General features: G+C 54.9%; 56 protein-coding genes and 1 riboswitch (2 of these 57 only partly in view). Of the genes, 42 read left to right on the top strand and 14 right to left on the bottom strand.

Going from position 1 to position 57,671, the window contains the following annotated elements:
- Nucleotides 1-83: the end of a primosomal protein DnaI gene (dnaI, locus tag R70723_RS26090; RefSeq protein WP_039876831.1), read on the top strand. It extends 874 nt beyond the left edge of the window; 83 of the gene's 957 nt are visible here — the last part of the coding sequence; its start codon lies off the left edge, out of view; its stop codon occupies nt 81-83.
- 76 nt (nt 84-159) lie between these two features.
- Here dnaI and R70723_RS33615 read toward each other — a convergent pair whose 3' ends face one another.
- The gene (locus tag R70723_RS33615; protein WP_144027162.1) at nt 160-318 is read right to left on the bottom strand and encodes a YqzM family protein; all 159 of its coding nucleotides are present in this window, start codon (nt 316-318) and stop codon (nt 160-162) included.
- A gap of 348 nt (nt 319-666) precedes the next feature.
- Between R70723_RS33615 and trxA the strand changes: the two genes are divergently transcribed.
- The 3 genes from trxA (at nt 667) to R70723_RS26075 (ending at nt 3,487) form a co-directional block, all read left to right on the top strand.
- Entirely contained in the window at nt 667-984 is a 318-nt protein-coding gene (gene trxA, locus R70723_RS26085) for a thioredoxin (RefSeq protein WP_039876829.1), read from the top strand.
- Nucleotides 985-1,133: 149 nt separating this feature from the next.
- Complete coding sequence (gene uvrC / locus R70723_RS26080; RefSeq protein ID WP_039876826.1) at nt 1,134-3,098, top strand: excinuclease ABC subunit UvrC; 1,965 nt, start codon at nt 1,134-1,136, stop codon at nt 3,096-3,098.
- A 170-nt stretch (nt 3,099-3,268) separates the two neighbouring features.
- The gene (locus tag R70723_RS26075) at nt 3,269-3,487 is read left to right on the top strand and encodes a hypothetical protein (RefSeq protein WP_039876823.1); all 219 of its coding nucleotides are present in this window, start codon (nt 3,269-3,271) and stop codon (nt 3,485-3,487) included.
- 275 nt (nt 3,488-3,762) lie between these two features.
- Here R70723_RS26075 and R70723_RS26070 read toward each other — a convergent pair whose 3' ends face one another.
- The 4 genes from R70723_RS26070 to R70723_RS26055 form a co-directional block, all read right to left on the bottom strand.
- The gene (locus R70723_RS26070; protein WP_039876820.1) at nt 3,763-5,487 is read right to left on the bottom strand and encodes a CPBP family intramembrane glutamic endopeptidase; all 1,725 of its coding nucleotides are present in this window, start codon (nt 5,485-5,487) and stop codon (nt 3,763-3,765) included.
- A 125-nt stretch (nt 5,488-5,612) separates the two neighbouring features.
- Nucleotides 5,613-7,178, bottom strand: coding sequence for a hypothetical protein (locus tag R70723_RS26065; RefSeq protein ID WP_039876819.1), 1,566 nt, complete (start codon nt 7,176-7,178; stop codon nt 5,613-5,615).
- Nucleotides 7,175-7,906, bottom strand: a complete 732-nt coding sequence (locus R70723_RS26060; RefSeq protein WP_039876818.1) for an ABC transporter ATP-binding protein — start codon at nt 7,904-7,906, stop codon at nt 7,175-7,177. Before R70723_RS26060 ends, R70723_RS26065 begins: the two co-directional genes overlap by 4 nt.
- Entirely contained in the window at nt 7,893-8,288 is a 396-nt protein-coding gene (locus tag R70723_RS26055; protein WP_047171237.1) for a GntR family transcriptional regulator, read from the bottom strand. The genes R70723_RS26060 and R70723_RS26055 overlap by 14 nt, the downstream gene beginning before the upstream one ends.
- Nucleotides 8,289-8,515: 227 nt before the next feature.
- Between R70723_RS26055 and R70723_RS26050 the strand changes: the two genes are divergently transcribed.
- The 7 genes from R70723_RS26050 (at nt 8,516) to R70723_RS26020 (ending at nt 18,077) form a co-directional block, all read left to right on the top strand.
- Entirely contained in the window at nt 8,516-9,874 is a 1,359-nt protein-coding gene (locus tag R70723_RS26050; RefSeq protein WP_231574782.1) for a TrkH family potassium uptake protein, read from the top strand.
- A gap of 15 nt (nt 9,875-9,889) precedes the next feature.
- On the top strand, nt 9,890-10,558 hold the full coding sequence (locus R70723_RS26045; protein ID WP_039879296.1) for a potassium channel family protein: 669 nt from the start codon (nt 9,890-9,892) through the stop codon (nt 10,556-10,558).
- Between the two features lie 276 nt (nt 10,559-10,834).
- Nucleotides 10,835-11,938, top strand: coding sequence for a rhamnogalacturonan acetylesterase (locus R70723_RS26040; RefSeq protein WP_039876817.1), 1,104 nt, complete (start codon nt 10,835-10,837; stop codon nt 11,936-11,938).
- A 47-nt stretch (nt 11,939-11,985) separates the two neighbouring features.
- Nucleotides 11,986-14,250: an AraC family transcriptional regulator gene (locus tag R70723_RS26035; protein ID WP_039876816.1), complete on the top strand. Its 2,265-nt coding sequence runs from the start codon at nt 11,986-11,988 to the stop codon at nt 14,248-14,250.
- Nucleotides 14,251-14,499: 249 nt separating this feature from the next.
- Entirely contained in the window at nt 14,500-15,456 is a 957-nt protein-coding gene (locus tag R70723_RS26030; RefSeq protein WP_039876814.1) for an ABC transporter permease, read from the top strand.
- Nucleotides 15,457-15,470: 14 nt separating this feature from the next.
- Nucleotides 15,471-16,370 (top strand): carbohydrate ABC transporter permease, encoded by a 900-nt coding sequence (locus tag R70723_RS26025; RefSeq protein ID WP_047171235.1) that lies wholly within the window; start codon nt 15,471-15,473, stop codon nt 16,368-16,370.
- A 57-nt stretch (nt 16,371-16,427) separates the two neighbouring features.
- Nucleotides 16,428-18,077: a type 2 periplasmic-binding domain-containing protein gene (locus R70723_RS26020; RefSeq protein WP_039876813.1), complete on the top strand. Its 1,650-nt coding sequence runs from the start codon at nt 16,428-16,430 to the stop codon at nt 18,075-18,077.
- A 94-nt stretch (nt 18,078-18,171) separates the two neighbouring features.
- On the opposite strand, the gene R70723_RS26015 is transcribed toward R70723_RS26020, so the two are convergent.
- A complete protein-coding gene (locus R70723_RS26015) occupies nt 18,172-19,071 on the bottom strand; it encodes a LysR family transcriptional regulator (RefSeq protein WP_039876811.1) in 900 nt (299 codons plus the stop codon).
- A 436-nt stretch (nt 19,072-19,507) separates the two neighbouring features.
- On the opposite strand from R70723_RS26015, the gene R70723_RS26010 reads away from it, so the two are divergent.
- The 8 genes from R70723_RS26010 to R70723_RS25975 all read left to right on the top strand — a co-directional run bounded on the left by R70723_RS26010 (nt 19,508) and on the right by R70723_RS25975 (nt 27,475).
- Nucleotides 19,508-20,173 (top strand): succinate dehydrogenase cytochrome b558 subunit, encoded by a 666-nt coding sequence (locus tag R70723_RS26010; protein WP_039876809.1) that lies wholly within the window; start codon nt 19,508-19,510, stop codon nt 20,171-20,173.
- Between the two features lie 80 nt (nt 20,174-20,253).
- On the top strand, nt 20,254-21,996 hold the full coding sequence (sdhA, locus tag R70723_RS26005; protein ID WP_039876807.1) for a succinate dehydrogenase flavoprotein subunit: 1,743 nt from the start codon (nt 20,254-20,256) through the stop codon (nt 21,994-21,996).
- 151 nt (nt 21,997-22,147) lie between these two features.
- Nucleotides 22,148-22,912 (top strand): succinate dehydrogenase iron-sulfur subunit, encoded by a 765-nt coding sequence (sdhB, locus tag R70723_RS26000; protein WP_039876805.1) that lies wholly within the window; start codon nt 22,148-22,150, stop codon nt 22,910-22,912.
- Nucleotides 22,913-23,285: 373 nt separating this feature from the next.
- Nucleotides 23,286-24,128 carry a DUF3891 family protein gene (locus tag R70723_RS25995; RefSeq protein WP_076418507.1) on the top strand — a complete coding sequence of 281 codons (843 nt, stop codon included), beginning with the start codon at nt 23,286-23,288 and terminating at the stop codon, nt 24,126-24,128.
- Between the two features lie 67 nt (nt 24,129-24,195).
- The gene (locus R70723_RS25990) at nt 24,196-24,948 is read left to right on the top strand and encodes an ion channel (RefSeq protein ID WP_052421475.1); all 753 of its coding nucleotides are present in this window, start codon (nt 24,196-24,198) and stop codon (nt 24,946-24,948) included.
- A 21-nt stretch (nt 24,949-24,969) separates the two neighbouring features.
- Nucleotides 24,970-25,905, top strand: coding sequence for a metallophosphoesterase (locus tag R70723_RS25985; protein ID WP_047171234.1), 936 nt, complete (start codon nt 24,970-24,972; stop codon nt 25,903-25,905).
- A gap of 42 nt (nt 25,906-25,947) precedes the next feature.
- Nucleotides 25,948-26,496, top strand: a complete 549-nt coding sequence (locus R70723_RS32370) for a GNAT family N-acetyltransferase (RefSeq protein WP_052421474.1) — start codon at nt 25,948-25,950, stop codon at nt 26,494-26,496.
- A gap of 229 nt (nt 26,497-26,725) precedes the next feature.
- Nucleotides 26,726-27,475: an NADPH-dependent oxidoreductase gene (locus R70723_RS25975; RefSeq protein WP_039876803.1), complete on the top strand. Its 750-nt coding sequence runs from the start codon at nt 26,726-26,728 to the stop codon at nt 27,473-27,475.
- A gap of 108 nt (nt 27,476-27,583) precedes the next feature.
- Here the strand turns inward: R70723_RS25975 and R70723_RS25970 are convergent, their stop codons facing one another.
- A complete protein-coding gene (locus R70723_RS25970) occupies nt 27,584-28,396 on the bottom strand; it encodes a histidinol-phosphatase (RefSeq protein WP_039876801.1) in 813 nt (270 codons plus the stop codon).
- Nucleotides 28,397-28,453: 57 nt separating this feature from the next.
- The gene (locus tag R70723_RS25965; RefSeq protein WP_039876799.1) at nt 28,454-29,356 is read right to left on the bottom strand and encodes a LysR family transcriptional regulator; all 903 of its coding nucleotides are present in this window, start codon (nt 29,354-29,356) and stop codon (nt 28,454-28,456) included.
- A gap of 329 nt (nt 29,357-29,685) precedes the next feature.
- On the opposite strand from R70723_RS25965, the gene R70723_RS25960 reads away from it, so the two are divergent.
- From R70723_RS25960 to R70723_RS25940, 5 genes are all read left to right on the top strand, one after another.
- Nucleotides 29,686-30,141, top strand: a complete 456-nt coding sequence (locus tag R70723_RS25960; protein ID WP_039876796.1) for a chemotaxis protein CheX — start codon at nt 29,686-29,688, stop codon at nt 30,139-30,141.
- 28 nt (nt 30,142-30,169) lie between these two features.
- Entirely contained in the window at nt 30,170-30,946 is a 777-nt protein-coding gene (locus R70723_RS25955; protein WP_039876793.1) for an SDR family NAD(P)-dependent oxidoreductase, read from the top strand.
- A 96-nt stretch (nt 30,947-31,042) separates the two neighbouring features.
- Nucleotides 31,043-32,533 carry a DEAD/DEAH box helicase gene (locus tag R70723_RS25950; protein ID WP_039876791.1) on the top strand — a complete coding sequence of 497 codons (1,491 nt, stop codon included), beginning with the start codon at nt 31,043-31,045 and terminating at the stop codon, nt 32,531-32,533.
- Nucleotides 32,530-33,276 carry an ABC transporter ATP-binding protein gene (locus tag R70723_RS25945; RefSeq protein WP_039876788.1) on the top strand — a complete coding sequence of 249 codons (747 nt, stop codon included), beginning with the start codon at nt 32,530-32,532 and terminating at the stop codon, nt 33,274-33,276. The genes R70723_RS25950 and R70723_RS25945 overlap by 4 nt, the downstream gene beginning before the upstream one ends.
- Before the next feature lies 1 nt (nt 33,277).
- Nucleotides 33,278-34,495 carry an ABC transporter permease gene (locus R70723_RS25940; RefSeq protein WP_039876785.1) on the top strand — a complete coding sequence of 406 codons (1,218 nt, stop codon included), beginning with the start codon at nt 33,278-33,280 and terminating at the stop codon, nt 34,493-34,495.
- A 109-nt stretch (nt 34,496-34,604) separates the two neighbouring features.
- On the opposite strand, the gene R70723_RS34150 is transcribed toward R70723_RS25940, so the two are convergent.
- From R70723_RS34150 to R70723_RS25930, 3 genes are all read right to left on the bottom strand, one after another.
- A complete protein-coding gene (locus R70723_RS34150; protein ID WP_209443706.1) occupies nt 34,605-34,715 on the bottom strand; it encodes a YjcZ family sporulation protein in 111 nt (36 codons plus the stop codon).
- Nucleotides 34,716-34,910: 195 nt separating this feature from the next.
- Nucleotides 34,911-36,218 carry an aminotransferase class I/II-fold pyridoxal phosphate-dependent enzyme gene (locus tag R70723_RS25935; RefSeq protein ID WP_039876782.1) on the bottom strand — a complete coding sequence of 436 codons (1,308 nt, stop codon included), beginning with the start codon at nt 36,216-36,218 and terminating at the stop codon, nt 34,911-34,913.
- 124 nt (nt 36,219-36,342) lie between these two features.
- Complete coding sequence (locus R70723_RS25930; protein ID WP_039876781.1) at nt 36,343-36,957, bottom strand: pyridoxamine 5'-phosphate oxidase family protein; 615 nt, start codon at nt 36,955-36,957, stop codon at nt 36,343-36,345.
- A 141-nt stretch (nt 36,958-37,098) separates the two neighbouring features.
- Between R70723_RS25930 and R70723_RS34145 the strand changes: the two genes are divergently transcribed.
- From R70723_RS34145 to gpmA, 4 genes are all read left to right on the top strand, one after another.
- Entirely contained in the window at nt 37,099-39,114 is a 2,016-nt protein-coding gene (locus tag R70723_RS34145; RefSeq protein ID WP_081957496.1) for an aminotransferase-like domain-containing protein, read from the top strand.
- Nucleotides 39,115-39,540: 426 nt separating this feature from the next.
- Nucleotides 39,541-40,032 (top strand): hypothetical protein, encoded by a 492-nt coding sequence (locus R70723_RS25920; protein ID WP_156123850.1) that lies wholly within the window; start codon nt 39,541-39,543, stop codon nt 40,030-40,032.
- A gap of 106 nt (nt 40,033-40,138) precedes the next feature.
- On the top strand, nt 40,139-40,924 hold the full coding sequence (locus tag R70723_RS25915; protein WP_039876776.1) for a helix-turn-helix domain-containing protein: 786 nt from the start codon (nt 40,139-40,141) through the stop codon (nt 40,922-40,924).
- Nucleotides 40,925-41,372: 448 nt separating this feature from the next.
- Nucleotides 41,373-42,122, top strand: coding sequence for a 2,3-diphosphoglycerate-dependent phosphoglycerate mutase (gpmA, locus tag R70723_RS25910; protein ID WP_039876773.1), 750 nt, complete (start codon nt 41,373-41,375; stop codon nt 42,120-42,122).
- A 67-nt stretch (nt 42,123-42,189) separates the two neighbouring features.
- Here gpmA and asd read toward each other — a convergent pair whose 3' ends face one another.
- A complete protein-coding gene (gene asd, locus R70723_RS25905) occupies nt 42,190-42,981 on the bottom strand; it encodes an archaetidylserine decarboxylase (protein WP_039876771.1) in 792 nt (263 codons plus the stop codon).
- An 89-nt stretch (nt 42,982-43,070) separates the two neighbouring features.
- Complete coding sequence (locus tag R70723_RS25900; protein ID WP_039876769.1) at nt 43,071-44,162, bottom strand: YheC/YheD family endospore coat-associated protein; 1,092 nt, start codon at nt 44,160-44,162, stop codon at nt 43,071-43,073.
- Between the two features lie 258 nt (nt 44,163-44,420).
- On the opposite strand from R70723_RS25900, the gene R70723_RS32365 reads away from it, so the two are divergent.
- The 8 genes from R70723_RS32365 (at nt 44,421) to R70723_RS25870 (ending at nt 54,317) form a co-directional block, all read left to right on the top strand.
- Nucleotides 44,421-49,310: a WIAG-tail domain gene (locus R70723_RS32365; protein WP_052421473.1), complete on the top strand. Its 4,890-nt coding sequence runs from the start codon at nt 44,421-44,423 to the stop codon at nt 49,308-49,310.
- 368 nt (nt 49,311-49,678) lie between these two features.
- Entirely contained in the window at nt 49,679-49,930 is a 252-nt protein-coding gene (locus R70723_RS33085; protein ID WP_076418509.1) for a hypothetical protein, read from the top strand.
- 18 nt (nt 49,931-49,948) lie between these two features.
- Nucleotides 49,949-50,101: a hypothetical protein gene (locus R70723_RS33600; RefSeq protein WP_156123849.1), complete on the top strand. Its 153-nt coding sequence runs from the start codon at nt 49,949-49,951 to the stop codon at nt 50,099-50,101.
- A complete protein-coding gene (locus tag R70723_RS33845; RefSeq protein ID WP_197071788.1) occupies nt 50,102-50,677 on the top strand; it encodes a PT domain-containing protein in 576 nt (191 codons plus the stop codon). It abuts the gene before it with no gap.
- Between the two features lie 49 nt (nt 50,678-50,726).
- Complete coding sequence (locus R70723_RS25885) at nt 50,727-51,581, top strand: glycosyltransferase family 2 protein (RefSeq protein ID WP_039876765.1); 855 nt, start codon at nt 50,727-50,729, stop codon at nt 51,579-51,581.
- Nucleotides 51,578-52,804 (top strand): glycosyltransferase family 2 protein, encoded by a 1,227-nt coding sequence (locus R70723_RS32360; RefSeq protein WP_052421472.1) that lies wholly within the window; start codon nt 51,578-51,580, stop codon nt 52,802-52,804. The genes R70723_RS25885 and R70723_RS32360 overlap by 4 nt, the downstream gene beginning before the upstream one ends.
- Nucleotides 52,801-53,538, top strand: coding sequence for a glycosyltransferase family 2 protein (locus tag R70723_RS25875; RefSeq protein ID WP_039876763.1), 738 nt, complete (start codon nt 52,801-52,803; stop codon nt 53,536-53,538). Before R70723_RS32360 ends, R70723_RS25875 begins: the two co-directional genes overlap by 4 nt.
- 47 nt (nt 53,539-53,585) lie before the next feature.
- Nucleotides 53,586-54,317 carry a sugar phosphate nucleotidyltransferase gene (locus R70723_RS25870; RefSeq protein WP_039876762.1) on the top strand — a complete coding sequence of 244 codons (732 nt, stop codon included), beginning with the start codon at nt 53,586-53,588 and terminating at the stop codon, nt 54,315-54,317.
- 70 nt (nt 54,318-54,387) lie between these two features.
- On the opposite strand, the gene R70723_RS31710 is transcribed toward R70723_RS25870, so the two are convergent.
- A complete protein-coding gene (locus R70723_RS31710; protein WP_052421471.1) occupies nt 54,388-54,939 on the bottom strand; it encodes a GNAT family N-acetyltransferase in 552 nt (183 codons plus the stop codon).
- A 214-nt stretch (nt 54,940-55,153) separates the two neighbouring features.
- On the opposite strand from R70723_RS31710, the gene R70723_RS25860 reads away from it, so the two are divergent.
- The 6 genes from R70723_RS25860 to R70723_RS25835 all read left to right on the top strand — a co-directional run.
- Entirely contained in the window at nt 55,154-55,441 is a 288-nt protein-coding gene (locus tag R70723_RS25860) for a hypothetical protein (protein WP_039879281.1), read from the top strand.
- A gap of 24 nt (nt 55,442-55,465) precedes the next feature.
- Nucleotides 55,466-55,807, top strand: coding sequence for an alpha-helical endospore appendage domain-containing protein (locus R70723_RS25855; RefSeq protein WP_039876760.1), 342 nt, complete (start codon nt 55,466-55,468; stop codon nt 55,805-55,807).
- On the top strand, nt 55,804-56,106 hold the full coding sequence (locus R70723_RS25850; RefSeq protein ID WP_039876758.1) for a hypothetical protein: 303 nt from the start codon (nt 55,804-55,806) through the stop codon (nt 56,104-56,106). Before R70723_RS25855 ends, R70723_RS25850 begins: the two co-directional genes overlap by 4 nt.
- Before the next feature lie 4 nt (nt 56,107-56,110).
- Nucleotides 56,111-56,500: a hypothetical protein gene (locus R70723_RS25845; protein WP_039876756.1), complete on the top strand. Its 390-nt coding sequence runs from the start codon at nt 56,111-56,113 to the stop codon at nt 56,498-56,500.
- A gap of 292 nt (nt 56,501-56,792) precedes the next feature.
- Complete coding sequence (locus R70723_RS25840) at nt 56,793-57,317, top strand: GNAT family N-acetyltransferase (RefSeq protein ID WP_039876754.1); 525 nt, start codon at nt 56,793-56,795, stop codon at nt 57,315-57,317.
- Between the two features lie 169 nt (nt 57,318-57,486).
- Nucleotides 57,487-57,585, top strand: a riboswitch (purine riboswitch).
- A gap of 77 nt (nt 57,586-57,662) precedes the next feature.
- Nucleotides 57,663-57,671, top strand: partial view of a 5'-deoxyadenosine deaminase gene (locus tag R70723_RS25835; protein WP_039876751.1) — the 5' portion only. The gene runs 1,329 nt beyond the window's last position; 9 of the gene's 1,338 nt are visible here — the first part of the coding sequence; its start codon is at nt 57,663-57,665; the stop codon falls past the right edge of the window.

Raw genomic sequence — 57,671 nt, 5'->3', positions numbered from 1 at the left:
GACAGCGGCTGATGGACCGGATCGCTCCCTTTGTCGAGGTTATTCCGCTGCACGGCGAGAATCAGCGGGGAAGAAACCGTTAGGCTGCTGGCTCAGCAATACAAAAACAGCGGTGCAGGAATGAAGATATCCCTGCACCGCTGTTTATTTTGACGAACATCACTCCAAAAATACGAATTTCACAATCACCATTCCGAAGAACACCAGTGTCATAAAGCCGGTCATTCCGATGAAGCCGGTTAATAAATCACCCAAATCGTTGCGGGGCTCCTCATTAACATGCTCCCGCGGGTCACGTGTCTTGGCATTGAGCTCCAATACGTTCTCCTCCTTGCGCTTGCAAGTGTGCACTGCAATGGGTTACAGTAATACATGTGAGGGAAGTCATTGACAATTAATGCGTTTTCTTAAAGTATACGTAGTCTCATTCCTGTTGTAAAGAAGCTGGATTTTGCTAAATAATTGATTTTATACAATGTAATTGCCTAAAACATTTCCCAAAAGCGCAGTATCTATGTTATACTTGGGATGTGTCGGTAAATGGTAATCTGGTTATCATATTACATGAAGCATTTTTCCAGCTAACCTTACAGAGTGAATTCGTTTCAGCAAGCGCACGCTAATGAGGCGGATGCAGCTCTGCAAAATTAAAGGAGGAACAATATCATGGCTATCGTTAACGTGTCTGACCAGTCCTTTGTAGGCGAAGTTGAAGGTCAGGGTACTGTAGTAGTAGATTTCTGGGCGCCTTGGTGCGGCCCTTGCAAAATGCTTTCCCCTATCCTCGAGGAATTGTCCGCCGAGCTGGGAGACAGCGTCAAAATTGCTAAGCTGAATGTGGATGAGAATCCGGAAACAGCTTCCCGCTTCGGCGTTATGAGCATCCCTACCCTGATCTTCTTCAAAGACGGTCAGCCGGTGGATAAGGTTGTCGGCCTGAACTCCAAGGATTCCCTTAAGAATATCGTAGCTAAACATCAATAAAATGTAGCTTTGACTACTGAATAAGATCTGATTACAAAGCGCCTTCGGTTTATCCGGGGGCGTTTTGTGTGTTAAAATTACTGTAGTAAGCAGTCCCGCTGACCCGGGGCAGCTTCATGAATGTGCAAGTTACAGGTGGGGGAGAAATTATGGATTATAGCGAGAATATCCGCAACAAGCTGGCGCTGCTGCCGGATCTGCCCGGGTGCTACCTGATGAAGAATGAAGAGGGCACCATTATTTACGTGGGCAAGGCGAAGGTGCTGAAGAACCGCGTCCGCTCTTATTTTACAGGCAGTCATAACGGCAAAACCCAGCGTCTGGTCGCGAGCATTGTTGATTTTGAATATATAGTTACTTCCAGCAATATGGAGGCGCTCATTCTGGAGTGCAATCTGATCAAGAAGCATATGCCGCGTTACAACGTGCTTTTGAAGGATGATAAGACCTTTCCTTATCTCAAAATAACGAACGAAGCGCATCCGCGCCTTGAGGTAACACGCCGGGTGCTTAAAGATAAAGCTAAATATTTCGGTCCGTATCCGAACTCTTATGCGGCCCAGCAGACCAAGAAGCTGCTTGACCGGATGTATCCGCTGCGCAAATGCGGGGTCATGCCCAAGGAGGTCTGTCTCTATTACCATATGGGCCAGTGCCTCGCCCCGTGCGAGAAGGAAGTGCCCAAGACGGCATACGATGAGATTATCCGCGATATATCGTCATTCTTAAGCGGCGGCCACGAGGCGGTCAAAAAGGATCTGCAGCAAAAAATGCAGGAGGCCGCGGAGGAGCTGTATTTCGAGCGTGCTAAGGAGCTGCGTGACCAGATCATGCACATCGATGCCCTGATGGAGAAGCAAAAGATTAATACGGCGGATACGAAGGACCGTGATGTGTTCGGCTATGCCGTGGACAAAGGCTGGATGTGTGTGCAGATTCTTTATATGCGCCAGGGGAAAATGATCCAGCGCCACTCTTCGGCATTCCCCTTCTACGGGGAGGCTTACAGCGACTTCATGTCGTATGTGACGCAGTACTACAGCGACAATCCGGCTCTGCCGCAGGAAATTCTGCTGCCGGAGGAAGTCAGCGAGGGCACGGAGAAGCCATCCGGAGCCTCGGCGGCTGCAGCAGTGACGGCAGGCAGGCTGGCTGCAGAGCTGGACAGCGAGGTTGACGGGGAGCCGGAGGCAGAGAATGAGGCTACGTCGGCTGTAACGCTGGAAGCGGCCAGCGGAGCTGCGGCCCTGCAGGAATGGCTGGGCCTCAAGGTGCTGGTGCCGCAGCGCGGGCTGAAGAAGCAGATGGTCGGCATGGCCTGCCAGAACAGCCGGGTTGCACTGGACGAGAAGTTCAGGCTGATAGAGCGGGACGAGGAGCGGACCTCGGGCGCGGCGTTCAGCCTCGGCCAGAGCCTTGGCCTGGAATCGCTGAACCGGATTGAAGCGTTCGATAACTCGAACATCCAGGGAACGAATCCGGTCTCGGCGATGGTCGTGTTCATTGACGGCAAGCCTGCCCGCAAGGAATACCGCAAGTATAAGGTCCGCACCGTACAGGGCCCTGACGATTACGAGACGATGCGCGAGGTTATCCGCCGCCGCTATGAACGGGTGCTGAAGGAAGATCTGCCGCAGCCGGATCTGATAGTGGTCGACGGCGGCAAGGGGCAGATCTCTTCAGCGATTGATATTCTGCAGAATGAGCTGGGACTGTACATTCCTGTCTGCGGCCTGGTCAAGGATGACAAGCACAAGACGGCGCAGCTCCTGATCGGGGATTCCGCCGAGCCGGTGCCGCTGGCGCGGGACAGCCAGGAGTTCTACCTGCTGCAGCGCATCCAGGATGAGGTTCACCGCTTCGCGATCACCTTCCACCGCGAGCAGCGCGGCAAATCGATGGTGACCTCAAAGCTGGACTCGATCCCCGGCATCGGGGAAAAGCGGCGTAAAGCGCTGCTCAAGCATTTCGGCTCACTGAAGAAGATCAAGGAGGCGTCTATTGAGGATTTCCGCGTGCTCTCCATCGGTGAGAAGCTGGCCGGGCAGATCCTGGCCGCGCTTAATGATGAGGAGACCGCGGTTGAGGCAGTTGCTCACAGTGAGGAAGAGTAATTATATGTGTTTATTCGGGCCGGCCCATTGGGGCCGGCTTTTTTTTGCTTGGCGGCTGTCGGGAGCGGCAGAGTGCAGGGCAGTGCCTCTGATTCAGCCGAGCCGGGGGGTGAATGGTGAAATGAAGGCTAAATGCCTTTGATTCAGCCGAGTCGGGGCTGAGCGGCCAAATGAAGGGCAAAAATGCCTTTGATTCAGCCATATCGGGGCTGAACGGCGAAATGAAAGGCAAAAATGCCTCTGATTCAGCAGAATCAGGGCTGAACGTTGAAATGAAGGGCACAAATGCCTTTGATTTAGCCGAACCGGGGCTGAACGGCGAAATGAAAGGCAAAAATGCCTTTGATTCCGTCGAATCGGGGCGGAGCGGCGAAATAATAGGCAAATAAAGGATAGGTGGATATTAAAAAGAAATATATATAATACAAAATTAACCAAAATAGGAGGCTGGTTATGGAGTTAATATTTCTGCTGCTGCCCGAGTTTTTGATGGAGGTGTTTACGATACTGGTTGCCTTGGTGCTGTACGACCGGTTTTTTAAGCGGAGATAAGCGGGAGGGACCGGCGGCCGGGAGAATAAGGTTTTTTGCAGAACAAAAAGGTGCTCCGTCAGACTGCCGGATATACAGCAGCCTGCGGAGCACCTTTTTTATTCTCTGAAGCCTAGCTCAGCCATCCTGCGGGCTGGAGCGGCTCGTCAGGACCCTGCGGGTCCTTGCGGTTAGTGCTGTCCGGCGGATTGAACCGGTACACGATATAGCCAACGAGGAACGGCAGAATGATGGTGATTATGCCCGCCGCGATATTGACGCTCTCCTGCATGAAGATCAGGGTCATACCGATCAGGATGCTGTCGAATACCACATGGGCGAACATGACCGCGATAAAGCCGTAACGCAGAAAAATATAACTGAACAGCAGCCCGATCACAGTCAGCTCAATCGGTCTTGAAATAACCGGATAGATCGGGTACAGCGTGTGCCCGAAGGCCCAGATCACGGTGGTGATGAGGGAGGCGATGAAGGTGTTTTTGACCAGCTTTTTGAGCATCCGGATTCCGAACAGCCGGTAGACGGCCTCCTCGGACAAGCCGGCAAGCCAAGCAACAATCGGCAGCAGCAGGGCATATCTCATGTTGTATGGAGACTGGCTGGCATCCGTCGTTGACCAGTTATCAAGCGTTAACGAGAGAATGATGAACATGACGGTCTGCACACCAAGCAGAACGAATGCCCATACGTAACCCGCGCGCAGACTGTCCAGCACATACCTGCCGTAGCCGGGCTCTTTGGCGCGCGGCCAGGGATTCAGGCCCTCCTCCTTACGCCACAGCCCGTCGCCCCCCACCAGGGAGAAGTAGAGCAGGGAGGACATCAGCAGGCTGTAGAGGGCATAGATGATGAACATAAGGACAGACGTTATTCGGGACTCCGCAGTGTCCACGGCCGGTTCAGGCAGCATGTTATAGGTGCTGATCATCATAATCGTAAAATGAATCGAGCTTAAGGTGATGCCACGTACAAAAGAGGTATGGCTCCGCCGCAGAATGCTGAAGATCAGCGCCAGAAGGCCGAGCGCCAGCGTCGGCACTGCGTAGCCGAACAGGGTCAGCTTGTTAGCCAGTGAGGTCTGGTTCTCCACGTAGCTGTCATGCCAGGCAGGTGCAGCAAAGCCGGCACGGAAATAAGACAGGGTCCCGTTCAAATAATTAAACTGATATTGCAGCGAAGACTCGCCAACCTGGAGCGAGCTGTCCGAATATACAAGCCCGTAGCCGTCCGTATTCGCTTCAATCTGCAGCCTGGCCGGATTGGCGCCCCACAGCTTAAGCCAAGGGCTGGCCAGGGCTTCCTTTTGCTGCAGTGACAGTCCGCCGTTCTCGCTGCCCTCAAGATAAACGCCCCGGGAGGTTCCCGGGCCGGGAGGATCGCCATAATCCCAGCCGTCACTGGCATGGGCATAGCCGTTCCGGGCAAAGGCGGTAACCCCGCCTGTGTACATATTAAGATCAACGGCAAGCAGCGGATCTGCGGCTCCGGCAGTATAGAGCACGGCATGATAAACATCGAACGGATACCGCTGATCCAGCTTGTTGTCATTGTAGCTCTGCAGGAGCTTTTCACGGGACATATAGCCGTAGAAGGAAGAATCAGTCTGGTAGCTTACCGTCCACCGGTCCTGATCGCTCTGGACATGCCCCAGGTGCTCTGCAGCAAAGGCAGCTGCCTTGTCACGGGCTTCAGTCTTACTGATGGCAGTAGCGGCCCCGCCATTGAGCAGCTGCGGAACCACCTGGAACATCAGAAATACGATAAGACCGATTATGCCTGCGAGGATAAGTTTTTTTGAAAGGGGCCGCTGCTGTAAGGGCTGGCCGACGGGATTCATGTAACGCCTCCTTGATGGATTATTCTGCAGTCATTGCATTCTGTTTCATTATAAAGGACGGGCAGGAACGTTACAAAAGCAAGCCGCCCTTGTCTATCACTACATTTACGTAAACAAGCCCCGGCTTATGCCTCTTTGGGCCATGTCTTTTTGCCGGCGGGCTGAATCAGGCTCAGGTGATAACAGGCAGCCCCTGCCGGAAGACAGCATAATGCTAATGGCAGGGCGATCAGGGCGGTCAGGCCCAGCAATCCGAAGTCCGGTGCAGCTCCGCTGTGCAGCCCGGAATACATGAACCTGTTCAGCACAAAGCCGTTCAGGGGGCCTAGCAGAGCCACCGGCAGCATTATAATATTCAGCACGCGTGATTTCAATGTGCAGTATTCAATCTGCAGCAGGCCCAGGACGACGGTCAGCGCCAATGCAGAGAGCAGATAGGAATACAGCAGCCAGGCGATGCCATGTGACCACTCCTCCATTCCGGTACGGCCTGCAAGCAGAGCGGTAACGCTGCCGGCACATGCTGAGAGCATCAGCACAGAAAGAGCCCGCATAACAGTAGTCCAGACTACAGCGATTCCGCTCAGCAGGAGGGCCAGCCGGCTCTGCGGAAAGCTAAGCAGCCAGGACAGATGCTTTCGTTCAATACCGGTGCGCAGCGTCATCCATATGCTGCCGAGCATAACGAGCATTGAGAACAGCGGCTTGATGAAGTCGAGGATCACGACTTCCTCCTCCAAGGCAAAGCCGAAGTAAGCAACAGCGGCAATAAGGAGCGGAACAATCAGCTTGAGTATCCGGATTGCCAGGTGCTTCTCTATACGGTGTACACGGCTGATATGCAGCCGGTAGAGAAGCAGATAGGGTGTAAGACGGCCGGCAGCACCGCGGCCGGACTTTATCCGCAGCGTCCGGGAGGCCGTGCGGGAACCGGAGCGGTGAGCGGAAGGGCGGTCTGCCGTTGCTGCGGCATTCATTCCTTTGCCCGCAATAAGCTTCATGAACAGATGGCAGAGGGGCCAGCCGGCCAGACATAACGCCAGCGCGGCAAGCAGCACACGGCCGGAAGAGACGGGAGCCGAGGTGTAAAAGTCCTGATTGGCAGCACCCAGAGCGCTTTCTGCCATGAAGGGGAGTATCCAAATCATTAAATACGGGAACAGCAGCAGCGCGCTCAGGCGGGAACGCAGAAACAGGCTGACTCCCAGTCCTAAAGCAACCGCGAGCGGCAGGAATGCCAGAATAAACAGGGTGTAGGCAGAAAGCTGATAAAGAAACCCGGGTGCTGTAAGCGGCTGATACCAGTCTTCTCTGACGGAATAATAATAAAGGATAACGGCGGCGGCCAGTACCGCAAGGGTGATGTTCAAGCTGTGCCGGAGCAGGCTGAACAGCTGGGCGTATAACAGCTTCAGCCTGGAATGCGGAAAGGACAGTATCCAGTCCCGCTGGCTGCGATTCATAAAGGTAACCATCTGCAGTGCGGAAAGGGCGGTTACAACGGACCATAGCAGCAATGAGGCATAGATGAACGGAACGCGTTCCGATACACGGATCCTTTCCAGGTTCAGTCCGGTCATGAACAGCAGAAAAATGATGGCCAAGGCTGCAAGCAGGCTGTAGTGTTTACCGCGCCGGGATAGGCTGTAGCGGCTGTATTCAAGATTGACAAGTGTCTTCATTAAACTCATGCAAACACTTCCCTGTAATGGGATTCTACCGATTTACCGGAGCGGCGGAGGGCATCTACCTCATCAACGCTGCGGATTGTGCCCCCGCCGATGAGGATCAGCCGGTCAAAGAGCAGCTCCATTTCCCGGATATCATGGGTTGCGATCAGGAAGGTCCGTGAACCGTCAGCGAGCTCGCCGACTACAGCCGAAGCAATCCGTTCCCGTGATATTAGGTCTACGCCGGTGAACGGTTCGTCAAGGATAATCAGCGGCGCCCTGCGTGACAGGCAGGTCAGCAGCTGAAGCCGGGCCTCCTCTCCGCGGGACAGCGAGGATATGGCTGCGTCTGTGGAAACGGACAGCTCTGCCTGCAGCTCCTGCGCCTTGGCCGGATTCCAGTCCGGATAGATGCCGGCGGCAAAATCAAGCCATTCCCTGACGCTCAGCCAGCCCGGCAGGCTGCTGCGGTCCGGCAGCAGCGACAGCTCGCCGAGCCGTTCTGCTCCTGCCGGCTTGCCGAAGATGCGTACCGAGCCGGAATCGGGCGCAGCCAGCCCGGCAATAATGCGCAGCAGCGAGGACTTGCCGGCTCCGTTGGGACCCAGCAGTCCGGTCAGGCTGCCCCGGGGAATGTCGAAGGTGACGTCACGGAGAATGCTCCTTTTTCTCAGGGTAAGCCCTAGCCCCGTGCACTCTACCGCTGACGAAGCCTCTACACCGGATAGGTCAAAATTATATACTGTCATTGGAATCCTCCTTATCGAATTCAAGTAATTGTGCGGCAGTGATGCCGAGCTTCCCTGCTGCTGCCTTGAAATCCTGTATTGCCTTGCGCATCATAACTTTGCGTGCCTCGCCAATCGCCGTATCATCCCTGGTGACGAAGGTACCCTGCCCGCGGTAGGTAACAATCAGGCCTATACGCTCCAGCTCCTGATAGGTTCTGGCTGCGGTGGTAGGATTGACGCCCCTGCCTGCTGCGAGCTCTCTTACAGAAGGCAGACGTGAGCCGGGCGGTATTTGTCCGCTGACAATTCTTCCTTGTATCGCTTCAACAAACTGCTCGTAGATCGGCAGTGAGGGGTTGATCTGAAACGGCTCCGGCAAAAGCTCAAAAGGCTGATCCATAGGCTTCTGCCTCCTTATTCTGCTGTTTATTAACAGATGCGTGTATGGGGTATATCCATACACTTTATGAATGGAGTGTACCACTACACACCATACAATATCAAGAGAAATGAATCACAGCTGAAAATCAGGCTTTGTGATGCTGGACAATAACGTTTATAATTTGTATGTTTATCGGATCAATATTAATTTTGTGCTGACAAGAAGCAATTGAAAGGATGAGCCGCTTGGCTTCGCCGTTTCCTAAATTTCCGGAATTCAAATTCCTTAAGCTGTCCCCGCCCCAGATTCTGGTGCTGGGCTTCGCGGCAGTCATCCTGGTTGGAACGCTGCTGCTGATGCTGCCCTTCTCCAGCGCATCCGGGCAATCTCTGAGATTTATGGACGCGCTCTTCACCGCAACCTCCGCGACCTGTGTGACCGGGCTTGTCGTGGTGGATACCGGCTCTTATTTCAGCCTGTTCGGCCAGACGGTGATTCTGGTGCTGATGCAGATCGGCGGCCTCGGGTTTATGACCATGGCTACCCTGTTCGCACTGCTGCTGAGACGCAGAATCTCGCTGCGCGACCGGCTGATTCTTCAGGAGGCGATGAATCAGAGCTCAATGGAAGGGATTGTAAGGCTGATTCGCAAGGTGCTGGTATATTCACTTGTAATAGAAGCGGCCGGCGCTGTGCTGCTCACACTGCGCTGGGCGGCAGATATGCCGTTCGGGCGCGCACTGTACTTTGGTGTCTTTCATGCCGTATCGATGTTCAATAACGCCGGCTTTGATCTGTTCAGGGATTACCGCGGACTGACAGCTTACGCCAGTGACCCGGTTGTCAATCTGGTCGTCATGCTGCTTATTGTCTCCGGCGGGATAGGCTTTATTGTAATGGCTGACCTGTTCGATTACCGCAAGACCCGCAGGCTGCTGCTGCACAGCAAGGTCGTCCTGACGATGACGGCTGTGCTGATTCTGACCGGAGCGGCAGTGATTTTTGTGTTTGAGTTCACGAACGCACGTACACTCGGCCCGCTTAATATCGGCGGCAAGATATGGGCTGCATTCTTCCAGTCGGTTGCGCCCCGTACAGCGGGACCCAATACGGTAGACATCGGAGGCATGCGCCAGGCTTCGCAATTTTTTATCGTGATGCTGATGTTTATCGGGGCTTCCCCTGGCTCGACAGGCGGCGGAATCAAGACAACGACCTTTACGCTGATGATCGGGGCGGTTGTCTCCATGCTGCGCGGACGGGAGGATATCGTACTGTTCCGTTACCGGCTGGCCCAGGAGCGGGTATTCAAGGCACTGACCATTACGCTGCTCGCCGTGCTGCTGATTGTCACAGTGTCGATGATTCTCTCGACTACTGAAGGGTGGCCGTTTCTGATGATTCTGTTTGAGACTACATCGGCTTTTGCGACTGTCGGCCTGACGATGGGGGTGACACCGGAGCTGACAGATGCGGGCAAAATCCTGCTCTGTCTGACGATGTTTGCCGGACGGCTTGGTCTTTTGACGCTGGCCTATGCACTGGGTCCGAAACAGGGTAAACCCTTGTATAAGTACCCGGAAGGTAAAATGATAATTGGATAAGGGGAAAAAGAAATGTTGAAAGCACAGCAGTTTGTTGTGATCGGCCTCGGCCGCTTCGGCTCCAGTCTGGCACTGGAGCTGATGGCTATGGGCTATGAGGTGCTCGGAATCGACCATCTGGAAGAGCGTGTGGAGGAAATGAGCGGGAAGCTGACCCATGCCGTTATGGCAGATGCAACGGATGAAAACATCATGCGTTCCTTAGGTGTACGCAATTTTGACTGCGGCATTGTGGCAATTGGTGATAATATGGAGCGGAGCATTTTGACGGCGATCCTGCTAAAAGAGCTGGGCGTGAAGCAGGTGGTTGCCAAGGCAATCACGATTCTGCACGGCCGGGCGCTATCCAAGCTGGGCGTGGACCGGGTTATTTTTCCGGAGAGGGATATGGGCATCCGTGTAGCGCATCAGCTGGTCACTCCCCATCTGCTGGATTACATCGAAATTTCCAAGGACTACAAAATTGTCGAGCTGACCGTTCCCTCCTGCATGGACGGTAAAAGCCTCTCCGAGCTGAACACCCGCGCCAAATACGGCTGCAGCATTATTGCACTGAACCGCAAGGACGGGATTATCGTTGCGCCTACTGCGCATGATTACGTGAGCCAGGGTGATATTATGGTCGTCATCGGCTCCAATGAGAGCATTGAGGAGTTCGAGGATGGGGCGGTTAACGCGGACTGATAAGGAATAATAGAGCTAGGAACAAATGCATGTAAGCCCAGACTCCTGTCCGGGCTTTTGTCATTCCAGAAAATGTCCGTTTCCAACATTTAATAGATTTTGTCATTGGCATTTATTTGTTTTTACAAATTTTTTTCGAGAAATTTCACTGAAGTTATATATTAACTGATTCTTATAATGTTAAAATAACGGTAAGCATGCCTTTGTTCAGTGTTTTACACAATATAACTTGTAAGCGTTTAAAATTTCATCTAAATTAAAGTAGGGGGATGTAACATGAGTTTGCGTTTTGATTTCGGACCCGCTGGTGCAGCGGCAGAAGGCTTCACCAAAGTGTCTGCTGCAGACAGCTATGACGCCGCTAAAGGCTACGGCTTTACAGATGTATCACAGGTGACAGAGCATGTCCGGGGGGAGCAGCAGCTTACCGGGGATTTTGTTATACCTTTTAATACGGCTTTTCTGGCCGATGTGGAAGACGGGAATTATATTGTCTCTATTCTTACCGGGGATGAGGCGGCGCCGTCCTGCACATCCCTTAAGACTAACGGGGAGAGGCTGATCCTTAACAGTTACCGTACCGTTGCCGGGCAAGTATCACGGGAAATGTTCGGCGTGAACGTGCGCGGAGGCCAGCTGAAGCTCAGATTCGGCGGTGTTGCCCCGCGGATTAACGCGCTGGAAATCACGAAGACGAGCGAACAGATTACGGTGTATCTGGCCGGTGATTCAACAGTAACGGATGTCGGCGATGAGAAGGGCTTTCCGTTCTCCGGCTGGGGGCAGATGCTCCAATACTTTTTCAAGCATGATGTCACGGTTGCCAATCATGCTGTAGGGGGCCGCAGCTCCAAAAGCTTCATCGGGGAAAACCGGCTTCAGCCGATTCTGGACGAGATCAAGGAAGGCGATTATTTGTTCATCCAGTTCGGGCATAACGACCAGAAATCGGACGAAGCACGCCATACAGATCCGCTGACAACCTATCCGGAGCATCTGCGCCAATATATTGACGGTGCGCGCGCCAAGCAGGCGATCCCTGTGCTGGTCACCTCTGTGCACCGCCGGTATTTCGATGCTGCCGGCAAGCTGACAGATACACACGGAGCTTATCTGGAAGCTGTCAGAAAGCTGGCTGAAGAGGAAGAGGTACCGCTGATCGATCTGGCCGAGAAGAGCCGGCGCTTGTTTGAAGAGGCGGGACCCGAAGCGACCAAGTCTATTTTTCTGTGGGGAGCACCGGGGGAATGGATGAATCATCCCGGCGGTACCGTTGACAATACACATTTCCAGGAGCGCGGCAGCCTGCGTATAGCGGAACTGGTTGTTCAGGGAATAAGAGAGCTCGGCCTGCAGAAGCTCATTATGTTTCTTAGATAGCTTGCTCTGATCATCTACAGGGAATAGAGATTATAGGGGGGCGCACTATGAAAAAAATACCGATGATGCTGCAGCTAGCGTTAATTCTGTTCTGTATCATGGCTATTCCGACAGCCATCCTTACCTGGTACAGCGGTTCGCAGATTATTGAGAACTCAGAGGCAGCCATCGGGGAATCAACGCTTGCCGGGCTTAATGCCAACCGCAAGCTGAATGAAAATGCACTGGCCAACCTGGCACAGGACACGTCGCGTCTCGCGGCAACGAGTGTTTTTGACCGGATCCGCAGCTTCGAGACGTACGAAGAAATTAATTCCAACTATACGAATGTCAGCCTGGGAAAGGCCGTCACGAATGAGCTGCTGAATCTGAACCGCCGGGTAGACGGCGTAGCTTCTTCCTACTTTTATCTGGACGGCTCAGATTATGTAGTTTCAACGGACAAGAGCGTGACCAAGCTTGAGCGCTATGAGCCGATGGACTGGGTGAGCGCAGCCCTTGAGAATCAGCGGGGAATCAGCGGCGTATGGGTACCACGCAAGCTGGATACCGGCGAAAATGTCGTCTCTTACGTATATCCTCTTAACCGGCTGTCTTCCAACACACACGGAATCATCGTAGTCAATATGAAGGAAAGCCAGATCTTCAAATATCTAAATGCCACAGAGGTCGGCAACAGCAGCAATCTGCTTCTGGATGCAGACGGCAAGGTGATCTCCTTCAATGATAAATCTCTGCTGCTGTCAGACGGCTATGAGCTGCCGTTTCTGGGCGAATTGCTGAATCAGAGTATTAACGAAGGCTACGCCTTCCGGGAGCTTGACGGTAAACGGATGGTTTATGCCTGGACCGGCTCGGCGTTATCTGGATGGCGGAATGTCAGCTGGAGCTCGCTGGATGAGATGATGGCTGATTCCCGGGAGATGCAGGGGAATATTATCCTGCTTACCGGTGCCATTATTTTGCTTGGCACCTTACTGGCTATCTTTTTCGCCACCTGGCTGTCCAGACCCCTCCGGCAGCTGGTGCGGACTATACGCTCCAAGAGCGATTTGGGCGTGGTAGGCAAAAATGAGCTGGCCTTTCTGGACATGGCCTTCAAGCGGATGCAGGAGGAGGAGGAGAGCCTGTTCCAGCTGCTGCAGGAGCGCGAGCAGGATACCCGCAGTCTCGCTGTCCACCGTCTGCTGCGCGGGGAGATCCCGCCGCGGATCACTGAAATCTTTCCTGAAGCTTATTATCGGGTAGTTGTTGTCTCAATCGACCGTTACAGGATATATGTCGGCAATACCAGTGTGGAGACCCGGAGCTATCACCGTTACCTGCTCAACACAAAATACGAGAGTCTGTTTCCGGAGAGTATTCTGGCCAGCTCGGTCTATCATAACGACGGCTGTATGGTCATTGTGATGAATTTTGCGCCGGATGAGGAGGATCAGGGCAGGGGCCGGGTTCATCAGGTGCTGGAAATGATCCGGGATGAATCGCTGGCATTGCTGGAGCATACCGTTACGATCGGAGTAAGCGATGTGGCGGATGCCCCTGAAATGGTGGCTGAGCGGCTGTTCGAAGCGATGGAGTTGATCAAGCAGCGGATGATCAACGGGGCCGGAAGCATTATGTACTGGGATGAAGAGGAGCACAGCCGCAAATATATCGACTTTGACTGCAGCGAGCGGCGGATTCTCAATTTCCTGGATGCCGGCAATCTGGACGGGATTGTTAAGGAGCTTAAGAATATCCGCAGCCAGATCAGTGCAGAAGAGAACATTTCCTATGATAATATCATGTTCATTTATCACCAGCTGATGGGCGCGACGATCAAGCATCTGCGTGAGAATCATATCGGTACCGGAAGAATGATTGTCGGCAAGGGCAACATCTACAGTATTCTGGCTGCTATGGATACGCTGGATGAGCTGGAGGAATACCTGCACGGGATGTTCAGGGAAATCGTCCAGAGCCTGGATCACAGCACCGGCGAGTCAAATCACGGGGAACGGATCTTTCAATATCTTAAGGAACATTATCGTGAAGAAATTGTATTCGAGGATATGGCAAAGGAAATCGGGATCAGTTACTCCTATATGCGAAAAATTGTATATGAGCAGACCGGTAAAAGCATGATTGATTTCCTGAACCAGCTGCGCATTGAAAAGGCCAAGGAGCTGCTGCTGGACACCGACCTGACGATTAAACAGATTGCTGCAGAGGTTGGATATTATAATCTGCAGAGCTTCAACCGCTTCTTCCGCAAATATGAAGGTATGCCGCCGAGCAGCTACAAGTCGGCCAAGAGCAAGGGCTCCTAGGAGCCCTCTCGGGGCCGCCAGCCGGCGGTTTTTTTTGCTTTTTAGCCATAATGAAAGCGTTTTATTTTTGGGAATGCCTATCATATTTGATTATGAACATGCCGTGAAAGCTGATAATACCGCGCTCTAATCAAATTTGATCGGAATCATCAATACTCATGATTTGCAAAACCGGATAATCGGGATACATTGGATTCACACCGGATCACACAGCCGGCCAAAAGATAAAATGTTGCAGGGGGTGAGACTTTGAAAGCTGCAAGCGCTTCACAAACCAATCAGGCCCTTTTATTAAGAAAAAAATACGGGCCGCTCTATTATTTGCGCCGTGACTGGCAGCTGTATCTGCTGGTATTGTTTCCGCTAGCTTTTGTAATCGTTTTCAAATATCTGCCGATGACCGGGCTTGTAATCGCTTTTAAAGACTACAAAATTGCCAGAGGCTTCTGGGGCAGTGAATGGGTAGGCTTTGAAATTTTCCAGCAGATCTTCTCTAAGCCTGATTTTACACGGGCTGTCCGCAATACGCTGCTGCTCAATGTGCTTGACCTTATATTCAGCTTCACGATGCCGATCATCCTGGCGCTGATGCTGAATGAGGTGAAGAGTGTCAAGTTTAAACGGGTTAACCAGACCCTGCTGTACCTGCCGCACTTTCTGTCCTGGGTTATTATCGGGGCAATCGCCTACCAGCTGCTCAGCGAAGGAAACGGTGCTGTCAACAATTTCATTGCATTGCTGGGGGGCAACAGAATTCCGTTCCTGCAGGAGGATACGAACTGGCTGATCAGCTATCTGGCCATCGGCGTATGGCACAGTATGGGCTGGGGAACGATCATCTATCTGGCCGCAATCAGCGGGATCAACCCGGAAATGTATGAGGCGGCAACCGTTGACGGGGCCGGACGCTGGAGAAAGGTATGGAATATTACCCTTCCTTCTATCCGGGCAACCATTGTAACGCTGCTGATCATGAGTCTCGGGAAGGTTATGGACGGCTCATTTGAGCGGATCTGGTCCATCCAGAATAAAGCAACCACGGAGTTCACGACCACCATACCGGTGCTTGTATACCGCTGGGGGATTGAATCCGGTAATTTCAGCCGGGCTACAGCGATTGGACTGTTCCAGTCCGTAATCGGCATTATCCTGGTAATATCGGCTGACCGGATAGCCAAGAAGCTTGGCGAGGACGGAATTCTATAGAAAGGAGAGGAACCATGAAAGCATCAACCGTAAGTCCTGCCGCACCCGGCAAGGGCCGCATAGATATTTATGATCTGCTGATCAAATTCGGCCTGGTCCTGGCTTCGCTGATATGCCTCCTGCCGTTTGTGCATGTGGTGTCCAAATCTCTCAGCTCAGACTCCTTCGTCATTGCCAATAAGGTCTTTCTATGGCCGAGGGGCTTCACTTTGGAAGCGTACGGCAAAATTTTTGCCGATGCCAGTATTCTCCGGTCTTTGTACATCTCAGTAATTGTAACCGTACTGTTCACTATTCTGGGGATGTTCCTGACCATCTGTGCGGCTTATCCGCTGTCCAGAGCCCAGTTCAAAGGCCGCCGGGTCATCACCTTCATCTTCCTGTTCACGATGTATTTCAGCGGGGGGATTATCCCGGATTACATGAACATCAACAATCTGGGCCTGATGGATACGATCTGGTCGCTGGTTCTGCCGCTCTCCTTCAGTGTCTTTAACCTGCTGATCATGAAGACCTCTCTTTCGAGCAGTATTCCTGTCAGCCTGGAGGAATCCGCACGGATTGACGGCGCCGGACACTTCCGGATTCTCTGGAATATAGTGATTCCGCTCTCCAAGCCGATTATCGCGACGCTGTCCCTTTTCTTCGCGGTTGGACGCTGGAATGCCTATCAGGACGCGCTGTTCTATATCAAGCATGCGACCGATCTGCGGCCGCTGCAGCTTAAGCTGTACTATCTGGTTATTCAGGCCACTGAAAGCTTCCAGCTGGAAGCAACCACGGTAACACTAAGTAACCCTGAGGTTCTTAAGGCGTCCGTTGTTGTGTTTGCTACTTTGCCTATTCTGTGTGTATATCCCTTCGTCCAGAAATACTTTGTACAGGGTGTTATGCTCGGGGCAGTCAAAGAGTAATTATATGTTCCACAGCAGTACTACTTCAATACGAAAACTATAATTGGGGGAATTGCGATGAACAAAAAAGGGTATGTATCATTATTGATGGCCTCGGTCATGACGGCCGGTATGCTGGCCGGATGCTCCGGCAACAACAATAAACAGAATGCCGCAGCCACTAACAGCCCTGCAGAGACAGCGGCAGCTACTAACGCTGCTGCCGAAGGGAAATACCCGGATTATTCACAAGGCTTCAAGGACAAGGTTTCGCTTGATATCCCGGTCTATGAGCGTGCGTTCGAAGGCTGGAATGTAACGGACAACTACTACACCCGCTGGGTGCAGGCGGAGTTCGGAGACAAATACAACATTGATGTTAACTTTATCCCGATTACCCGTAAGAGCGAAGTTATCGACTTTGAACAGCTGCTGGCATCGCACAAGGCTCCGGATATCATCTTCCACTACGATATGCCGCAAGCGCTTACTTACTATGGTGAGGATGTTATGCAGCCGCTGGACTGGGCTGAAATTGAGAATTATGCGCCAACGTACTGGTCCAGCATGGGTGAGACCATCAAGCAGTATGGTATTGTAGACGACAAGAATATTTTCTTCTACGCAGCGCGTCCTGAAGCTGATAACTTCACTACTATTATCCGTAAGGACTGGGTAGAGAAGGTGGGCATGAAGGTGGAGGATCTGACCTCCCTTGAGAAGTACAACGAAATGCTCGTGAAATGGAAAGAAGCCGGACTCGGTGTAACCGGCGGCAGCCTGACTGCAAACAGCTTCAACTACAACTACGCCTTCCGTGACTGGCCTATCGATGCCAATTATCGTGCGCTGTATTCCGACCTGAGCGTAGCTGACTTCACTACTAAGGATACAGAGCTATGGCTGCGTAATCTGAACTATCAGTACAATAACGGCCTCATTGATAAAGAATTCTATCTGCGTACTGATGAGTCTAAGATTAAATCGGAATTCGTTTCCGGGAAGACAGGCACCTTCGGCCTTTATTTGACCAATAACACAGATGTTATTGCTGCTACCTTGGCAAATAACCCTAGTGCTGAGTTTGCTATCGTGCCTCCGTTTGCAGGTGTTCCGGAAGGCAAGCAGCCGCAAGGCCGTGCCTACTGGCCGTTCGGCTTCATCATGGGAATCAACTACGAAACCACCGATGAAGAGCGCGCTGCAGTCTGGATGTACCTGGAATGGCTGAGCCAGCCTGAGAACCTGTTCAAGTTCCAGAACGGTGTTGAAGGCGAGAACTACACGCTTGACGCAGAAGGCATCGCTGTTAAAAATCCGGATTACAAAGGTGAATCCGTCCTGTCCCAGAACAACAACAAAGACTACTGGGGTCTTGTAACAGAAATCGCCCAGTATCCTGAGCCTGAAAAGACACTCAAAGCGAACCTGCGCAACTGGGCTCCTGCCGGCTATGAATATCTGGCTGATGATCTGGTGAAGTACTACAACGAAGTAGCTGAATACCGTACACCGGATGCTATGTTCACAACTGTTCTTGAAAAGGTAAACGAATACAAAGCAGACCTTAATACCCTCTTCCAGGAGCAGTACGTGAAGATTGTCCTGGCACCTGAAGCTGAATTCGACGCCAATTACGAAGCAGCCAAGAAAGCTTACCTGGATGCAGGCTACCAGGAAATCCTTGACGAGAAGCAAAAAGCAATCGATGCAGGCCAGTTCCGTTAATCCGGAAGCAATCGGTATCTGAACAACAGCAGGTATGACAAATCCCCGGCAGGTCGTTCCATAGTAATATGGAAGCCTGCCGGGGATTTGCTGTCTATTCCCGGCCTGCCAGGAACACTTCCTCCGTAACCTGTACAAGGCAGCGCGAAGCTGTGCTCAGTCCGCCGTTGCCCGGATAAATGAGGCAGGTGGTGCGCTGGGTCTGCTCAAGCTCCTTGATGTGGAGGGAGACCAGCCCGCCGCCGTTCAGCAGCTCCGGACGCAGATACGACTTCGGCAGTAGTGCGGCGGCCTTGATCGTCGGCAGCAACCGGACAATGGCCTCGAAGGAGTCGATCTCCATCCGCACATCGGGATCAACGCCGCAGCGCTGGAACAGCTCATCAGTCATGCGGCGGTACCAGGTGCCTTTGGAGAACAGAATCATCGGCAGCCGGCTGAGATCATCCATGGTGAGCTTTGCGCTCAGGGTCAGCGGATGGTGCTCGGAGACAACCAGCCTGAGCTGGTCCTCAAACAGTGGAATGCAGCGCAGGCCCGGCTCCTGGATGGAGGAGGCGACGATACCGACATCACTCCGTCCCTCGCTGACCGAGGAGACAATCTCATGCGTCCGGCCGGTGATCAGCTTCAGCTCGGCGGCCGGATATTTCTCCATGTAGGCGTTCACAAGCGGCGGCAGCGTCGTCTGCAGGGTGGTAAGGCTGGCCCCCAGGGTAACCAGCTGCGGCTCACCCTCCTTGAACTTAGACAGCGCTTCAAGGAATTTGGAGCGCTGCAGCCGCTGCTCAAGCGCATAAGTATAAGTGAGGCGTCCGACCTCGGTCAGCTCCAGCCGCTTGCCGAACCGGTTGAACAGGGTAACGCCGAGGCGTTCCTCCAGCTTGGAGATTTTGCGGGAGAGGGCGGGCTGGGAAAGATTGAGCTGGCGTGAGGCCCGGTTCAGACTGGAGTGCTCGACAACTGCGGCAAAGATGTCCAAATCATCAAACATAAGGGGATCTCCTTTGGAACAATCTGGGGTAATGCTGTTACTTTACGCTTCATAGCTATGGATGAAAGTGATAATACTCATAGCAGATCCGGTCTTAAAGGCTTGTCCTGCATCGTAAAAAGACGATAGAACCGGGAAATCTCTGCTCTAAATGAGAATTATTATCATATTAAAAATATTCTTATGCAAATATAGTATAACGTTTAATAATTAGATTGCAATTCCCTTATAAGACAAAAAAGAGTAACATAAAAAGTGACACAAGATATTCACATATTGTGAATGTTAGAGCAAAGTCCGGGAAAACAATGGATAGCGGTGATAATAGAGATCTGGCGAGCGTATTAGGCCTTCCTTCCCCCTGTTTCAACTGTACTCCCGGCGGTGTATGCTCATTAATGAAAACGCTGTTTTAATCGGAAAGGGGACACTTTGCATGAGAGGATTTTATTCCAGAAAGATTCATTCCTTGCTCGGCGTTATCCCGCTCGGATTCTTCTTCATCGAACACATGATGACGAATTTCGCGGCAGTAGAGGGTGGCGCTTCAGGCTTCATTGACAGCGTGGTATGGCTGAACAGCCTGCCGCTTGTCTTCTTCCTGGAATTGTTCGGCATCTGGCTTCCGCTGCTGTACCATGGAGTCTTCGGGCTGTATATCGCTTACCAGTCCAAGCCGAACCTGAGCCGCTTCAACCTGGAAAGAAACTGGCGTTATACCCTGCAGCGGATCAGCGGGGTCATTACCTTCATCTTCATCGTCTGGCATATGTTCGAGACACGGGTTCAGGTTGCCGTAGGCAATGTTGAACATGAGGAGCTCGGCGGCGTCATGCACGAAATTGCCACCCAGCCGCTGATGCTGGCGATTTATGTGATCGCTATCATTGCAGCCTGCTTCCACTTCTCGAACGGCCTGTGGTCCTTCCTGATCAGCTGGGGCATCACTGTCGGGCCGCGCTCGCAAAAGGTATCCTCCGTGCTCTGTCTCGGCCTTTTCGTTATTGTAACCTTCATGTTCCTGATCTCGCTGTTCGCCTTCCGTGACAGTGAATTCCAGACAGCGGCCAGTGCCGCACAGACCCTCAGAACGCTTCTGTAAGCGGGAGACGGCTGTTAAAAGAGACGGTTTTGTACAAAGCTGTATTATATGTACCCTACAAAACTTTAGGAGGAACTCTCATGGCATCAGCCGATATCATTATCGTGGGCGGTGGGCTGGCTGGCCTGATGGCTACCATCAAGGCGGCGGAATCCGGCGCACATGTTCATCTATTCTCTCTGGTCCCTGTAAAAAGATCACATTCGGTATGCGCGCAAGGCGGCATTAACGGAGCTGTAAATACGAAGGGCGAGGGAGACTCGCCCTGGGAGCATTTTGACGACACCGTCTACGGCGGTGACTTCCTGGCGAACCAGCCGCCGGTCAAGGCGATGTGTGAGGCGGCACCCGGGATCATCCATCTGATGGACCGGATGGGTGTTATGTTCAACCGTACGCCGGAGGGGCTGCTCGACTTCCGACGGTTCGGCGGCACGAAGCGTCACCGGACAGCTTTTGCCGGGGCGACTACCGGCCAGCAGCTGCTGTATGCGCTCGATGAGCAGGTGCGGCGCTGGGAGGCGGAAGGCCTCGTAACCAAGAGCGAGAACTGGGAGTTCCTCTCGGTTATTCTTGACGATGCGGGCGTCTGCCGCGGCATCAGCGCCCAGAATCTGAAGACGATGGAGATTCAGACCTTCCCGTCCGATGCTGTGATTCTGGCGAGCGGCGGGCCGGGCATTATTTTTGGCAAAACAACCAACTCGGTTATCAATACAGGAACTGCAGCCAGTGCGGTCTACCAGCAGGGTGTGCATTATGCCAACGGGGAATTCATCCAGATTCATCCGACGGCGATTCCGGGCGACGACAAGCTGCGGCTGATGTCAGAATCGGCGCGCGGTGAAGGCGGGCGTATCTGGACCTACAAGGACGGTAAGCCATGGTACTTCCTGGAGGAAAAATATCCTTCCTACGGAAACCTGGTGCCGCGCGATATTGCCACCCGGGAGATTTTTAATGTATGTGTCGACCAGGGCCTTGGCATTAACGGGGAAAACATGGTCTATCTGGACTTATCGCACAAGGACCCTAAGGAGCTGGACGTCAAGCTCGGCGGCATTATTGAAATTTATGAAAAGTTCATGGGGGATGATCCCCGCAAGATTCCGATGAAGATTTTCCCGGCCGTGCATTATTCCATGGGCGGCATGTGGGTCGATTATAACCAGATGACCAATATTCCCGGGCTGTTCGCAGCAGGTGAATGTGAATACCAGTACCACGGCGCGAACCGGCTCGGTGCGAACTCGCTCGTCTCGGCGATCTACGGCGGTATGGTATCCGGTCCGAAGGCCGTGGAATATATTAAAGGGCTTAAGAAGTCCGTGCAGGATATTCCGTCCACTGTGTTCGACAGCTTCCACAAGCAGCAGGTCGGCAAATACGAGACCCTGCTGGGCATGTCCGGTACAGAAAACGCCTATGTGATCCATAAGGAGCTGGGCGAATGGATGACCGCCAACATGACCGTGGTACGCGAGAACAAACGGCTTGAAGCGACGATCGGCAAAATCAAGGAGCTCAAGGAGCGCTACGGCAACATTAACATGAGCGATACCTCGCGCTGGAATAACCAGGGCGTTGCCTTCACCCGCCAGCTGTGGAACATGCTGGAGCTGGCAGAAGCGATGACACTCGGGGCGCTGCTGCGCAACGAGAGCCGCGGAGCCCACTACAAGCCGGAATTCCCGAACCGTAACGATGAGGAATTCCTCAAGACAACCAAAGCGGCCTGGACGGCAGACGGCCCGCAGATTTCCTACGAGGCTGTAGATGTGTCGCTGATCCCGCCGCGGGTGCGTGACTATTCTAAAGATTAAATACAATGGCGTATGCTTTCGAAGCCAGTTTTGTACGAAGGAAAATCAGAGGAGTAACGCTCACAAAACTAAGCGTATGCTTCCGAAGCAAGTTTTGAACGAAGGTTAGTCAAAGAAGTTTAGCTCACAAAACTTTTAGGAGGTAACCGATATGGCGGAAACTGCTGCAGCTCCCAAAAACGTGAAGTTTATCATTACCCGCCAGGACCAGCCCGAAAGCTCGCCCTACACAGAGGAATTTGAGCTGGCTTACCGGCCGGGGATGAATGTAATCAGCGCTTTAATGGAAATACAGCGTAACCCGGTTAATGCAAGCGGCGACAGCACGGTGCCGGTCTGCTGGGACTCCAACTGTCTTGAGGAGGTGTGCGGGGCCTGCTCGATGGTGATTAACGGCAAGCCGCGCCAGGCCTGTGCCGCCCTGATCGATAATCTGGAGCAGCCGGTGCGGATTGAGCCGATGAAGACCTTCCCGGTGGTGCGCGACCTCGTTATTGACCGCAGCCGGATGTTCAATGCGCTTAAGCGCGTGAAGGCCTGGATTCCGATTGACGGTACCTATGACCTCGGTCCGGGACCGCGCATGGCCGAGAAAAAACGCCAGTGGGCCTATGAGCTGTCCAAATGCATGACCTGCGGCGTCTGCCTGGAGGCCTGCCCCAACGTCAACGAAAAGACCGATTTCATCGGCCCGGCGGCAATCTCCCAGGTGCGTCTGTTCAACGCCCATCCTACAGGCGAAATGAACGCTGACGACCGCCTGGAGGCGCTGATGGAGGACGGCGGGATCGACGGCTGCGGCAACTCGCAGAACTGCGTGCGCGCCTGTCCGAAGGGCATTCCGCTCACCACCTCGATTGCCGAGATCAACAAGCAGACCACCAAGCATATGTTCAAGCGCTGGCTGGGCGTGTAACACTATATTACGAGCGGAAGCGGATAATCCCGGCTGTCTGCCGGTTATCCTCACCGCTGTATTATTAGGGATGTTGAGGGCTGTTTCTCAGGGCGGTTTCCGCTCCGGGGAACGGCTCTTTTTTTATCGGTTACCTATTTTTTGGGGCCCGCCCAAAGTGCGATTGGTACAGTTTTGTGAACGATAGGCCCTGACTGCCGGATGGTAATGTTTATCTGTTTCTTTTTGCCGCCATAACGGGTACATGATATACATTCCGCAGATACATAAGGAACACATTATAAAAGGTAAACTTAAACATTTATAGCACTGCATGTTATAATCTCCTTAGTTAATGCGCTTTCAAGCTAAGGAGTAACGGGGAGGAATTACGTTGATTTGTCGAGAGCAGGATGAAGCCATTGTAATGGTTAAGCAGCATGAGCACGGGCGGCTGGCGGGGGAGCTTGCGAAATGGTTCAGGGAAGAGCAGGTGCCCGAATCTTTGCGCAGGGATGAGGTGCTGTGGTCAATTGCCAACCACGACCGGGGCTGGATTGATCTGGATGAAACCCCCTTCTGGAATGATGCTGAGAATGTCCCATACAGCTTTATTGATTTTCCTGTCGTGCCGAAGCTTACCTTTTACCGGCGCGGGCTTAATGAAATTGAGGCAGTGTCCTCCTATGGCGCACTGCTGTGCAGCCTGCATTTTGAACGGCTGATTGAGGTGTCCGGGGAGGAATGCCCGGAGCTGGATCAATATCAGAAGGATGAGGCGGAGCGCCGGGCGCGTATTCACCGGGAGCTGGAGCAGCGCTCCGTGCCGATCGGCGAGGATGAGCTGTATTATGATGCCAGACTGCTGCAGTTCTGCGATGACCTGTCCCTGTATCTGGCGCTGAACAGGCCGGGCAGCCCCAAAGCCGAAGAGCATCCGTGGTGGCAGGACGGCTTCTCGGGCAGCGAGGATTTCAAATTCACCTCAGGCCGGGTGATTACGGCAGAATGGCAGGATGAATCTACCCTGCTGTTAGAGCCATTCCCGTTTACCCATGAGGTGGAGGCTGTCTTCATGCTGCGCAGGGTGAGCCGCAGTGAGATTGCGGCTAAGGGCATAGCCCGTGCCTATCGCGAGACGCCGGAGGAGGAGTGCCGGATTATGGTGTCCGGACGTCCGGAGGAAGCCTCTGCGGATGAGCAGGGAAATGCGGAACATGGAGCTGGCGGACAGTAATTTTTTACAACTGGTAATAGGAGAAGTTAGTGTGCTTCCCTTTCCAAAGAACAGGAGTGTGATCACTATGGCCGGGTGGATATGGACCTTTAATGCTGCAGTGATTATCATACTGTCCATTTTGTTTTACCGCTTGCGGTCGAGGTGGATGGGAAAGGCGGTTCTGCTTGTCCCGGTGCTGATTTACGCACTGATCTCGGCTGAGGATCTGCTGAACCTGATTGACCTTGGCCAGGTAGTGCCGGGTAACCGGGGAATGCGGGGGCTGATTTTACTTTTTGTGCTTTTTTCTGTACTGTTTTATATCCATTTTATTTTCCATGAAATTAAGGAATCCAATAACAAGGAGGTCAGGCTGCAGCAGACGCTGATCCGTATCAGTATAGCCGCCTTTACCTGCATTCTTTTCTTCACTATTGTGTATACATCCATTTATAAGCTGTTTGGACAATCCTCCTTTCAAGGAGAGGGGCTTGGCGAGGATCTGCTGAGCCAGCTGATCACCTTCCTGTATTTCAGCGTTGCTACCTTTACGACTGTGGGCTACGGGGATGTGGCGCCGATTGATAATACATCCCGGCTTGTTGTCATCATGCAGATCAGCTTCAGCTTCATTACGGTGGCTTATGCCCTGTCCATGCTGGGGCTGTTCCGCAAAATCCTTGGTCCGGGAACACAGGCGGAGGTTGAAGCTGAGATCGATGTGAATATTGAGAATGTTGAGAATATGGAGAACGTGTCATCAGACTGCAAGGAGCAGAAGGAGGATAAGGAGCCGGGACAGGAGACCACTGAAGAAGAGGCCGGCCGGTCCCAATAGTACTGAAAGGAGAATTACCCTATGAAAAATGACTACTCCGGGGCTTCTCCCAATCTCGCAAAAGATCAGCCGGGCGCTAACAGCCGCCTCAGCGCTCCTGAGCCCGGCAAGCCCGGCAGCCGCAGGATGACCCGCCGCCAGTTCCTGGCCCGGGGGACTGCAGCAATATTCGGGGCGGGGCTGCTTACAGGCGGCTATGTCTGGCAGGGGGAGCCCAACTGGCTTGAAGTCACCGAGCTGGAGCTGGTGCTGGGGCAGCTGCCGGCTGCTTTTGCCGGGATGCGGCTTGTTCATTTCAGCGATGTTCATCTGGGCTTCAATAAGGATGCCGGTGACGTCGGGCGGCTGGTGAAGCATATCAAGGAGGCCAGGCCGGATATGATCTGCTTCACGGGCGATATGGTCGACAGCGATGCCGAGGATCTGAGTGATTCCGTAGCACTGCTGGCAGAGCTGACAGCTCCGCTTGGTAAATACGCTATTTTTGGGAATCATGATTATAAGAATACAGAGCTGCTCACCCGCCTGCTGACGAATGCCGGCTTTGTTGTACTAAGGAACCAGTCCTATGTCATCAGCCGGGGCGGTGAGCGGATAGCGGTTGCCGGACTGGAGGATATGCTCAAGGGCAGTCCCGATCCTGCCGCTGCGCTGAAGGACATTCCGGCTGACATGTTCACGCTGCTGCTCATGCACGAGCCGGATTATGCCGATACGGCGGAGGGCTACCCCTTCAACCTGCAATTATCAGGCCACAGCCACGGCGGACAGCTTCGTCTGCCGTTCGTAGGGGCACCGTATACCCCCTACGGCTCGCTGAAATACATAAGCGGTTTGTATTACACCGCTGCAAAAGGAATGCCGGTCTATGTGAACAGAGGCTTCGGCGAGACCTATATGCCGCTGCGGCTGCTGTGCAGGCCGGAGCTGACCATCCTCACGCTGCGCCGGGCCTGATAAAGGGAAAGCAGCAGAATCGCGGAGAGAAGAGGGAAATCTATGATTACTTATGAAACAGTATCATTTACCGCCCGGCAAGGGACAGCCGTGGAGCTCAGGCCGATGCTGCCTGCTGAAGCGGACAGGCTGAAGACTCTTCTCTCCCATCCGGAGGTTCAGCCGCATATTGTAATGCGCTGCGGAGCCGGCTCGCAGCAGGCTGTTCTGGATAAACTGGCGCAGCGGATGATCCATGCCCATGATCCCTGCGCCCTGCATGCCGGCATTTATGCCAGAGGCGGGCAGGAGCTGCTCGGAACGGTGTCGCTGCAGAACTGGAACCGGCACGAGGGCAAAGCCGTGTTAGGTTACATGCTGCATCCCGACTGGTGGGGGGCAGGCTTCACTACAGAAGCGGTCGGGCTGATGCTGGGCTACGCCGTGCAGGAGCTGGGCCTGCAAAGGATAGAGGGGCGCTGCCGTGGCAGCAACCTGAGAAGCGAGCGGGTTATGGCCAAAAACGGGCTGGCCCTGGAGCGGGTGCTGCCGGTAGCGGACGGCTCGGGCGATGTCATAAAAGTGTTCGGCATTGTTACACAATTGAAATAAAGCCGTTATCAAACTCTAACAGTGTCCGGTTAAACTAAGTACATGACCCCCTTTTGAAAATATAACTGCTGTTGGGACCCGGTGATCCGGGTCCATTTTTTTGCGCTTTGACAGATGCGGAGCTGAAAGGCTGCCGTGCCTGAACCCAAAAGCTGGCGGCTGCGGACGCCGTTAGGTTATGATAATGCACAAGACAGAAATTCATTTCAGGACCAGGAGGAATCATCCATTGAATGAAGTATTGAATACCTTAAATAATCACCGTTCCTTCCGGAAGTATGCGGACAAGCCTGTGGAGCCGGAGAAGCTGCGCTGCATTATTGAAGCTGCGCAGGCAGCCCCGTCCTGGGTTAACGGGCAGCAGGTTACGGTTATTGCCGTGCAGAATAAGGAGCGCAGGGAAAGGTTTGCAGCGTTGAGCGGAAAACAGCAGCATGTGGCAGATGCGCCGGTATTCCTGGTGTTCTGCATGGATTTCTACCGGACGAAGCTGGCGGCCGAATTGGAGGGCCAGTCGTTTGAGGCTGTGGGCGATGCGGATGCACTGCTTGTCGGTGCTGTGGATGTCGGGATTGCACTGGAGAGCGCCGTGGCTGCAGCCGAATCACTTGGGCTCGGCATCATTCCGATCGGCGGAATCCGCCGCAATACCGAAAGTGTAATTGAGCTGCTGGAGCTGCCTGAGTATGTGTTCCCGGTGGTAGGCCTGTGTATCGGTTACCCGGGTGAAGAGCTGCCTAAGAAGCCGCGTCTGCCGCTGGAGGCTGTATATCATGAGGAGCGTTACAATCGTAATCTGGAAGGCAGCATCCGCCGGTACAATGCGGAGTTCCGGGAGTACCAGAAGTCCGTAGGACAGACAGAACGTGACTGGAGCGCGGTTATCGCCCACTTCTACGCGCTGAATCCGCAGTACGGGGATGCGGGGAAGACGCTTCCCCAGCAGGGCTTTACCTGCAGCAATCTGCATAAAGCATAATTGCCATAATAAACAGAGCACCGCAGCAGTAAAGGACAGTCCGCTAAGCTGATACGCTTTCCGGGCCTTTGCTGCTGCGGTGCTTTTTTAAGGAGAAGATTTGAATGATTAAGAAATAGGTACAGCAACCCGCTCACGCCGCTTGTAATATACCCACTCCTTGAAGCCGATTTCCTTCAGCCGGGCTTCTACAGCATTCCGCTGATCCGCCACCCGCGAAGGCTTGTGCGCATCAGAGCCGAAGCTGACCTCAACACCGTAATGCAGCGCGCGCTCCAGAATGTCGTCCGACGGGTACCAGCCGCCACACAGCTTCGTGCCTCCCGAGGTATTGATCTCGATTGCAGTTCCGCATTCACCGATGACCCGCAGCGCTTCATCAATCTCGGCGGCGGCAGGAATGTCACAGAACTGGGGGTAGTTGCCCTTCATCGCATCGATATGGCCGAGAATCTGGAACATGCCGCTGCGGGAGGATTCGGCAATCAGCCGGTAGTAATCCGCTTTGACTGCGTGCATCTGATCGGGAGTTAGCTTTTTCCAGCGGCTTTTGTTAAAAATGCTATCTCCGCGCACGTTATGTACGGAGCCAATCACGTAATCAAAGGGATACGCGGCCAGCGTAGCCTTATACAGCGCGGCATGCTCAGGGAAATAATCGGACTCTATGCCAAGCAGGACGTCGATTTTGCCGGCGTATTCTTTTTGCAGGGCCAGCACTTCCTCCACATAGCTCACGATCTCCGATTTAGCCATGGCAATATGGGGAAAAGCCTGATCGGACGTATGGCCGAAGTAAGGTGTATGGTCAGAAATCCCGATAACGTCTAGGCCTGCGGCAATTCCGGCCTCTATATAATCCCTGATGGTTCCGTCGGCATGGCCGCAGCGGAAATGATGGGTGTGCAGGTCGAACTTCATTAGCGTGAACATCTCCTTTGGCCATAGTGTGTGTACGTCAGCAGCACATCATACCGGTTATTCCGAACCGATGAATTGGGTCTCCGGCATGCCCTTCAGGTCACTGAGGAACTGGCGCATGGCAGAGTTGACATATTTGCCTGATTTGGTAATGACTCCGACCGGATGGGTAACCTCCAGCTCAATAATCGGAACGATGCGGAGTGAGCCGCTGCGCACCTCGGCAGTTACAGACTGCTTGGAGATGACGGCTGCGCCGAGATCCAGCTCCACCATCCGCTTCACTTCCTCACTGCTCGTAAGCTCCATAATAACCTGGGGCTGAATGCCGTGCCGGGCCAGGACATCATCGACAAATCTGCGGCCGACCGTGTCCGGAGAGAGCAGGATGAGCGGCGTTGAGCCGAGCGCTTCAATACCCGCTGTTTTTACCTGGGCCAGCGGATGCCTTGGCGAGACAACCAGCTCAAAGGTATCGTAATACAGGACCGAGGTGGTCATTCCCGGATTCTGTCCGATCAGATAGCCGATTCCAACGTCGACCAGCCCGCTCTCCACCTGCTGATAAATCTGCGATGAGGACATGGAGGAGATGGAGGTTTTGATGTGCGGGAACTGGTCCTGAAAATAAGAAAGGATGCGCGGCAGAATCTGAATCGCAATAGAGGTGGTTGTACCGAGAATAATATGTCCCTGGGGATTTTCGTCCAAGTCAGCAAGCCGCTGCTTCAGCTCCTCGACAATGCTGACAATCTGCTCGGCATGTGTAAGGAATACTCTCCCCCTGTCTGTCAGGGTAACCGGCTGGTTCCGGTCCACAAGCTGTGTTTTGAACTCTTCCTCCAGGCTCTTGATTTGTGCCGAAACGGCCGGCTGGGTCAGGTTAAGCAGTTCACCTGCTTTGCGAAAGCTCATCGTTTTGGAGATTGTAATCAGTGTCTCCAGCTGGCTAATGTTCATAGATGTGCCCCCTTTTACTACCGAATCGTGTCGCTGAATATTTGTATAGTGTGGAAACCGGGCGTTTTCACAGGATAGCAAGGCTGTGTATCACTAAGGCAAAAGCGATGGTATATCAGGATTATCTTACGCGGAGTGTGGGTATTTGATTAAATTATAGGAGATTACATCCGGCAGGGCAATGCGGAGGAGAAAACTATCTTGAGAATTCCTTCGACAAGAGCATTAATTTTTGATGAATAATGCCGATATATGAAGTATAATTAAACATTATTACTTAGGACTTTTGGTATATGACTAAAGCCAGGTAGAGGGGGGACAGCACTTTCATGAAAGCAGAAGTAATCAATCCATTTCTAGAGTCTGCACGTATTGTAATTGAGCAGGTGGTTCAGGTCTCGCCATCGACCGGAAATCTGGGCATCAAGGATATTGAACTGATCGATAACCATATATGGATTCAGGTGGGGATGACGGGACAGCTCAGCGGGGATATTATATTCGGGCTTGAAGAGCATGTGGCGCTGAAGATGGTATCCGCAATGATGGGCGGCTATCCGATTGCAGAAATGGATGAAATGGGACAGAGTGCGATTTCAGAGCTGGGGAACATGATCAGCGGAAATGCCAGTACGATTCTATCCAATCAAGGGGTATCTGTGGATATTACACCTCCGAAGCTGATGAAACTGGAGAGCATGGCCGTTTTCCCGCGTAAAGCACTCAGCATCCCGCTGCTTATGGAAGGCATTGGGGAGCTTGATATTCAGGTAATGATCTCTTAGGCGGACCCTTAGGAGCTGAAGAATCTTCATGCAACTTAAAGACAAGATAGTAGTAATAACAGGAGCTTCAAGCGGAATCGGAGCCATAACGGCCCGGATGCTCAGCGAGAAGGGGGCAGTTCCCGTTCTGCTGGCCCGTTCTGAGAAGAAGCTGAAAGAGACGGCGGCCGGGATTCCGGGCGTTTTTGGACTGTATACCTGCGATGTTACTGACGAGGCTGAGGTTGCCCGGGTGTTCACTGAGATTCTGGCGGCATACGGCAGAATTGATATTCTGCTGAACAACGCCGGCTACGGCAAATTTGCCGGCTTCACCGAGATGGAAGCGCAGGAATTCGATGATATGATGGATGTCAATTACATGGGGATTGTCCGCTGTACCAAGGCCGTTGTTCCGCATATGCTGCAGCGGGGCAGCGGGCAGATTGTCAATGTGGCCTCGATGGCCGGCAAAATTGGCACAGCCCGGTCAGTTGCCTATACGGCGACCAAGCATGCTGTACTCGGCTTCACCAATGCCCTGCGCCAGGAGCTGCGTAAGAGCGGCATCACGGTGTCGGCGGTCAATCCGGGACCGATTGCTACTGATTTTTTCAAGACGGCAGATCCGTCCGGCAATTACCAGAAGAATGTAGCCCGGATGATGATGACCCCCGAATTTGTATCCGCCAGGATCGTCAGGCTGATGGAGAAGCGCAAGGAAGAGATTGATCTTCCCGGAATTGCCGGCTTCGGCATCCGGCTCTACGGTTTGTTCCCCCGTCTGGCAGACAAGCTGACCTATAACGCAATGAACCGTAAATAGAATGTATGTTTACAAGAAAATGGCCTTCCATTTGGTGGAGAGGCCTTTTTGGCATATAATGAAGATATTACTTAGCGAAAAGGATGAAACTTACTTATGACTAACGCTTCTTTTGCGGCCATCGGCATTCAGGAAGACCTTGTTGCCCGATTGTCGGAATTCGGCATTACCGCCCCGTCTCCCGTTCAGGAGCAGACGATCCCGCTGCTGCTGGAGGGCAGGGACGTGCTTGCCGCTTCCCAGACCGGAACAGGCAAGACGCTGGCTTACCTGCTGCCGCTGCTTCAAGGGATTAACCCGGAGCAGAGAGTGGTGCAAAAGCTGGTGCTGGCCCCGACCCAGGAGCTGGCGATGCAGATTCTCCGCGAGGCGGAGCGGTACGGTGACCACCGCGGCATCAAGGTGATGGGGCTGATCGGCGGAGCCGCCATCAAGCGCCAGATTGACAAGCTGCGCGAGCATCCCCAGCTGGTGGTCGGCACGCCGGGACGCATCCGCGAGCTGATCGGCCTGCGCAAGCTGAAGATGCATGAGGTCAGCACGATTGTTATCGATGAAGCTGACCAGATGTTCCAGCTGAGCGGAGCCGGTGAGGTGGCTAAGATCGTCAGCAGCGCGCTGCGCACGCGCCAGCTTGTCATGCTGTCTGCGACCATCGGTCCTGAGACTAAGGCACTGGCTTCGCGTGAGATGAAGAACCCGGCCGAGATTGGCATTGATCCCGGCGTAATGACCGCCCAGACGCTGGAGCATCACTATGTGGTGTCTGAGGAGCGGAACAAGATCGATATGCTGCGCCGCGTCATCCGCCATCATAACCCCAAGCGGGCGATTGTGTTCGTCAATGCGACGGAGGACATCGCCGAGGTGGAGGCGAAGCTGAACCATCTTGGACTTACGGCGGCGGCACTGTACGGTGATGCCGACAAGGTTACGCGCAGCAACGTGCTGGCGAAATTCCGTGACGGCAAGTTCCGCGTACTGGTCGCCAGCGACGTGGCGGCCCGGGGTCTGGACATTGAGGAGCTGACGCTCGTCGTCAGCTTCGATCCGGCCTTTGACGCCGAGCACTATGTGCACCGGGCCGGCCGCACCGGGCGCATGGGCAAACGCGGGCTGTCGGTGACGATCGTCACCGAGCAGCAGACGTTCATCATGCGCAAGTTCGCCCGCGAGCTGGATATTCAGCTCGAGGAACGGGCCCTGTCCGCCGGCAAGGTGCTCCCGGCGGATGAAGCCCGCAGACCGGCGCCAGGCCAAGGCAGCGGGGGTGCGGGCAGCCCGCGCCGGGAGAGCGCAGCGCCGCGCGGCGGCAAGCCGGTGCGGACGGCGGCGGTGCAGCCGGATGCACCGGGTGCAAGGCCGGCAGCAGCGCGGCCGGACGGCGAGGGTGCGGGCGCGGCGGTGCGGCGCGAGCCGCAGCACGGCGCAGGCCGGGCCGCAGGCGGACGCAGCGGCGCGGGTTCTGCTCCGGCTGCGGGCGGCGGCAAAGCCCGCAGCAGCAGTGCTGAACGCGAAAAGAACCGCAAGAACAAAGGAGCGCCAAAGTGGCTCAAGAACAAAACCACGGGAGGTGACGGTCAATGAATAATGCCCCCGTACTGCAAATTACGGGATTAAGCGGCGGCTACAGCCTGAACAAGCCGGTGCTGCACGATATCGGCCTGCAGGTGCAGCCCGGTGAAATGGTCGGGCTGATCGGACTCAACGGAGCCGGCAAAAGCACGACGATGAAGCATATCCTGGGGCTCATGTCGCCCCACAAGGGCGAGATTACCGTACAGGGCAAGACGCGAGGAAGCGACCCGGAAGCGTATCACAGCGCGCTGACCTTTGTGCCGGAATCGCCGCTCCTGTATGAGGAGATGACGGTCCGCGAGCATGTTGAATTTACCGCCAGGGCTTACGGCGTGGAGCGCAGCGATTATGAATCCCGCAGCATGCAGCTGGCCGCACTTTTCAATATGGAGGACAAGATGGATACCCTGTCCTCCCATTTATCCAAGGGGATGAAGCAGAAGGTAATGATCATGTGCGCCTTTGTGGCCCGCCCGGCGCTCTATGTCATTGATGAGCCGTTTCTGGGGCTTGATCCGCTCGGTATTCGCTCCCTGCTTGACTTCATGATGGAGCTGAAGAAATCGGGAGCATCCATTCTGCTAAGCTCGCATATTCTCTCCACCATTGAGAATTACTGCGACCGCTTCATTGTGCTGCACCAAGGCAAGGTTATTGCCCAGGGTACGCTGGCAGAAATGACCGAAGCTGCAGGCCTCCGCGGCCTGAACCTGGAGCAGCTGTTCTACGAACTGGTGCAGGGAGGGAAATGATATGGATTTGAGAGAGCTGCGCCGGCAGCGGCGCAGCCGGTTCATGGGCAGCATGATCCCTTACGTGGGATATGTAATCAGGAGCGGTGTAGCGATGGTGCTGCTGATGGTGCTGATTGTTTTCTCCGCCTGGTATACTGCGCTGCTCCGCGATACGCCGGCTGATCTGCCGATCCGCTGGATTATGCTCGTGCTCCTGCTGCCTGCAGCGGTGCACAGCAGCTTCCGGACCTATCTGCAGAGTCCGGATACGATCTTTCTGCTGCCGCAGGGCCACCGGATGAGAGAGTATTTCGCCCCGTCCTGGGTGAGCGGGAATGTCTGGAAAATCCTGCGGATGGCCTTTATCCTCATTACATTATGGCCGCTGTACATACGCACGGACGCTTCGCCCCAATCGCTGCTGCTTACAGCCCTGCTGCTGGTTGCAGTGAAGCTGCTGTCCAGCTACGGACTGTGGCGGGAGACCGCAATGCTGTCACGTCCGGCAGCAGCCGGCTACCAGCTGCTGCGCTGGGCGGTAGGGGGCTTAATGATTGCGGCATGGCTGTGGCAGCCGCCGCTGCGGGCTCTGATCTTCGCCGCCCTGCTGGCGGCCGCTTATTACGCTGCGCTGCGTGTTCCAGGCCGTCATGCCGTTCCGTGGGAGCGGCTGATCGCGACCGAGAAGAACCAGGGCACAAGAGCCCTGATGATGCTCGGCTGGTTCGTGGATGTGCCTGGGCGCGAGCAGCGGGTCTATGCCCGGCGTTATCTGTCCCGCTGGGGCAGCGGAATTGCCTGGCGCCGCGATAGCGCGTACCGCTTCCTGCTGACCAAAAGCTTTGCCCGCGGTGACGTTTTCGGTATCGTAATGCGGATAGCTGTGCTGGGCATGCTGCTCGTCCTGTGGAACCGCAGCAGCTATGCCGGAACCGGCATCTATCTGTTCTTCCTGTTTTTGACCGGCATTCAGCTGTCGGCACTGCGCAAGCTGCACAGTGAGTCCTTCTGGCTGACGGTCTATCCGCTGCCTGCAGGCAGCAGGGCGGACAGCACCACCCAGTTTATTTTCCGGACCCTGCTTGTGTTGGCCCTGCTGCTCGGCTGGCCTTTTCTGCTGACCCTTGCTGAACGGCCGCTTCCGGCCATCGGCAGCTTGCTGGCAGGCGGGCTTCTGGCCTTCTTGTTCAAGATGTATATGCAGCGCAAAGCGGCCGACCCGGATGATGATCTGTAGTCTAATGTTCACTGTGACCGGATAACCGGATAAACCGGATACAGCAAGAAGCCTTGACGGGACTTTCGCCCGCGTCAAGGCTTCTTTGCTGTATATCAAGAAAATTCAGTTAGACAAAGAGTGAACGGCTGATGATAACCAGCAGGATGAAGAGAACCAGAATTGCACCAGTGCTTGTGAATCCGCCGTATCCGTATCCGCCTCTTACTTCTTCGCTCATGTTCATTCCCCTTTCGAATGTGTTGTTGTACTTGAGTACATCGTATTGTATGTGCGGAGGGAAGAACGTGTATAGGCCAATGCCATGTGAAGGCAAAATAACCCCGAAAGCGGGCTTTTGCACAGCTGCTGAACCAGGTGCCCGGCGGATTTATCAAAAAAACAGCCCCGGGAATCCGGGACTGCCATAAGCTTATTAATTGTTGGCCTGCTCCAGGTCGCGGATACCGGCATATACCATGTCGAACAGGTCCTCCAGCTGGTCTTCTTCAATGCAGGAGAAGGCCACGCGCAGATCGGTCTCGCCCAGGGCGATCGTACCCAGGCCGTACTGGTGGATCAGATGCAGACGCAGTGTCTCAGCCGGTACAGTCTTCAGCTTCAGACACATGAAGTAACCGGAGTTGAACGGGTAATAGGTCCATACATCCTCCCCGTATTTGCCGCTGTCCAGCAGTGCCTTGACTTTGTTGGCACGGCCCTTCATAATCTGGAACTTCTCTTCCTTCTGCTGCGGGAATTCCGGCGATTTCAGGGCATCCAGCACAAAGGTCTGCGAAGGATGGGCTCCGCTGGAAATCGTTGCGCGGATAATACCGAGCGTCTTCTGCTCCAGCGCGGCCAGCAGCTCCTTGTCTTCGGAGGCATAGGTGATGAACCCGACGCGGAAGCCCCAGACGAATTCTTCCTTAGTGGCGCCGTCCACCTTAACCGCAAGCACGCGCGGATGCAGGTTAGCCAGGCGGCCAAACAGTGATTCCTTGAGTGAATTCTCGAAAAAGAGTCCGAAATAGGCATCATCGCTGACTACTACGACATTGATTCCCTCTTCAGCAGCACGGAGAACGGCGGCTACGATCGCTTCGCCTTCTTCAAGTCCCGGTGTGTAGCCGGTAGGGTTATTAGGGAAGTTCAGCAGCACGATGGCCTTGCCGCGGTCCTTCTGGGCCAGCAGTGCATCCAGCAGACCTTCGCTGTTGAACTTCATGTCTTCAGTGAAAAGCGGATAATTCACAATCCGGCTGAGCCGGCGGATGCCGAAGGTGAGCTCGTAATTCTCCCAGTTCTTATCCGGATAGATGACGGCATCATCCTCCTCTGCGAACAGATCGGCAACTATGCTTAGCCCGTGTGTCAGGGCGTTGGTCACGACAGGATTGCCGAAGGATTTGCCTTCAAGCGACGGGTTCTCGCGCAGCATCTTTTCCCGCCATACGGTGCGGAGCTCCGGTTTGCCGGCAGGCGGCGCGTAGCCGTACAGGTCTTTGGGATTGTAAGCGGACAGCTTATCCTGAATGACGGCAAGGTGCATAGGCACGCCGTGCTCAGTAGCAATACCGATGGTAGCATTATATTTCTTCGCATGAGCCGCCGCTTCTGCAGATTGGCTCAGAATGCCCTCTTTTGGAAAATAGATCGCTTTACCGAGATTGGAGAGCATATCATACACATGTTCATTGCCTGCCTTGATGTTGTCGTTCAATTGTCCAGCCAGTGGATTCATCCGTTTCATCCTTCCGGTATTCTTCTGGGATATATACGTTAACATTGCCTAACATTATATCACCGCCGCCTGCCGCCGTCACTGAGGAAAGCCGCGTTTTATGAATACTTTGCGAAAAATTTCTTTAAGAATGATACGGACAAAATTTCTGCATCATCTCCAGCGTTTCGGCATCCCGTACTCCGCCGCGCTCTGTGAGGCCGCTTATAACACCGTTTCGCTTGTCCTCTTTAAGATTCTGGCCGAATTTGAATTTGGCGGTCAGCTCACCGGGGGTTATACGGACAACAGCTACGGCCCTCAGCCCCGGACGGTACTTGGGGTCATCGGCAGTGATCGGGATATAGCCGCCCTCAGGCTGGAGCTTTTGCATAAAGAGTGACATTACGGCTGCTTTTTCGGTGAGGTCTTCAACCAGCTCAGCTTGTCCGTAGGCTGTTACGCTTTTGAAATAGGCAGTTGCGGGACAGGCAAGCTCGGGATCACTAAAATAGGACGGAATGAGCGCAAATTCATCGGCTACCGTGAAGCAGACCTGCTTGTGGCGGCGGATACTGTCCATTTTGCCTCCGGCATGACTGCCGTGAAAATAGAAGCTGCCATCCGAATATACGAAATTCAGAGGTGTCACCCGGGGGTGCCCCTGTTCATCAACGGTTCCCAGAAACCCGAAGCTCATCGCCTGGAGAAAAGCTGTGATTTCCTCCTCCTGTTCGATTTTAAACTCTTTTCTGCGCATGACTGATCATCCTTTCCACTAATGTGAGGCAGCTGACGCTGCCCCGGAAAAATTTTATTTAGCATAGAGCAGAAATTGACAATAAAAAAGTGCCGGTTTACATTAAATTTATTGGTCCACTTTGGAGGAAGAGGGTTAGGGATGAATTTTATACTTCCGTATGAACAGTATCTGGATATCTACCATTACAAATATCTGGCGCTGTACCACGCGCTCCGCACAGCCATTCTGGGCGGAACGCTGCCTGGAGGGACACGGCTGCCTTCAACCCGTAAGCTGGCAGAGCTGTATCAGCTGTCCCGCGGCTCGGCCTCACAGGTGTATGATATGCTGCTGGCGGACGGCTACATCAGAACAGAACGGGGGCGCGGCACCTTTGTCTCGGAGGGCGGCTTTTTGGGCGGTGACGATGAAAGGCCTGATGCCGGAAGTCTTGCATTTGTCCGGCCTGGAGTGGAGCGTGACAGCTACGGAGAATCGGGCGGTTCTGTGCTGAAGGTGAGCGGCGGAAGCGGGGCTGGGGGTAATGGGAATGCTGGGAGTGCTGGAAATGCTGGAAATTCTGGAAATGCTGGAAATGCTGGGAGTGCCGAAAGTGCCGAGAGTGGCGGTAGTGCCGGGATTTCTGCGCCTGAGGGAGACCGTGTATTTGGGAGGTGGCCCGGTGAAGCTGGCTGCTCTGTGCTGAGGAACGGCGGCGGGAGTGAGGCGGATGCTGCTGACGGGATTCGTGCGTCTGGGGAAGGCCGTGAATGTCGGGGGTTGTCTGGAGTAGCTGGTGGTGCTGTACCGTGGAATGGCGGTGGGAGTGAGAAGGATGTTGGTGGCTCTGTAACGTGGAATGGCGATGGGAGTGAGACGGAAACTGGTGGCTCTGTACCGTGGAATGGCGATGGGAGTGGGTCGGATGCTGGTGGTGCTTCCACTCTTGTCAGCGGAGGGATGACTGCGGAGGGCGTGCTTGGTTACGGGAACCGGCCGGCCGCTGCTGCGCCAATCACACTTAGCTCTTGGGGAGAGCGGCTGATGGAGCGGCAGCTTACTGTGTACGGGCAGGTGGGGGACGGCCTCATCAGCTTCCGCAGCAGCGGAATGCAGGCGGGCCAGTTCCCTTATGCGGAGTGGCGGAGCGCACTGAACTATGCCGGAGGCAAGCGAGGCGGCCTGCTCAATAGCTATTGCCCGCCACAGGGGGATGAAGGGCTGCGCCGGGCAATTGCAGCCCATTTGGGGATTACCCGGGGCATCCGGGCGGGGGCCGGACAGATCGTGCTGTTCAGCGGCTCGATGCAGGGCATCGTGATCCTGACCCAGCTTTTGCTGGAGCAGGGCAGCTGCGCTGTGGTTGAGGACCCGGGCTATCACGGCATCCGCCGGGCAGTAGAGATCAGCGGCGGCAAGCTGCTGCCGGGCAGAGTGGACGCGGAAGGACTGGTCCCGGAGGATTGGGCAGCCCGTCTGCTGTTCGTAACGCCGAGCCGCCAGTTTCCAACCGGTGCTGTGCTTCCGCTGGAGCGGCGGCGCAGGCTGCTGGACTGGGCCCGGCGTCATGAAGCTGTCATCATCGAGGATGATTATGACAGCGAATTCCGCTGGGGCGGACGGCCTATCGAACCGCTCAAGGCGCTTGACCGTGAGGAACGGGTCGTATATGTCGGGTCGTTCTCCAACAGCATGTTCTTCGGGCTGCGCGTGGGCTTCGCCGTGCTGCCTCCTTCGCTGGTCGCACCGGTGACCGCAGCCAAGGCGCTGTATGAGCCGCTGCCCGCAGGCCAGCTGGAGCAGCGGGCATTGGCGCGCTTTATGGGTACCGGCGGGTACAGCCGGCACCTGCGGCGCATGACGCGCATTTACGGTGAGCGTGCGCAGCTTCTCCGGAAGCTGCTCACGGCGCAGCTCGGAGATGTCCTTGAGGTGCTGCCGGGTGACGCCGGCCTGCATCTGTATGCACGCTGGCTGCGCAGCGATGCGGAATTCTCCGCCTTCCGGGCGGCGGCGCTCCGGCGCGGCACAGACTTCCGCGACGCTGCGCTGTATAGGATCAGGCCGAGCAGCGCGGCGGCCTGCTTTTCATTCGCCCACCTCGATGCCGCTGCGCTGGAGGAGGGCGTAAACCGCCTGCTGCACGCCTGGAAGGATGTGCAAAACCGGTCGTGACAAGGTATTATAAAAGGTAAGAAACAAAGTGTCAGCCAGATTAGTTGCGCTTTACGGTGCTGGTACACTAATCCGGCTGAACCGCGTCCAAAGCTCGGCCCCGACATACATCCTTAAAGTAACAAACGATCAAGATCGTAGATGGCTCCTTAATGCCCGGGTGCGCTTAAGGTGGGCTGGTGAGTAAAGGGGAATTACTTAAAGGCACCAGCGGCAAGTTGCGAGCTGCTTGAATAGGTGTAGGGAAAAATCCCCTTAATAGTACCAGCGGCGTGCCGAAATGCTCTGCTCAAAGGGAAAAGTCCCTTTAATAACACAGCGATGAATTGGAAGTACCTGATTAAGTAAGTAACCCTTAAGGTAAGTTTTCGGCTAAAGCGGACGCCTGTGTCCCTTGAATCCGCCAGATGTAGGCTAATGTGCGAAATGAAGAGCACAAATGCCTCTGAATCTGCCGAATGCAGGCAACTGAGCGAAATGAAGAGCAAAAATGCCTCTGAATCGGCCAAATGTAGGCTTATGAGCAAAATGAAGAGCACAAATGCCCTTGAATCCGCCAGATGTAGGCTAATGAGCGAAATGAAGAGCACAACTGCCCTTGAATCCGCCAAATGCAGGCAACTGAGCGAAATGAAGAGCACAACTGCCCTTGAATCCGCCGAATGTGGGTTAATGAGCGAAATGAAGAGCACAAATGCCCTTGAATCCGCCGAATGTGGGTTAATGAGCGAAATGAAGAGCAAAAAGGCCCTTGAATTCGCCAAATGTAGGCAACTGAGCGAAATGAAGAGCACAAATGCCCATGAATCCGCCAAATACAGGCTATTGAGCGAAATGAAGAGCACAAATGCCCTTGAATTCACTCAATGCTGGCAACTACGCCATACTCCGGACAGGCACTTTGAATTTTTATTTTAGTAAATATAACTTCGCGGGAACCGGTGGCATTAAGCCGCCCGTCCGGCTAATAGCCACTGTACACCAATTTAAAGTAACAATGAACAACGTTTAGGAGGGGAATATTATGCTTCATGCATCGCCGTCTTCTTTTGTAATTCTGCCGGCCTTGGCGAAGATTGTGTGTGAACCGGGCTGGAGATGGCAGAAAAGGGAGAAGCCGCTGCAAAATTATGATTTGTTTTATGTGTGGAGCGGGGAAGGGACGGTTGTGCGCAACGGTACGCCTTTTCAGGTGGGCAAGGGAAGCTGCTTCCTGTTCCGGCCGGGCGACTTTACGTATGCGACACATAATCCGCAAAAGCCGCTGGTTCTTACATATATTCATTTCGATGTCACCGAACCGGTGGCGGAGGTACCGGAGCCTTACCGCGAGCTAAGCGAAACGGTGGAGTTCGAGCATCTGCTGGCCCGCTATGTCCGGCTGTTCCTGGTGAAGACCTTTGCCGCAGAGGAAGAGGGGCGGCTGATTCTCAAACAGCTGATGATTCATCTGCTGCGCGAGGACCGGATGATGCCGGTTGAGCGGCATGTCAGCAACCATTTAAGTGAAATTATCCATGAGGTTGCCAACTATGTAAGCCAGCATCCCGGGGCCTCGCACCGGGTAGAGGATCTGGCCGCCCGGGCGGGCCTGTCCCCGCGTTACTTCTCTATTAAATTTAAGGAGATCACCGGGTCGTCGGTGCAGTCCTATGTCATCAGAGCCCGGATCGAGCGCGCGCAGCATCTCCTGCTGTATGCCGGAATGAATGTGACTGAGGTGGCAGATGCGCTGGGCTACCGCGATATTTTCTTTTTCAGCCGCCAATTCAAGCAGCATACCGGCAAAAGCCCGTCCGAAATCCGCTGACCGCCCGCTCTTCCTGTTCCGGCTGCTTTGTTTCAGCTTTTACATCAGGGGGTAAATACGTTGCAACCTGGTTTAACAGAAGATTCAGATGCAGCTTGGAAGGGGAGAATACAGGTATGTTGAGAGGACGCAGAATATCCAATAATGCCCTCAAGTGCGGAAGCGCCGGATTTTGCCGGAGCCGCTGGAAACGCTTGAAGCAGACAAACAGCACGGGCATGGACCAGTGGTTCTAATGGAATGAGTGCACAAGTGTACGTATAGAGCAGGATAAGCAGGGAACCGGGGCCGGCAGGCAGCCGGTTTTTTGATTTCTGTGTGTTTTGTATTTTTGCTTTCTGTGTTTTTATAAAAGAAGAGCTTCGCGCAAACGGGTAACTCGAATGCAGATTGCCAAAATTGCGTACGATAAGCAGCAAATGAGCCATCGGATAAAGGAGTGTGTGATATGTACGAAATCGTATTGATCCGGCATGGAGAGAGCGAATACAACCGCCAGAATCTGTTTACGGGCTGGAGTGACCCGGATTTGACGGAAAAAGGGGTCCAGGAGGCTAAGGCCGCCGGCAAGCTGCTGAAGGAAGCGGGGTACTCATTTGATCTGGCTTTTGCCTCGGTGCTGAAGCGTTCGATCAAGACGCTGAACTATGTGCTGGAGGAGCTGGACCTGCTGTGGATTCCGGTGCAGAAATCCTGGAAGCTGAACGAGCGGCATTACGGGGCGCTGCAGGGGCTGAGCAAAAGTGAAACGGCCGTTAAATACGGGGAAGAGCAGCTGCAGCTCTGGCGGCGCAGCCTCTCGGTCCGCCCGCCGCTGCTTACACCGGACGATCCGCGGTATGCGAGAAATGACATCCGCTACAAGGAGGTCCGTCCCGGTGATATCCCGCGCGGCGAGAGCCTGTCGGATACGGTTCTGCGCGTGGGTGATTTCTGGAATAACCGGATTGTACCGCTGATCCGCAAGAAGGAGCGGGTGCTGATCTCAGCCCACGGCAACACCCTGCGGGCGTTGATTAAATTTATGGAGGATCTGGATGAGCCGACGCTGCTCGAGCTGAATGTGCCGACCGGAGTGCCGCTTGTCTACAAGCTGGACGATAATGTGAAGCCGGTCAGCCGCTTTTACCTCGGGATTCCTGAGGAGGTTCAGGAGAAGGCACGGGAAGTGGCTAATCAAAGTAAGGTGACAGAATAATAATACGCATACAAAAGGGTACTCCCAAACCTGACAGCAGGCGGAGTACCCTTATTTGTGTGCTGTTCTATTGCGGTCTGCCCTGTGTGCCCAGCAGCTCGCCCATTCTGACCTTTGTTCCTTCCTGAAGCCCCGGGCGCGGGGTAAAGGTGCCGTTCTCAAGAAGCAGCACTACGGTGGAGCCGAATTCAAAATAGGCCAGATCATCGCCGATCAGCCACTTGTCAGCCTGCTCATCCGAATAGCGGATGCTGCTGACATTCATCGCGCCAACCTTTACAACGGCAGCTTCACCGTTCGTTCCGGCAATATAAGTAATGAGCCGTTCGTTGCGGCTCAGCACGCTTTTCATATGTCTCATGCCGAATTCGTTGACTGGATATGCCCGTCCGCGGATATAATCGCTCTCAATCCTGCGTCCGGTAAGCGGTGAGTGAATACGGTGATAGTCGGTCGGGCTCAGATAAAGAACAAAATAATAGCCTTTTTTGTACAGCTCCTGGTGCGGTGAGTGGTTAAGCAGCTCCTCCAGCAGATAATTCTGCCCTTTAACATTCATTAGGGTTCCGGAATGAATCTCGCCCATCGCGGTAATCAGTGCGTCTACGGGACTTGCGATTGCGTTGTCCCCTTCAGCAACCTGGCGCATCCCCGGCTTCAGCCTGCGGCTGAAAAATTCATTCAGTGTGTGATATTCTCCGGACGGCTTCTCCGCTTCAGCGGCAGGAATCTGATAGGTCCGAATAAATGTCGGGATCAAAAGACGGCTGAGTCTGCTATGGGAAAAAGCACCCATTAACCGTGAAAGCCACCGGTATGAGGACAGCTCGGTCATCAGCCGCAGCAATTGTTTAACCATGATTATCTCCCTTCCGTCTTGCAGAGCAACGGTCCAGCGCTGCGGACCGTTACTGCTCTGCATTATATTGACATAGAATAAGAGACAAATCAATAACGGATATACCTGGAGGGGTCATCCAGCAGAAATCGGGCATAGCCCATCGGCCTGCGGTAGCTGTCCTTCCAGATCCCGCCAAGCCCGGCTTTTTGAAACCCGTAGCGCTGGTCGCGGCCGTTGCATTCGATAAAATAGAGCCGGCGGTCCCTGGTGATACCAATATCGAGACCGACATCGGCAAGTCCCGGCAGGCTCCGTTCCAGCTCGCGCGCAATCGTAAGGCTGAGCGTCTGGACGGACATGCGGATACCGGCAGCCGCCTCGCCGCCGAAGACCTGCTCCAGCACTGCTGAGGTGCTGAAGGCCTTGCCGCCCCTGGCGATATTGGAGACGAAGCCGCCTGGCGCCGCCAGCTTGGCGAACATGCCGGTAACCTGCCAGTCTCCCCCCCAGCCGCGCTGTACCGTGACACGCAGATCGAAGGGACGCCCGTTCAGCTCAGCCAGCGGAATGCGCTCCTGTATCAGATAAGGCATGGCAGACAACCGTGCCCGCAGCGCCCGGGGCAGAGCCTCCGGATGGACTGCCCTTTTTGCCCAGCGGCGCGAGCCGGAAGGAAGATAGCTCCAGATCCAGCGCCGTTCACTGCTGCGCGAGAGGCGCATGACTCCTTTTCCGACGCTGCCGCGGCACGGCTTCAGGATGAGGTCGGGATAGCGGCTCATCATAGCCTTCAGTCCGGAGAAGCCTATCGCAGAGTCAGGCAAAAATTCCCGCACCCCGTTCTGCATAAGCAGCCTGTGAATCTCATCCTTGCCATAGCGGTTGCATGTATTAAAAATCAGGAGTCCCTGCCCCAGCAGACGGTTGATTCCTGTACTGCCCTGGCTATAGATCGCCCGGTTATGAATGACCGCCGGCGTCGGGACGACCGTCCGCTGGTAGCCCTGGCTTCCCTTTACATAGGCTATACTGTAGCCGGATTCAAGGTTGATATCGGACAGCTGCAGGAAGCAGGGGACCATTCCGTATGCGGCAGCGGCCTCCTCATAGAGCTCCAGCGATTCCTGTCCCGTTTTTAACCGGGGAACGCCCCGGTGCATAGCGGCATTTAGCAGTATTCCCACGAGCTTTTGCCCCATGTTCGTTCCTCCTGTTAGCTTCTGTAGTGACGGCGGTTCCGCTTCTCTAGCATTGTATGTTTGTACGGGGCGTCCAGGGTGGACGAATGCGCGGCGGCAGATGCCCTTTTTTGACAGGGAAGAGGGATTGGGGCCGGATTATCCGGTTTTAAAAAGGCTGCATTAAACAATCCCCTGCTGCTGCAAAAGGGTGTCACCTGCCTATTCCACTGCATATGATGCCTAGGAGAAACATTCGATGGAAGGAGGAGACTGCTTGTGAAGGGCTCCAGAAAGAACCGGAATCATCAATCCAAACGGCGTCTTTATTACGTGGATAATCCCAATAAAACGGAACTGAGCATGCTGCGTAGCGGTCCAAGGACACAGGGGGATACAGCAACAGGGGAGACGGATACGGTGGCCGACACACCGGATCAGTCGCTGCAGGTCAGCGGGGTAGGCACGGCGGAGCTCCCGGCTCCGGCGGAGGCTGTTGCCGCCGCACCGGCTCCGGAGGCGCAGGTGCAGCAGCAGCCTGAGGCAGAGGCTCCGCCCAGAAAAGAAGCGGAAGTACAGGTGAGCCTTCCGGCCGCACCGCTGCTGACAGAGAAGGAACGCCTGCAGAAGGTGTACACTGACGACATCTCCGAGGCCGCTGTTACCGGCTCCAAAATCGCCCCCCGCACAATTGACGGCTCCAAGCTGAAATTTGGCATTATCGGCACGCCATGGCTGCAGGATTACGCGGTACAGAGCATTAACATTGGGGAAAAAGCCGTTACCTCATCCAAAATCGCCCACGAATCGATTTCAGGCGAGCATCTGGCGGAAGGCAGCATCAGCGGCGGCAAGCTGCTGGATCATTCCATCGGCGGCGAAAAGCTGAAGAACGGCAGCATCGGCCCCGACAAGCTGGCTGACCGGACCATCGGCGGCGAGCAGATTGCAGACCGGTCCATTTCCGGCCGCCACCTGAGCGAGCTGCTGATCACCTCGGAGCTGCTGGAGGACGGTGCGGTAAGCGGTGAAAAAATCCTCAGCAGCAGCATTGTCAGCCGCCATCTGGCCAACGGTATTATTGACCGCTCCAAGCTGGCAGATGATGCGGTATCCGGCGACAAAATTGCTGACGGAGAAATTAGCGGCGACAAAATCGCCGAAGGTGCTATCGACAGCCGTCATCTGAAGGAAGGGACCGTATCCGCGAAGCACCTGGCTCCGGGGGCAATCGGACGCGAGCAGCTGGCCAGCAGGCTGATCGGCAAGGAGCAGCTGGGCTCCGCCGTCGTAGACAGCGGGCATCTGGCCGATGGGGCAGTAGGTGCCCGGCAGCTTGGAGAGAAGGCGGTACGCAGCCAGCATCTCAGCCCTGAGAGCATTAACGGGTCGCATATCGGCGACGGGGAGATCAGCGGTAACCATCTTGCGGACAGGAGCATTTCTTTTGTGAAGCTGGCCGAGGGAGCGGTGGGAACGGCCCAGATCGTAGAGCAGGCAGTCACCTCCTCCAAAATCGCCGATCAGAGCATTCTGACACATAAGCTGGCAGACGAAGCGGTGACAACCCGCCATCTGGCCAAATCAGCCGTCCGCGGTCCGCAGATTGCGATGCAGTCCATCTCCACCGGCCATCTGCAGCGTGAAGCGGTTGACCAGTCTCATCTGTCGGCAGAGTCGGTCGGCTCAGAGCAGCTGCAGGCAGGCGCGGTACTGAACAGCCATCTGGCCCCCGGCTCTGTGGGCGGTAAGGTGCTGGCGCACGACTCTGTTGGTGCAGAGCATCTCCTTCCGCACAGCGTGACCTCGGCCAAACTGGCTGACGGTGCTGTGAATAGCGGCAAGCTGGCCCATGGTGCAGTTAACGCAAACGCCCTGGCCCGCGAAGCGGTGGGCGGCGAGCATATCGCCTTCTGCGCGGTGGAGGAAAAGCATCTGGCGGATGCCAGTGTCAGCGGCCGTGCGCTGCAGGGCGCCGCAGTGGATACGGAGCACCTGGCTCCGGGGGCTGTAGAGCGCAGACATCTGGCAGAGAACAGTGTGAACAGCTCTGCACTGCAGGCCGGATCGGTAACCGGCGACAAGCTGGCCTCCGGTACGGTTAAGGAAATTCATCTGGCCGCGGGTGCGGTGCAGCCGCATCATCTGGCAGACCATGCGGTTACTTCATTAAAACTATCTCCGGAAAGCATCTCGACTGATAAGCTCAGCGATTTGTCCGTTACTTCTATTAAGCTTGCGGACAGCAGTGTGACTTCACCCAAGCTCGCACCTTCTGCTGTAACAGCCGAGCATCTGGCTCCGGGGGCTGTCGGTCCGGCTTCGCTCAGCGATACCGCTGTACAAGGCAGACATCTGGCGCCGGGCAGCATCGGCGGAGCCCATATCCGGCCGATGTCAGTCGGCAACGGGCATATCCTCCCCGGTTCAATTTCCTCCATACAAGTGCAGGAAGGCAGCATCAACAGCTCCAAGCTGGCTGATGAAGCGGTAGCCTCCCGCCACCTGTCGCCGGATAGTGTGGATGGCATCCACCTGGCAGATCATGCAGTAGAAGGCCGTCATATCAGCGGAGGCGAAGTTACACTTGCACATCTGGCCGAAGAGGTGCTTGATGCGCAGTGGCTGCCGGACGGCAGCATCGGCAGCGAGAAGCTGGCCGGGGGTGCCGTTCAGGCTTCCCACCTGGCTTCTGGCAGCATAGACGAAGACCATCTGGTCCAGGAGGCGGTAGACAGCCGCCATATCAAGAGCGGCAGCATTATGCTGAAGCATCTGGCCGGGGAAGCATTCACCTCGAAGCTGCTGCCTGACGGAAGTGTCGAAGGCTCCAAGCTGGCCGAAGGAGCTATCGGATCGCAGCATTTGTCGGCGGACAGTGTGTACGGCAGCCATCTGACGGATGATGCGGTAGAGAGCCGCCACATCGGTGATGGTGAGATTACACTCGACCATTTGGCTGAGGAGATCCGCAGCGCCCAGTGGCTGCCTGACGGCAGCATCAGCGCGGAGAAGCTGGCAGACGGTACGATCGGTCCGCTGAAGCTCGCACCCGGCAGTGTGTATGGAGACCATCTGATTAAAGATGCGGTAGACAGCCGTCATATCAGGAGCGGCAGCATTACCCTGAAGCATCTGGCTGAAGAGACATTCACCTCCGAGCTGCTGCCGGACGGCAGCATTAGCGGCTCCAAGCTGGCCGATGATTCAGTAACCTTCCGTCATTTATCAGCGGATAGTGTGTACGGCAGCCATCTGGTGAACGATGCAGTCACGGGCCGTCATATCGGCGAAGGCGAAATTACGCTGGACCATCTGGCTGCGGAAATCCGCAGTGCGCAGTGGCTGCCTGAAGGCGGGATTAGCGGCGGAAAGCTGGCGGAGAACGCTGTGGAGTCACGGCATGTATCCTCAGGCAGTATTGGAGGTGCGCATCTGGCAGAGCATGCAGTGGCAGGCCGCCACATCGCTGAAGGCGAGATTACGCTGGGGCATCTGGCGGATGAGGTTCGCGGCGCGAAGCTGCTTTCTGACGGAAGCATCGGTGCTGATAAGCTGTCAGTGAATGCAGTGGAATCGCGGCACTTGTCTAGCGGCAGCATTAACAGCGCCCATCTGGCGGAGCATGCAGTGGCAGGCCGCCACATCGCTGAAGGTGAGATCACGCTGGCGCATCTGGCAGATGAGGTTCGCGGTGCCGATCTGCTGCCTGACGGCAGTATCGGGGCCGATAAGCTGGCAGAGAAGGCCGTGGAATCGCGGCACTTGTCTAACGGCAGCATTAACGGCGCCCATCTGGCAGAGCATGCAGTGGCAGGCCGCCACATCGCTGAAGGCGAGATCACGCTGGCGCATCTGGCAGATGAGGTTCGGGGTGCGAAGCTGCTTTCTGACGGAAGCATTGGTACCGATAAGCTGGCGGACGGCAGCATCAGTTCCAGGAAGCTGGCTGCCGGCAGTGTTTATGGAGGCCATTTGGCTCCTGAGGCGGTAGACAGCCGCCATATCCGCAGCGGCAGCATTACCCTGAAGCATCTGGCCGAAGGGACGCTGACCCCTGATCTGCTGCCTGATGGCAGTATCAGTGCTGCGAAGCTGGCCGAGGGCTCGATCGGCTCCTTCCAGCTGGCTCCGGGCAGTATCTATGGAGGCCACCTGGCTTCAGAGTCAGTAGACAGCCGGCATATCAAGAACGGAAGCATTACGCCTAAGCATCTGTCCGGGGATGTGCAGATTTCCGAGCTGCTGCCTGACGGCAGTATCGGCGCTGCGAAGCTGGCCGAAGGCTCAATCGGCTCCTACCAGCTGGCACCGAACAGTGTGTATGGCGGCCATCTGGCTGCAGAGTCGGTAGAGAGCCGGCATATCCGCAGCGGCAGCATCACCTCGGCCCATCTGGCCGAAGGAACATTGAATGCCGAGATGTTGTCTGAAGGCAGCATTGGTGCAGATAAGCTCGCTGCAGGGGCTGTGCATTCACATCATCTGCAGCAGGAAAGCATCTACGGTGAGCATCTGGCTGACGGCATCCTGGAAGAACGGCACCTGCTTCCGGAGACGATTAAGCTGACGCATCTGGCCGAAGAGGTCCGCACGGCTGACCTGCTGCCTGACGGCAGCATCACCGGAATCAAGCTGGCTGCAGGCAGCGTCGGAGAGGAGCAGCTGGCAGAGCACGCTGTCAATACATCTGCCATTGCGGATGAAGCGGTGGATGCTGCCAAACTGGCTGCCTTCGCAGTGCAATCCAAACACCTCGAGGAAGAGAGTGTGCAGAGCTACCATATCGCAGCCGGTGCTGTTACCGGGGATCATCTGGCCCAAGGAGCAGTCTCGGCGGAGCACCTGGCCTTCAGCCCGGTACAAAGCTCCGGGAACCGGCAGGTTCTGCAGCAGTTTGGCATGACGGCCTTTATGTTCAACGGCAATGCGGAGAGCGTCGAGGTCACAGTAACCTTCGATGAAGCATTTGGCCACACCGGCTACGTGCTCGTGGCAATGACCAACCAGCCGTTCTTCCATGCTTCGCTGAAGAGCCGGGGCAGCGGTGAAGCGGTGGTCGCTATTAACCGCCTGCAGGAAACCCCGCATTTCTACGGCGTGTTATCATGGATTGCGCTTGGTTCGCCGCTGGTGAAACCGGCAGTTGAGCACCGGGCTTTTGATTAACGGATTGGCTGGCGGCTGTTGTGAGGCTTGAATATGTGGTAAGGCTTGGAGAGCAATAGGAAACGGCGCAGCCCCGGGGCTGCGCTTTTTCTGTTGGGGGCACGTTTGGAGGAATAGGCGCTGACTGAGGCTGATTATAGTGAAAGTTTGCGGTGAGATTATTGGCGAAACGATGTGGTGGTAGGGTGAGGGGAGTGTGTGAGACAAGTTTGGCAGGCAGTCTGGTAACTTGCTCAATGTAGCGTTGGCAGCGCTGTAGCTGATAAGGAAGGGAAATTTGTAGTGGGAGTATACGGAAATTAACTTCAGTGAATGGTGAGATAAATGGTGAGATATATGGTGAGATATATGGTGAGGTAACTTGGTAGATGAAGCAGCTGCGGCGTTATGGTTTGAAAATGGCTTTAATCTTGCCGGATTGGCTCACCGGCCGAATGAAGGGCAAAAATTCCTTTGATTTTGCCCAAAATGGCTTGCCGGGCCGAATGAAAGGCAAAAGTGCCTTTAATTTTACTCAAAGTGGCTTGTCGGGCCAAATGAAGGGCAAAAGTGCCTTTGATTTTGCCCAAAGTGGCTCGGCGGGCCGAATGAAGGGCAAAAAGGCCTCTGATTTTGCCTAAAGTGGCTCGCTGGGCCGAATGAAGGGCAAAAAGGCCTTTGATTTTGCCCGAAGTGGCTTTCCGGGCCAAATGAAGGGCAAAAGTGCCTTTGATTTTGCCCAAAGTGGCTCGGCGGGCCGAATGAAGGGCAAAAAGGCCTTTGATTTTGCCCAAAGTGGCTCGCCGGGCTGAATGAAGGGCAAAAAGGCCTTTGATTTTGCCCGAAGTGGCTTGCCGGGCCAAATGAATGGCAAAAGCGCCTTTGATTTTACCCAAAGTGGCTTGCCGGGCCAAATGAAGGGCAAAAGTGCCTTTGATTTTGCCCGGAAAGGCTCGCCGGGCCGAATGGAGGGCAAAAATGCCTCTGATTTTGCCCAAAGTGGCTTGCCGGGCCGAACGGAGGGCAAAAATGCCTCTGATTTTGCCCAAAGTAGCTCACCGGGCAGAGTCAAAGGCAAAAGTACCTTTTATTCTGCTCAGAATGGCTCGCCGAGCCAAACCAACCAACCAACCAACCAACCAACCAACCAACCAACCAACCAACCAACCAACCAACCAACCAACCAACCAACCAACCAACCAACCAACCAACCCAACCCAACCCAACCCAAAGTAGCCTCCGGTCCCAGATACCCCAGAAAGGTGCAGCAATGGACTATACCAGCGCTGGTTGCACACTTTGAGGATAATAGCCGGCAGGGCGGCATCTGTCCAATTTTCTGTACAAAGAGAGACATTTGCCGTTACAGAGGGCGGCAGATTACATAGACTGTGGTGTAACCCTCAGCCCGGGAGTGTGCCCTCCGAAGGAAGGTGGATGAGCTTGAAACAGCATAGACGAACATCTGCCCGCCGCTCGGGGCGGCGGGCTTCTCAAGCAGCGCGGAGGAAACTCCGGCCGCAGCAGCGGCCTGCACAGGCAATACCTGCAGCGAATCACCCGGAGCCTTATGTGTCGGTAATCATTCCGGCCATGAATGAGGCCGGAACGATTGCTGCGGCTATTGCCGGAGCCAGGGGCGTGCATCCGCGCTGTGAGGTTATTGTGATAGTCAACGGTTCAGCCGACAATACAGCAGATATTGCCCAGCGAATGGGCGCAAAGGTGATTGTGTTCCCACAGCCGCTCGGGCATGATGTCGGGCGGAGTGTCGGGGCGGAGGCGGCTGGCGGTGAAATCCTGCTGTTTACTGACGGGGATCTGGCCATCCCTGCAGCAGAGCTGCGGCCGTTTGTGGAAGCAGTCAGCAGCGGGGCGGATGTGGCGCTGAATGATTACTCTGGCCCGGTCCGCCACCGGATTCCGCATCCGGTAGTGCTCTCCAAGTATACGCTCAACCTGCTGCTTGGAAGGCCTGACCTGAACGGGTATTCGCTGACAGCAGTTCCCCATGCAATCAGCCGCAAGGCACTTTCCGTGCTGGGCAGCACGCTCCTGTCCAGACCGCCGCTGGCCTATGCCCGGGCAGTGCTCGAAGGACTGAGGGTGAAAGCAGTGCATAAGGTGCCGGTCGGCAAGATGAATGCGGTCCGCCGCAAGGAAGGCGGCAGGGATCCGTTGCAGGAGGTTATTCTAAGCGATCACCTGGAGGCGGTCGCTATGCTGCTTGAGCGCAGGGGAGAGCGGGCGGGCTATGAAGACGCAGGCCGCAGAAGGGAGATGGTGCGATGAAGACGGTAAGCATAAAGCGCAGACTACATCAACCGCAGCAGAAAAAACGGCAACCCGCCGCGGTGCGCAAGTCCGCCATCCACCCAGCAACCGCCGCCGCCCAAGAGTCCGCCATCCACCCAGCAACCGCCGCCGCAGATGAGTCCGCCGTCCACTCAGCAACTACCGCCCCAATCGAGCCCGCTGCCCGCCTGTCAACTGCCACGCCACCCAGCTCCGACGCCCGCCCTGTAACTGTGTCTGCGCTGGGCGCACGCAAGCGGCGTGCGGCCGGCACAGCGCGCAGAGCCGGCGGCCGCACAGCCTCCGGCAAAAAGCGCGGTGCTGCCGCCCGCAAGCCAGCTGCCCGGCGGCAGCCGGCAGGTGCAGCGCCGGTCCGCGCGAAGCAGGCGCTGCAGCCCCTCCGTAAGCAGCGGCGTGGAACGCTGTCGGTTATTGTCTCGGCAAGGAACGAGGCGAAGACCCTGCCGCTGCTGCTCAAGCAGGTGCAGCGGCTTGCGCCCGATGAGATCATCGTCGTGCTCAACGGCTGCACGGACAACAGCTTTCAGCGTACCCGCACCTGCAGGCAGGCGACGGTCGTGCATGTTGCAGAATCGGCCGGCCATGATGTAGGCCGGGCGATTGGCGCCAAGCTCAGCAGGGGGGATATCCTGCTGTTTCTGGATGGCGACATGGTTATTCCAGCGCAGCAGCTGGCTGTTTTTGCGGCAGCTGTAGACGGGGGAGTTGATGTGGCGCTGAATGATCTGGATCAGCTGCTGCCGCCCTTTAAGCTGAGTGACCATGTCACCCGCTGCAAGCTGTATCTCAATATGGTGCTGGGCCGGAGTGATCTCGGAGCCGGCTCGATGACTGCCGTGCCTCATGCCCTGTCGCGGAGGGCACTGGAAATGATCGGGTACCGGGAGCTGATGGTGCCGCCCAAGGCGCAGGCGCTTGCGCTGCTGAAGCAGCTGCGGGTGGAAAAAGCAGGTACAGTCGATGTATTCCGGCAAAACCGGCTGCGCCAGGACAATACTGGCGCCGGCAACAAGATGGAGCAGCTGATTGCGGGTGATCATGCGGAGGCGCTGAATGCGGTGCTAAGTCAGCAGGCCGGTCAGGTGCAAGGCCATGCTGAAGCCGTTCAACTCATTCATGGACAGGGCGGAACCCATTCCGCAGCCCCAAGCCTGCAGGAGCAGCGCAGCAGGCTGGCAGCCTGGAGGAATGCCTTATGATCAAGACCAGTATTATTATTCCGACCTACAACGGATTGAAGCTGCTGGAGGCCTGTGTCGAATCGATCAGGCAGCACACGGCTTCACCTTACGAAATCATCGTGGTTGATAACGCCTCGACTGACGATACGGCAGCTTTTTGCCGCAAAAACAAACTAACCTTCATTTCACTCCCGGAGAACCGCGGTTTTCCGGCCGCCTGCAACCTGGGGCTGCAGCTGGCTTCGGGGGATGAGCTGCTGCTGCTGAACAATGATGTCATTGTCTCGCACAACTGGCTGGCCAACCTGAGGGCAGCCCTGTACAGCGCAGCGGATATCGGCATCGTCGGCCCGGTGACGAATTACGCGAGCGGCCGGCAGCAGGTCAGGACATCCTACACCGATATGCCAGGCTTTCACAGTGAGGCGCAGGCAGCCAACGTTCCAGATCCCCTGAAATGGCAGGAGACAGTGCGGCTTGTGGGCTTGTGCTTTTTATTCAAAAGAACCGTGCTCGACCGTGTCGGCCTGCTGGATGAGCGGTATTCACCGGGCCATTACGAGGACGATGATTACTGCTACCGCGCCAGGCTGAAGGGGTTCCGGCTGCTTATTGGCGGGGACTGCCTGGTGCATCATGAAGGAAGCGCGAGCTTCAAGCAGGTGTATTCTGCGGAGCTTCAAGAACTAGTGGAGCGCAACCGCAAGCTTTTTATAGAGAAGTGGCATTTGGATCCGGCACAATTCATCTGACCTGCCAGCCCAAAGGCTAAAGACACAGATAAAAAGGAGGAAAGTAAGTGAAAGGAGTCATACTGGCGGGCGGAAAAGGAACAAGGCTACATCCGCTGACCCGGCTGATGAACAAACATTTGCTTCCGGTCGGCAAATATCCTATGGTGTGTTACGGTATTGACCGGCTGCGCCGGGGCGGGATAACCGATATTCTCCTGATCATCAGCAAGCAGTCGGCGGGGCAGTATACGGATTTTTTAGGCAGCGGTGCTGAGTTCGGCGTGAACCTGACTTACAAAATCCAGGAAGCTGCAGGAGGCATCGCAGAAGCGCTGGAGCTGGCGGAGGGGTTCATCCTCCCGGGCGAACGGTTTGTTGTGCTGCTGGGCGACAATCTTTTTATGGAGGATCTGACGCCTTATATGGAGTCGTATGCAGAGCAGCCGAAAGGGACGGCCAAGGTGCTGCTGAAGCCGGTGGAGGATGCCCGCAGGTACGGGGTTCCTGTATTTGACGATACAGATGCGTCTCTGATTGCTTATATTGAAGAAAAGCCGGAGCAGCCGAAGACGAACTTTTGCGTAACCGGCATTTATATGTACGATGAGGCTGTGTTCGACATTATTAAGCGGGTTGCTCCTTCAGGGCGAGGCGAGCTGGAGATTACCGACGTGAACAATATTTATGCCGGGGAGGGTAAGCTCAGCTACGACGTGCTCAAGGAATGGTGGAGCGATGCGGGGACGTTCCAGTCTCTGCAGGAGGCCGGGGAAAAGCTGAAGAACACGCTGCCGTAGGCGGCGTGTTTTTTTGTGCGTGTTCAGGAAAGGTTGCACGGACAGTACCGCCAAGCCTTGTATACAGGCATCAGCCGCCTGCAGCAGAATGCTCATGGACGCCTGCTGTCTCCGGCCGGCCGATCCTCCACCAGATCAGCTCATCGGTCTCGCGGTACGGTTCAGCGCCCAGATGCTGGAGCAGCCTGTGGGAGGCGGTGTTGTCCGGCTCTGTATCCGCGATGACCCACTGTGCCCCGGGATGGCTGAAAATCCATTCGTTCATGCACCGCACCGCCTCTGTTCCATATCCATTGCCCCAGTACCCCTCTGCAATGATATAGCCGATAATAACCTCGCCCAGTTCGTTCGGCAGGCCCTTCAGGATCAGGAAGCCGATAATCTGCTGCTCCTCCCGGTGAATGACAGCCCAGCACGTATACCACAGGTAATGCTCCGGGTTCTGCAGCACCTTGGAGTGACGCACCTTCAGCGCATACAGCATTTCATCGTCCAGAACGGCCGGGGCCAGCTTGAAGCCAAGAGCCTGCTCAATGAAGGCGGCGGTGCAGCTTAGGGTGCTGACGGACAGCTCTGCGGCGGTCATAGCCTGTAAATCCAGGCGGTTACTTGCAATTTTCATAGCGCTCCCCCAATCCTTTTATACATACCGCTCTAAAATCTTAATGTGAAAATAACTCATTCATTCCAGCATTCAGCATATTCCCGGACCCTCCGTCTGTCAATATCCTCCAAAAGTTCATATCTCCGGTCCGCAGCATTCCGTGTTCCTCCGCACCGACAGGGCTTCTGCCGCATATGCTGTAGCAGGGCGTTTGAGCAAAGGAGACATGAAGGTGCAGAATAAAATAACCAAAGTGCTGCAGCACATGGCCCATACGCACGAACAGATGGCGCGGATTCTTGACGCCGAACGCCACGTTGCCGTCCGTATGTCGCAAATAGTCCATGATCTGCCGGATGCGGAGCCTGATTTCGGCGGTTTCAGCGGACTGGTCGAAAGCCACGGCCAGGTCAACAAAAATATCATCGCTTATTTGAACGCACTTGCTGATCTGGAAGAGGCGATGGCCGAAGGGGTAGGCCGGGTAATCAAGGAGCTGGGCGGCCAGGAAGAAGAGTAGCGCTTAAAGAGCAGGAGGCGGAACATGAGCAGGGAAAAGGCTTATCTGCAGATGCTGGAGTCGTCCGCTACCATCCAGTGGAACATCGCGATGATTCTCGAGGCCAAAGCGGTGGAGGCGGAAAAGGTTAAGCAGTGGACGCATCATCATATCCACTCCAGATCTTTTGACAACCATGAGGAGCAGCTGAAGGAAACTCTCTCCATTCATGAGGTGATTGTGGAGATGGTCGAGGGGCTGACCAAGCTGGAGAACGGGCTGTACAGCAACCTGAAGGCGGTGCTGGGCAGCGGCGAGGATGAAGGCGGCGGGGGCTTCGGCGGCATGTCCGGTGACGGCTTCGACTTCGGGGACGACAGCAAATGAGCGGCGGGCTTCTCTCCGAACACGCCGTCAAGCTGGAGATGATCCGCTCCATTGCCCGCAGCCAGGCCGCACTGGCTGCGATTCTGGAGAGTATCGCCGAAATTACGGGGCAATCGGAGCTGACGGCCCGCAAGCTGAGTGACAATATCAGAATCCTAAGCCAATATCAAAGTGCCATGTGCCGGATGATGTCCGGTATTTCACTGCATCAGCCCAAGCAGGGGAAGCCTGCGGCACCATGGCTTAACAAGCATGCGCAAAGGGCGCCGCGAAGAGCACATGGAGTACAGGAGGAGTAGAAGCATGAAGAGAAAGAAAGCAATCAAGCGTTCAGGCAGGGCTGCCAAGAGACGCACTCTGCTGGTAACACGCAAGGCGAAGATCCGCAGGGGAGCCGGCCGTAAACTCCGCAAGCTGCGCTCAGGCAAGACCAAGAGAGGCCTGCTGCTGCGCAAAAAAAGAAGACTCCGCCGCCGGATAGCGGCCCGGAGAGTTCAAGTGGTTGTCCAGCCTCCGGTGCAGGTAACACCTGCTGCCCCGCTGGTCGTTCCGCTCCCCCCGGATCTTGGCGTTCCTCCGGAAACCCCGCCGGGAGACGCCTATCAGCAGGGCTACACCGAAGCATACAACGTGGGGTTCGACGCCGGTTTCGCCAAGGGCTTCGAGGACGGGCATAAGCTGGAGCTCGGCTGATTAACGGAAGGAAGAGGCTTCAGCGGCAGGAAATAAAGGAGTCTTCAGAGGAGCGCGCTGTTAACGCAGCCCGCGTTCGTACTGGAAGGCTCCTTTTAGCGGCTAGGCATTTTTCTGACTGATGGGTATTGTCCGGATTATCCTACACGGGCTTGCCTTTATCGTACGGGCAGGTCCTGCTGCTGTGCTGCGGTTCTGCTGCCGGGGTATTGAATTTGTTCTCTGATGTGATAAACTTCACTAGTGAATCATTAAGAGATTCAAATTTTCAGGCACGGAAAGCAGGGATACCATGAGCAGCAATGAAATCCGTAAAGCGCGGACAGAGGATATGGAAGAGATTATGATGCTAATCGCCAGATGTGTACAAGTTATGCAAGCAGGCGGCAGTGATCAGTGGGATGACAGCTATCCTAACCGTGAAATCATTGGACAGGATATTGAACAAGGAACCTTATACACATATATAGACAATGGCGCTGTGGCCGGCATTCTTGTGCTGGACGAGCATCCGAATGAGCTGTACCGGGGGATCAAGTGGAGACAGGAGCAGGGGAAGGCGCTGATTATGCACCGGCTGGCTGTTCATCCCGAAGCCCAGGGCAAGGGCATTGCACGGAAGCTGACTGCCTACGCCGAGCAATATGCCCTGGAGGCAGGCTACAGCAGCATCCGGCTGGACACCTATTCCAAAAACACCCCCGCCCTGGCCCTGTATCCGAAGCTCGGATATGAACGCAGAGGCGAAATCTTTTTCCCGCAGCGTACGGCGAGCTTCCCGGTATTTGAGAAGGTACTGGATGGAGCTCAGGAGTAATCGGTTGGACGAAGTTGGAATTCTGATAAGGTTTTAAAATGTTATATAAAGTAACATGTATTTATTGAATTCATTAGATTTAATGTGATTTAAACCGTGTTTATTGATTTAAATGTTAATTTAGTTGACGTTAAGTTTGTCCTTCGTTTATTATGGGGTTATTCAGAGGCAATTGAATAATCCTTTTTTTCGTATATCCTTAATAATTGGTTTAAGGGTCTCTACCGGGAACCGTAAATTTCTGGCTACGAAAATGTGCTGCGGCATGTTTTTGTGGCCTTTTTGTGTTATCTGGCTGTACGAATGAGCGGGCAATCTATGAATTAAACGAGGGGGAAACGGGACATGGCCAAC

This window comes from Paenibacillus sp. FSL R7-0273, from assembly GCF_000758625.1.
Lineage (GTDB): Bacteria > Bacillota > Bacilli > Paenibacillales > Paenibacillaceae > Paenibacillus_AQ.
This window is presented reverse-complemented; position numbering and strand designations above follow the sequence as displayed.

Coding starts and splice junctions, on each gene's coding strand:
- R70723_RS26060 (WP_039876818.1), bottom strand. CDS start 7,906: ATGACAGTATATAATTTTGACCTATCCGGTGTAGAGGCTTCGTCAGCG.
- R70723_RS26010 (WP_039876809.1), top strand. CDS start 19,508: ATGAGAGGATTTTATTCCAGAAAGATTCATTCCTTGCTCGGCGTTATC.
- R70723_RS25945 (WP_039876788.1), top strand. CDS start 32,530: ATGAATAATGCCCCCGTACTGCAAATTACGGGATTAAGCGGCGGCTAC.
- R70723_RS25940 (WP_039876785.1), top strand. CDS start 33,278: ATGGATTTGAGAGAGCTGCGCCGGCAGCGGCGCAGCCGGTTCATGGGC.
- R70723_RS26070 (WP_039876820.1), bottom strand. CDS start 5,487: ATGAATCCCGTCGGCCAGCCCTTACAGCAGCGGCCCCTTTCAAAAAAA.
- R70723_RS25840 (WP_039876754.1), top strand. CDS start 56,793: ATGAGCAGCAATGAAATCCGTAAAGCGCGGACAGAGGATATGGAAGAG.
- R70723_RS26040 (WP_039876817.1), top strand. CDS start 10,835: ATGAGTTTGCGTTTTGATTTCGGACCCGCTGGTGCAGCGGCAGAAGGC.
- R70723_RS25935 (WP_039876782.1), bottom strand. CDS start 36,218: ATGAATCCACTGGCTGGACAATTGAACGACAACATCAAGGCAGGCAAT.
- R70723_RS25920 (WP_156123850.1), top strand. CDS start 39,541: ATGAAGAGCACAAATGCCTCTGAATCTGCCGAATGCAGGCAACTGAGC.
- asd (WP_039876771.1), bottom strand. CDS start 42,981: ATGGTTAAACAATTGCTGCGGCTGATGACCGAGCTGTCCTCATACCGG.
- R70723_RS31710 (WP_052421471.1), bottom strand. CDS start 54,939: ATGAAAATTGCAAGTAACCGCCTGGATTTACAGGCTATGACCGCCGCA.
- gpmA (WP_039876773.1), top strand. CDS start 41,373: ATGTACGAAATCGTATTGATCCGGCATGGAGAGAGCGAATACAACCGC.
- R70723_RS25855 (WP_039876760.1), top strand. CDS start 55,466: ATGAGCAGGGAAAAGGCTTATCTGCAGATGCTGGAGTCGTCCGCTACC.
- R70723_RS32360 (WP_052421472.1), top strand. CDS start 51,578: ATGAAGACGGTAAGCATAAAGCGCAGACTACATCAACCGCAGCAGAAA.
- R70723_RS25950 (WP_039876791.1), top strand. CDS start 31,043: ATGACTAACGCTTCTTTTGCGGCCATCGGCATTCAGGAAGACCTTGTT.
- R70723_RS26065 (WP_039876819.1), bottom strand. CDS start 7,178: ATGAGTTTAATGAAGACACTTGTCAATCTTGAATACAGCCGCTACAGC.
- R70723_RS25900 (WP_039876769.1), bottom strand. CDS start 44,162: ATGGGGCAAAAGCTCGTGGGAATACTGCTAAATGCCGCTATGCACCGG.
- R70723_RS33845 (WP_197071788.1), top strand. CDS start 50,102: ATGAAGGGCAAAAAGGCCTTTGATTTTGCCCGAAGTGGCTTGCCGGGC.
- R70723_RS25970 (WP_039876801.1), bottom strand. CDS start 28,396: ATGAAGTTCGACCTGCACACCCATCATTTCCGCTGCGGCCATGCCGAC.
- R70723_RS25955 (WP_039876793.1), top strand. CDS start 30,170: ATGCAACTTAAAGACAAGATAGTAGTAATAACAGGAGCTTCAAGCGGA.
- R70723_RS26025 (WP_047171235.1), top strand. CDS start 15,471: ATGAAAGCATCAACCGTAAGTCCTGCCGCACCCGGCAAGGGCCGCATA.
- R70723_RS26020 (WP_039876813.1), top strand. CDS start 16,428: ATGAACAAAAAAGGGTATGTATCATTATTGATGGCCTCGGTCATGACG.
- sdhA (WP_039876807.1), top strand. CDS start 20,254: ATGGCATCAGCCGATATCATTATCGTGGGCGGTGGGCTGGCTGGCCTG.
- R70723_RS26035 (WP_039876816.1), top strand. CDS start 11,986: ATGAAAAAAATACCGATGATGCTGCAGCTAGCGTTAATTCTGTTCTGT.
- R70723_RS33085 (WP_076418509.1), top strand. CDS start 49,679: ATGAAGCAGCTGCGGCGTTATGGTTTGAAAATGGCTTTAATCTTGCCG.
- R70723_RS25845 (WP_039876756.1), top strand. CDS start 56,111: ATGAAGAGAAAGAAAGCAATCAAGCGTTCAGGCAGGGCTGCCAAGAGA.
- R70723_RS34150 (WP_209443706.1), bottom strand. CDS start 34,715: ATGAGCGAAGAAGTAAGAGGCGGATACGGATACGGCGGATTCACAAGC.
- sdhB (WP_039876805.1), top strand. CDS start 22,148: ATGGCGGAAACTGCTGCAGCTCCCAAAAACGTGAAGTTTATCATTACC.
- trxA (WP_039876829.1), top strand. CDS start 667: ATGGCTATCGTTAACGTGTCTGACCAGTCCTTTGTAGGCGAAGTTGAA.
- R70723_RS26075 (WP_039876823.1), top strand. CDS start 3,269: ATGAAGGGCAAAAATGCCTTTGATTCAGCCATATCGGGGCTGAACGGC.
- uvrC (WP_039876826.1), top strand. CDS start 1,134: ATGGATTATAGCGAGAATATCCGCAACAAGCTGGCGCTGCTGCCGGAT.
- R70723_RS26055 (WP_047171237.1), bottom strand. CDS start 8,288: ATGGATCAGCCTTTTGAGCTTTTGCCGGAGCCGTTTCAGATCAACCCC.
- R70723_RS25965 (WP_039876799.1), bottom strand. CDS start 29,356: ATGAACATTAGCCAGCTGGAGACACTGATTACAATCTCCAAAACGATG.
- R70723_RS25930 (WP_039876781.1), bottom strand. CDS start 36,957: ATGCGCAGAAAAGAGTTTAAAATCGAACAGGAGGAGGAAATCACAGCT.
- R70723_RS32370 (WP_052421474.1), top strand. CDS start 25,948: ATGATTACTTATGAAACAGTATCATTTACCGCCCGGCAAGGGACAGCC.
- R70723_RS26015 (WP_039876811.1), bottom strand. CDS start 19,071: ATGTTTGATGATTTGGACATCTTTGCCGCAGTTGTCGAGCACTCCAGT.
- R70723_RS34145 (WP_081957496.1), top strand. CDS start 37,099: ATGAATTTTATACTTCCGTATGAACAGTATCTGGATATCTACCATTAC.
- R70723_RS25985 (WP_047171234.1), top strand. CDS start 24,970: ATGAAAAATGACTACTCCGGGGCTTCTCCCAATCTCGCAAAAGATCAG.
- R70723_RS25960 (WP_039876796.1), top strand. CDS start 29,686: ATGAAAGCAGAAGTAATCAATCCATTTCTAGAGTCTGCACGTATTGTA.
- R70723_RS25990 (WP_052421475.1), top strand. CDS start 24,196: ATGGCCGGGTGGATATGGACCTTTAATGCTGCAGTGATTATCATACTG.
- R70723_RS33600 (WP_156123849.1), top strand. CDS start 49,949: ATGAAGGGCAAAAAGGCCTTTGATTTTGCCCGAAGTGGCTTTCCGGGC.
- R70723_RS25875 (WP_039876763.1), top strand. CDS start 52,801: ATGATCAAGACCAGTATTATTATTCCGACCTACAACGGATTGAAGCTG.
- R70723_RS25850 (WP_039876758.1), top strand. CDS start 55,804: ATGAGCGGCGGGCTTCTCTCCGAACACGCCGTCAAGCTGGAGATGATC.
- R70723_RS25885 (WP_039876765.1), top strand. CDS start 50,727: ATGAGCTTGAAACAGCATAGACGAACATCTGCCCGCCGCTCGGGGCGG.
- R70723_RS25915 (WP_039876776.1), top strand. CDS start 40,139: ATGCTTCATGCATCGCCGTCTTCTTTTGTAATTCTGCCGGCCTTGGCG.